The organism is Mesorhizobium sp. GW821-FHT07A06, assembly GCF_059419085.1.
This window is the reverse complement of record NZ_JBWKRC010000010.1, coordinates 112,699-168,385: the sequence shown is the minus strand read 5'-3', so window position 1 is coordinate 168,385 and position 55,687 is coordinate 112,699. Positions and strand designations below refer to the sequence as shown.

Below are 55,687 nucleotides of genomic sequence, written 5' to 3'. Positions count from 1 at the left end.
ATGCCCTTGATGCGCTTTGCGAACTGGTCGCCGCCCGACGAGCGCTGATCAAGGACCGCACCGCCACATTGAACCGACAGAAGTCTTTGACCATCCCGCTGTTGAAGCGCCAGGCCGAGCAACGGTTGAAACAAATCGCTGCCCAGATCACAGCGATCGACACCGAATGCCGAACTCATATCGCCAGCGAACCCGGCCTCAGACGCCGCTTCGATATTCTCACCAGCATTCCGGGGCTTGGAGAGGCGAGCGCCTTCGCCATCGTCGCTGACATGCCCGAACTGGGTGCACTCGAAAACAAGCAAGCCGCAAGCTTGGCCGGCCTTGCCCCCGTCGACCGCCAGTCCGGCCAGTGGAAGGGCAAGAGCTTCATCCAGGGCGGCCGGCAAATGCTCAGGCAGGCACTCTACATGCCCGCCCTCGTCGCCACCCGATTCAATCAGCCTCTCAAGGCAAAATAGGGGTCGGAACAAGAGCAGTGCGAAATCGTGCGCTAAGGGCGAACGGATCATGAACTCTACTGTAGTCCGGCTGTGCAGCATCCGATCCCTGTGGATTGCCATCGCAGGGCACCAATTTTGATTTCGTCGCCCGTCCGACTCGACAACGCTCCCGGCAGATTAGTCGTGGATGGAGTTGCGCGATGGGTAAACGGAGGCTTCTCAAGGTTCGGGATCGACAGAGACTTTTCGATATACCAACCGATGAGGACGGCCTCATCCGACACTATTCGTTGTCGTCGACGGACAGGCTTGAGATTGGACTTCGCAGACGAGAACACAATCAGCTCGGATTCGCTGTTCAGCTCTGCCTGATGCGATATCCAGGCAGGGTGTTGGCGACCGATGAAACTCCGCCTCGTGCAATGCTAAAGTACGTTGCTGAGCAGATTGGCGCCGACGGTGGAAAGTTTGCGCTCTATGCACGCCGTGAAGAAACGCGTCGCGATCACATTGCTCGCTTGATGGTTTATCTGGCCGCGCGGAGCGCGACGGGGCAAGATCGTAGAGCTGCGCTGTTGGCTGCAATTCAGGCGGCCACGATGTCCGACGACGGTGGGGCGATAGCGAGTGCTACTGTCGCCATGTTTCGTGACCACGGATCTCTTCTGCCGTCAATCGACACGATCGAACGGATCGGTCTTGCCGCCCGCGCCATTGCCCGTCGGCGGGCGGAGAGAACGCTGATCGAAGAAATTTCGGTCGATACGCTTCAATCATTGGATAAGCTGTTGGAAGTTGACCCGGCCATCGGCCAGACGCGCTTTCATTGGCTGCGATCAGCGCCGGATGCGCCAGGTGCGTCAAACCTGGTCGGGCTGACCGAACGGATCGCCTTCCTGCGCAAGCTAGAAATCGAACCGAAATTGCAGATGCGCATATCGTCTGGACGGTGGGATCAGATGATCCGTGAGGGCAACGCCACACCGGCATGGCTGGCCAACGACTTCAATGCCAGCCGTCGACACGCGCTGATCGTGGCGCAGATTATCAAGCTCGGCCAGAAGCTCACGGACGATGCAGTGGCGATGTTCATCAAGCTGACAGGCCGGCTGTTCTCGCAAGCCAACAACCGCAAGAAGCAGCGACACATGGACTGCAGGCCGGATACCGCCAAAGCGCTACGCATGTTCCTGGACACGATCACAGCCCTTCAGTCCGCGAACGACTATGGCCGGAACGCATTGGAGGTTCTCGATCAGGAAGTTGGATGGCACCGGTTGCTTCGGATGAAGCCTGAGCTTGAGTCGATGGTCGAGGACAACGAGGCGTCGCCTTTGACCTTAGCGGCCGAGCAATATGCGACCGTCAACAAGTACGCCGGTGCGTTCCTGGAAGCGTTCACATTCCGCTCAGCGCGCCGCCACGATCCCGTTCTTGCGGCGATTTCGCTGCTGAAACGGCTCTATGCCGAGAAGCGGCGCACCCTTCCGGATCGCGTCCCGGTCACCCACCTCAGCCGAGGTGATCGACGGCTAATTCTCGGGCAGGACAAGCCCGATCGCCGTCTCTATGAGATTGCAACGCTCGCGGCTTTGCGAGACCGGCTTAGATCCGCGGACATTTGGGTCGATGGCAGCCGATCCTTCCGACCGATCGACGAGCACCTGATGCCGCGGTCAACGTTCACAATCCTGAAAGATGAAGGTCGCCTCGGACTTGGTGTCCAAGGTGACGGCGCGGCGTGGCTTGCCGAAGCGCGGCAGATGCTCGACTTCAACCTGAAGCGCCTGGCACATAGGGCACGATCCGGGAAGCTCGACGGTGTTCGTCTCGAAGGTGGAACGCTTATCGTCACACCAACAGCGGGCGAAGTTCCCGCAGCAGCCGAGGATCTGAATGCCGAGCTCAGCGAGCGCTATCCGTTGATCGAGGTGCCAGATCTCTTGAGGGAGGTGCATGAATGGACCGGGTTTGCGGATTGCTTCACCCATGTTCGCACGGGTGACACTCCGAGGAATGTCTCGGCCATGCTGGCTGGCGTACTGGCCGATGCAACCAACCTCGGTCCGAAACGGATGGCCAGTGCATCCAAAGGCATCAGCGCTCACCAGATCAGTTGGATGCGTACTTTCCACGCCCGGTCGGAGACCTACCGAGCAGCCCAGGCCTGCGTGACGGACGCACACACCCGCCATCCGCATTCCCGCCTTTGGGGCAATGGCACGACGTCGTCATCTGATGGCCAATTCTTCCGAGCAAGCGACCGCGCCGCAAAGCGCGGAGATATCAATCTACATTACGGCAGTGAGCCCGGATCGAAGTTCTACAGCCATCTGTCAGATCAGTACGGCTACTTCAGCATTCTGCCCATCAGCCCGACCGAAAGCGAGGCGGCCTATGTGCTCGATGGGCTATTCGATCAGGATACGGCCCTCGACATCCAGGAACACTTCACCGACACCGGCGGCGCGAGCGATCACGTCTTTGGCCTATTCGCTCTGATCGGCAAGCGGTTCGCACCGCGACTGCGCAATCTCAAAGATCGGAAGTTCCACACGTTCGAGAAAGGCGATGCATACCCGGCGCTGTCAAACCACATCGGGGCGCCGATCAACACCACCCCGATCCTCGATCACTGGGATGATCTGCTTCATCTGGCGGCATCGATAACCACCCGTGCCGTTGTGCCCTCGACGATCTTGAAGAAGCTCTCGGCGTCACCGAAGGAAAGCCAACTGGCCAAGGCTCTTCGGGAACTCGGCCGCATTGAGCGCTCGCTTTTCATGATCGAATGGTACTCGAGCTCGACATTGCGCCGGCGTTGCCAAGCCGGCCTCAACAAGGGCGAGGCAGCGCACAAACTCAAACGCGCAGTCTTCTTCCATGAGCGTGGGGAACTCCGCGACCGGTCGTTCGAAAGTCAGGCATTCCGCGCATCGGGCCTCAATCTTGTCGTCAGCGCGATCGTCCACTGGAACACGGTCTATCTCGACCGCGCGGTGACAGAGCTCAAACGAGCGGGAAGGAACATCCCAGATAAGCTGTTGAAGCATATCTCGCCGCTGAGTTGGGAGCACATCAACCTGACAGGTATCTACACCTGGGACAGTGAGCAACATCTCCCGGAAGGCTTCAGGTCGCTTCGCCTCCCGGCTGGGCTAAGGCTTGCCGCATAACGTTCCTGCTCCGTTCGACCTTAGCGTACGATTTCGAACTGCTCTTGTTCCGACCCCTATATGTTGCACGTTGGCATGAACATCGCCGACAAGAGCTCACTCTTTTCGGAGGTTGCGCGCGTGCTGCACGCGGGTGCGCGTTTCGGAGTCTACGACGTCATGCGCACAGGAGCGGTCGAGCTGTCTTATCCGCTGCCATGGGCGGGTACGGCAGATACGAACACGATCGCCGCGCCGGAGCAGTACCGCGACGCCCTCTCCGCGGCAGGGTTCGAGATTTTGTCGGAACGCCAGCGGCGCGATGTTGCGCTCGACTATTTCGCACGGCAGCGCGCCCAGGCAGCCACGGGGTCGGCAGCACTGGGCGTCCAGACACTGATGGGAGCGCGGCGCCCCCAGATGGTCCGAAACATGAGCGAAAGTATTGCAGCCGGCCTAATTGCGCCGGTCGAGATTATTGCCCGAAGGCGGTGATAACCTGCGTTCGAAGTTCAACCGCCTCCGGTGGAAAAACGTAGTGCTTTGCGGGCGCAAGCGGGCCAGCAGTTTTGCGGAGCGGATAGTGAGGATCAGACCACTGCATCCGCGTGCATGCGACGGCGTTCAGAGGCTCTTTCGACCTGATTGGGCGAGCCTCGCTGCGATGCTGCTACAGTCGCTCGTAGATGCCACTCGCCGCAATGAGGCGCACCAGCTCTGCCTGTCGTCGCGTCTCCGTCTTTTCGAACACGTGCTGCAGGTGAGTGCGCGCCGTGGTCAGGCTGATGCCGAGTTCGTCAGCGACCGCCTGCAGCCCTCCGCCGCGGGCGATCGCTATGGCCACGGCCGCCTCGGCCGGGGTCAGCCGATAGAGATTGCGCAACTGGTCCGGCGCGGTCCGCGGCGCGCTGTCCGGATCGGCCACAAACACGATCGCGGCGGGCCGGCCGGTCACGAACCACGTCAACTCGATCTTCAGCGGCACCACCAGCGCGCTCAGCGGCCGGCGCGGCACCGGCCGCGCGAGCGCCATGACGCCGCCGCGGCGCCCGACCGTTCCGCGGCAATCAATCGCTGGAATTGTGCGGCATCCCCGTGCCTGGTTGCACGCAGGGCAGATTTCTCCATCCTGATCCCGTCGCCTTCGGTGAGCAGAGCTTCGGCCGCCCGGTTGGCAAACAGGATCTCGCCGTTTGCCGCCACGATCAGCACGCCCTGGGCGACGCGGTCGAGCGCCTCGACATTGGCGCTCCTGGCGATGTCGGAACTTGAAAGGCGCAGTCCCACGCTCGCCGCCCGGACCAGATGCGGCCCGATGCGGCGCAGCCGATCGAGGTGCTCGGGCTCGAACTCGCCTGTCGCCTCGGCGCGTCCGCAGGTGAACACCACGCGCATGTTCGGTTCGTTGTCCAGAACGACTCCAATCGAGTGGCACATGTCGCCGGGCCGGCAGAAGTCATTGTAGAACTCGGAGCGCCTGTAAACCTCGCGTGGCAGGAGATCCCAGATCGGGATCAGCGTGCCTGCGCTCAGCCTGGCAATACGCGGCAGGAACACATTGGTCTTGTAGTAGTAGTTCGCGTATGTGAGATCCGCCTCCGGTGGCATGCGGACGGACCTCGCTTCGCTGCGCAACGTCCTTGCGTTCTGGAACGTCAGCTTGGTGGCGGCGCCTTCGAGGAAATCCGACAGCGTCTCAAGAACCTGCGCCCAGCGGCCGGGTTCGACCGCCGCATCGTATATATTTGTCCGACCATGCCCTCGAAGTCGTGCATGCGCGCCGGATTTCACCGCGCCCTCGCCTGAAGGAATTTGCAGTTTGCCGGAAGCCGGCTTTACTGACAACCATTCCCCGCCGCATCTCATATGTTCATAGGAGGCGACCGCCCGAGGCCAGAGTGTAGCTATCGTGACGCCATTAAGCTTCACTCCAACCACATGTGGCGAAGATGCAAACAAGGGCAGCACCTACCAAAACCGATTGGAACAGTACACACTATGAAACGCTTCTGACTGCGTGCGAGACCGGTGGCAAGCTCGGGGCATTTGCATCCGATGCCGGTCCGGGCGATGGACCGCCGCGCCACCGTCATCTAGAGGCGGACGAAGTCTTCGTCATACTCCAAGGGCGGCTGCGTTTCTGGCGCGCTGGGGATACTTTCGAACGCAACGCCGGAAGCATGATCTACATTCCTGCTGGCGTCGAGCACACGTTCGTAGTCATCGAGCGTGCGCGATGGATCGCCATCTTGTCACCTGGTGGTCTCGAAGGCTTCTTTCCGGCGGTTGCCGCGCAGGGACTGGAGATTCCGCGCGATCTCGCCGAAATAAAAGCGATCGCGGCCCAGTTCGACATGGAGATTACCGGGCCACCCCTGGTTGTCCCTGGACCTTAGGCGTCGCGCCGACATCATAGGATTAAGGACATATCGAGCTTCCCCTCGAATCGCCCAACAAGCTCTTGCGGTATTAAGCTACTCCGGCAACCCGGCTGTCCGTAGCGCACTGCCAAGAGCCTCCGCGAGCGCGGGCGCGCAATTAACACCGGCAAACTGGCGGCTGTAGCGAAAGGCCGGCTGGAGCTCGATCACGCGAGCGGCGGCTGCCTTCGCTTCGTCCAACCGGCCAAGCTTGGCCAGCGCGGCCGCCAATTGCACATAGGTGATGCTATGCGCGGGATTGGCTTGGACGGACTTGTAGGCAGCACGACAAGCCTCTTCGTAATGGCCGCGCAGCAAATGGCTCATCGCCTGTGCGTCAAAAGCGGCCCAGGCCCACGAATCGAATGGGCTCAGCCGCAAGCCTTGCTTGCTCCATTCTATCGCTCGCTCCGCTTCGCCGCTCCATCCGAGAACGACGCTGCCAAGGATGTAAGTCAGGGCCGATGACGGGCTGATAGCGAGGGCGGCTTCCAATGCCGCGAACGCAGCGGCGCGATCATGCGCATCCATTCCAATGGAAAAGCCAGCCCATGTCAGGGCGAGCGCATCATCCTGTCCGTGGACGATTGCCGACCGTGCGTGGCGGATCGAAGACGCACGGTTGATCTCCTGCAGGCCGGCGCGAAGGAACAGGCAGTGATGGCACATCGCGGCGTTGCCATGCGCCAGCGCATAGGTTGGTTCGAGCGAGATCGCGCGATCGAGAAGTGCCAGCGCTCTGGTCACTTGCTCCGGCATGCCTGAATCGACATCTGGCTGGGCCTGCAGCACGAGATCGTAGGCATCGAGGCTATCGGGGCGTTTGCGCCTGACACGTTCGATTTCGGCCTTCCGCACGCTTGGCGCAATCGCGCCCACTGCTGCCAGCGCGATCTCGTCTTGGAGCGCGAAGATGTCGTCGGAACTGCGGTCATAGCGCTCGGCCCAGACATGGGCGCCGGTCGAGGCATCGATCATCTGGGCGGTAACCCGCACGCTACCGCCAGCCTTGCGCACACTGCCTTCGAGCACATAGCGAACGCCCAGCTCGCGGCCAATCTGCTTCACGTCGACGGCGCGACCTTTGTAGGAAAGGGTCGAGTTTCGCGCTATGACGAAAAGCCATTTGATCCGCGCCAGGCCCGTGATAATGTCGTCCACCATCCCATCGGCAAAATATTCCTGTTGGGGGTCGCCGCTCAAATTCGAGAACGGCAGGACGGCGACGGATGGCTTCTCCGGCAAGCTCGGTCCCGACGTGGCGCCGGTGGCGGCCGAGGTATCGGGACCGTTGGTGACGACGGCGGGTCCGACATAGCGATAGCCACGGCGCGGCAATGTTTCGATCCAGTTCGCGACATTCGCCGCGTCGGCCAATGTCCGGCGCAAGGCAGCGATCTGAACCGTCAGATTGTTATCCGCAACCGCCGATCCGCCCCAGCCGGCGTCGATCAGCGCGTCTTTGGACACCGGTTGGCCAGCGTTCTGGATCAGCAGTCGCAGCAGCGCGACGGCGCGCTGCCCAAGCATAGTCGGCTCATCTCCGTAAAAGAGAATGCCCACCTCCGGATCGAGGTGAAAAGACCCAAAGCGGTAGACGTCGCCCCTGACTGTCATTGGAGTCTTTTAGCAAATTTTTGGCAACGAATTCACGACTTTCTCGCGTGAGCGGCCGATGTTGCGTGAACGCTTGCCAGACTAAGCGCCTGTCAGAGGAGGATCATATGAGCGCTGATGCCGTCATCCGCATGCCCGACGAGAAGAAGGGCGTCATGTTGCGTGGCTATCCGATGGCTTTCCTCGCCACCGACGAAAATACCAGGCATACGAGCATGTTCGACTGGACGATCCCGCCGGAATTCGCCACCGGGCGGCATGTTCACCGGGTGCAGGAGGAGACCTTCTACCTGCTCGAAGGCGAGTGTGAATGGCATGTCGGCGACAGGACGATCCATGCAACGCCGGGAACCTTCCTGTTCATCCCGCCCGGGGTGCCGCACAACATCACCAATGTCAGCGAGAAGCCTGCGCGCGTGCTGATGACCGTCTCTCCGCCCGGCCACGAGCACTATTTCGAGGAGCTGGCCGAGCTGGCGGCGCATGGGGCGCCAGATCCGAAGGCGCTCGCCGACCTCCGGAACCGCTACGACACCGACCAGCTGTCGACGTTGACGACGCGCTCGTGAATGTGGAACCTTGGGCCGTCGCAGCCGTCGCAGCCGTCGCAGCCGTCGCAGCCGTCGCAGCCGTCGCAGCCGTCGCAGCCGTCGCGCTGCTCGCCGACGATGTCAGCTTTCCGGAGGTCCGCGTTATGGTCGCTACGGCGGCAATAGGCGCATTCCTGCCCGACAGCTTTCGGGCCGAAACCGGGCCGGCAGCTTCTGTCACGAATATATGTTTGCTTGCCTTCCGGCACGCGCTCCTTGGCTGGAAACCCGTACTGGCAAGAAACCCGGCCGCACCGGCATGAGCTGGCCTCTTCATTTCCTAGAAAAGTGAAGCTCCCACCCTCTTCGCCACGGGGCATTGGCCGAGCATGTCACCGGATGTCCAGCGGGGGACCAAGCACAAGGCTTTGTGAGGTGGCTTATGTCCAGACCTCCTTTCGAAGGTTCGGAATCAATGCCTGTACCTCAAGCCCTTGCGCCAGTTTTGGCCAGGTCACTTTTTATCCTCCGTGCGGCCCCGACTCTTAATTATGACGTATTGTTAACGTGCGCATCGGGAACGTTATCACGAGCTGTCCGTTTGGGGGCATAACCTCCCGCGTGATTGGTGCCTGGCAGGCATGGCGTCGTAGCGAAGACGTCTTTTCCTTAGCTCTTGGTGAAAGAACCATGCGGCAAAAACGCGCGGTAACATCATGTATCGGACAATTCTTTCTGCCATCATATTTGTCATAGGGGCTGTTTTACTCGCCGGGGGGATCTGGCTCGCGTCGCTTGGCGGTTCATGGTTTTACATAGGCCTCGGAATTGCCCTTGTGTTTTCGGCGGTGCTGACTTACCGCCGCAATCCCGTGGGCCTCGCACTCTATGGCGCAAGCCTGCTGGTGACGCTTGGCTGGTCGCTGTGGGAAGTGGGTTTCGACTGGTGGGCGCTTTCGGCGCGCGGCAGCCTGCTCATCGTGCTCGGCGCACTTTTGCTCCTGCCGCCGATGGTTCGCTCACTGCACAGGCCTGGCACTGGTCGGGCGCGCTATGATGGCTACAGCGGAAGCCTTGCTGGCGCCCTCGTCATCACGGCGCTGGCCGGCATCTATGCGATGTTGCAGTCCCCCCATGATATCGGCGGCAGCTTCGCCGATAACCGAATGTCGGCCTCGCGGGCTGTAGAAACCGTCGTCCCTGACGGGGAATGGCAAGCTTATGGCCGAACCGCTGCCGGCGACCGTTACTCGCCCCTGACGCAGATCACCCCGCAGAACGTGGGAAAACTGGCAGTGGCCTGGACCTATCACACCGGGGACATCCGGGGCCCAAATGATCCCGGCGAAGCGACCTATGAGGTCACGCCGCTCATGGTCGACAACACCGTGTACGTCTGTACACCGCACAATCTTGTGATTGCCCTCGACGCGGTTTCAGGCAAGGAGAAGTGGCGCTTCGATCCGCATCTTCAGCAGACGGTGAAGCAGACCACTCAGCACCTTACATGCCGCGGTGTTTCTTATTTCGATGGCTCGGCTTCGAGCCCCAGGCCCAGCAGCGCAACGCAGCCCGCCTTGGCTGCAGCAAACGCGGTAAGCGGGTCGCCTCAGACGGCGTCGACGGAAGAGCAGCGCCTCACGGCAAGCGTGGCCGAAGTGACGACGCAAGCTGCAGGTGTGCCGCAAAATGTGGTGACCGGCCAGGCCAAACGGGGCGCACCCAACCCCGAAGTCGACCGCAAGGACCCAACGGTCACCGCTTCGATCGATCCTTCCTGCGTGAAGCGGCTTCTCGCTCCGACATCCGATGGTCGGCTGATCTCGCTCAGTGCCGAGACTGGTAAGATCTGCCCCGGCTTTGGGGGCAACGACGGCACCATCAATTTGTGGGCCAACATGCCGAACATAACCCCGGGCTCGGTCTATTCAACCTCGCCTCCCGTCGTGACCGAGCATCTGGTAATCGTAGGCGGGGCGGTAAATGACAACGTTTCGACGACCTCGCCATCTGGCGTCATTCGCGCCTTCGACATCTACACGGGAGCGCTTGTATGGAATTTTGACTCCAAGAAGCCGGATGCAACATCGCCGATCCCTAATGGCCAGACGTACTCCGAAAACGCGCCGAATTCCTGGAGTGTGTCCAGCTACGATGCGAAGCTCGGCTTGATCTATCTCCCGATGGGCAACCAGTCGCCTGACCAGTACGGCGCCAATCGCAGCGCAGCAGTCGAGAAATTCTCATCCTCGATCCTCGCGCTCGACGTGAAAACTGGCAAGGTGGCCTGGGTCTTCCAAGGCGTGCACCATGATTTATGGGATATGGACGTGCCGGCACAGCCAAGCCTTGTCGACCTCACCATTGGCGGCAAGGAGGTGCCAGCGCTGGTGGCTCCGACCAAGCAAGGCGAAGTCTATGTGCTGAACCGGAAGACCGGCGAGCCGGTTCTGCCGGTCACCGAGGAGCCGGCACCGAGCGGTGCTGTCAAAGGCGATACCACCGCGCCAACCCAGCCCGTGTCGACCATTTCCTTCAAACCCGTACCGCTCACCGAAAAGGATATGTGGGGGGCGACCCCACTCGACCAGCTTGCCTGCCGTATAGCCTTCCGCGGCCTCAACTACGATGGGCGCTACACGCCACCCACGACAAAAGGCTCGATCATCTATACCGGAAATTTCGGCACGTTCAACTGGGGCGGGGTGGCCGTAGACCCGGACCGACAAGTGATGTTCGCCATGCCGGTGTATCTCGCCTTCACGTCCAAGCTCGTGCCACGTCCCGATGCCTTTGCTCGGGTCATCAGCAAGGATGGACAGGACGTGTTCAACGAGAATTTTGGCGCGCCCTATGCAGCCAAGATGGGCGCCTTCCTGTCACCCCTAGGCCTGCCCTGCCAGTCGCCGCCATGGGGCTATGTCGTCGGCGTCGACCTGACCACCGGCAAAGTCGTCTACAAGCACGTCAATGGCACCGTGCGCGACCTGTCGCCGATCCCTCTGCCGTTCAAAATGGGAGTGCCCGGTATCGGCGGGCCGATCATCACCAAGGGCGGCGTGGCCTTTCTCAGCGGCACACTCGACTATTATATCCGCAGCTATGACTTGAAGACCGGCTCGGAAATCTGGCGTGATCGGCTGCCAGCGGGCGGACAAGCGACGCCCTCCACCTACAAGGGCGCGGATGGGCGGCAGTACCTCGTCGTGGTTGCCGGCGGTCATGGGTCGACGGGAACAGAGGCCGGCGATTCCATCATCGCTTACGCACTGCCAAACGCGCTTTGACAACAAGGATCAGTCCGTCATGAAGGAGATCTGGGGAGAAGCCAACTAGGTCTCAGGTTGCCGCTGGTTTTGAAGTTCGCGCTGTCTGCCTGCTAAGATCGCGGCCCGGAAACGGTACGTGCCCTAGCTTAACGAATTCAGATATCCTGGTTGCGGGTTATGGTACAGTTCAGGTCATAGAGCAAACCGTCCTTCAATCCATATATCCAACCATGGATCGATACGTTCTTATTTGACCTCCATGCCGCATGCAGGATCGGCGTGCGCGCAAGACGTTTCACTTGGGACGCGACTGAGCACTCGCAGAGCCGGTCAAGATCCGTGTCGCTCCAAGTACCCGACTCCCGGCATTCGAATTCGGCCTCGGCAACATCTCTGATTGGCTGCAGCCAATGATCGATGAGCCCCAGACGTTGGCCGCTTACAGCGGCACGGATGCCACCGCAGCCATAATGCCCGCAAACGATGATGTGCCGCACGCCGAGTTGATTTACAGCATATTCGACGACTGAGAGCATATTCAGATCGGTTGGATGGATGAGGTTGGCGACGTTGCGATGCACAAAAACCTCGCCGGGTTCCAACCCGGCAATGACATTAGCTGGTACGCGACTATCAGAGCAGCCGATCCAGAGATATTTGGGGTTTTGCAATCTCGAAAGACGTTGAAAATAATCAACCCTTTCGGCTTTACGTTCGTCTGACCACATTTTGTTGCGGATAAAAAGGTCTTCAATCATCATTAAGTCCGGCTAGGCTTTGCGCTTGCTTGCAGCGACGTGCGAAAAGTTGGCGGCCCTAACCTTTCCGTATCGCCTCGAAGATCAGCCTAGCGGACCCCATTTTCGCTATCAACTTCGAGCGCGCATCCTGGATCTGTTCGGCATGGTGTTTTGTATACGGACCCATCGGTCGGGTCTTCTCACCTCCTCGACAAACCTGACAATACCATCTGCCATTGTCGCAGAGATTTCCACCGAGCTGTCTCCCTCGGCAGGCTCACCCTTGGCCGCCTTACTCGTGAACTTGATATCTTTGAATGGTTCCGAGCAGGCGGGACCGCATATAGACTTTTGGTGGCGTCTCTCTTGGTTCGGTGCTTGGGACATGGGTGGCTCCTTTCCTATGCACTCGGTTTTTCGCAATCGGCCATTGCATGCACCGCGACGGCCGAAGTTCAGCGCTGCGCGGCCAACTGCGCCTAAGGACGTTCGGGACCCACGGTAAGTGCGGCAGCGTTCGCCGTTTGCATCTGGAAGGCAACAGACAGTCAGTCGCGGGAATATCACCTCGACGGCAATCTGGCCCTCAACATTGCTCGGCGCTTCCATCAATTAACACACTGCGTTGTCTTCCGCAGCTGACTCCTTCCCGATCAGAGTCGCAAGAAAATGAGTGCATTTGCTCGGCTCTACTGGACAGCGCCTACTTGCTGCCTTTTCCGGCGCAACCGCTGTCACGCGCGCCGCTGCTATTCACGCAAGGGTGATGCCTGACTATGAAACTTCATGCGGCGAGCCGCGTTGTGAGAGTTCAGCAAGTTCGAGGCGGGTCGCCCCATGTATGATGCGTGGTTTTCCAAGCCAATATCCGTTGCCACCGGCATAAGCGGCGACATCCGAAACCTGACCAACGCTCGACAAGCTTTTGACCTGCTTAACGAGCATTGGCGTGACGGAGGTAGCGATAAGCACCGATCCGCGAAACGGGCATGCCAGCAGGCCTTGAACGGCAGTGTTTCGGCTGACGTCGCGAGAGACGCCTTCATCGACGCAGCTCGGGAAGCGCGCATATTGGTAGAGTGAGCTGCGCACCGATTATGAGACTGGCGAGGTGAATCACTTTCTCGCCCACCAGCGAGGTCGCCATGAACGCAACAACCCGATTGCATGAACTCGGCCAGAGCCTCTGGTTGGACAACATCACCCGCGATCTGCTGAGCAGCGGCACTCTTAAACGCTATTGCACCGACTTTTCGGTGACAGGATTGACGTCGAACCCTACGATTTTCGATGAGGCTATCAGAAACAGCACAGCTTACGACGAGGCCCTCCATCGAAAAGCCAGAGAAGGGAAAGCGGGTGAGCAGCTGTTCTTCGAATTGGCACTCGAAGACCTGACACAGGCCGCAGCACTGTTCAGGCCGGTCCATGAAGCGACGGGCGGTATCGATGGCTGGGTTTCCCTGGAGGTGTCGCCTTTGCTGGCCAATGATGCCGGCGCTACCGTCGAAGCCGCCAAGCGGCTGCACACGCAGGCGCAGTGTTCCAACCTGTTCATCAAGATTCCTGGTACGTCCGCGGGCGTTGAAGCGATCGAAGAATCGATCTTCGCCGGCGTCCCGGTGAATGTCACCCTGTTGTTTTCGTGCCAGCAGTATGTGGCGGCGGCCGAGGCGTATTGCCGAGGCATTCAGCGCCGGATCGATGCCGGGCTCGACCCGAAGATCGCCTCTGTCGCCTCGATCTTCGTCAGCCGCTGGGACAAGGCGGTCATGGATAAGGTTAGCCCTATGCTGCGGAACCGTCTCGGCATCGCCATATCCGGGCAAGTCTATAAAGCCTACCGGGAGCGGCTTGCCTCTACCGGATGGCGGAAGCTCGCCAATGCCGGCGCACTTTCCCAGCGTCTGCTATGGGCGAGCACCGGCACCAAGGATCCGCAGCTTCCGCAATCCTATTACATCGAAGCGCTCGCCGCGCCGGACACCATCAACACCATTCCGGAGAAAACGCTCCTTGCATATTCGAAAGATGGGGCGGTGAACGGCGTCATGCGGGAGGACGGTGGCAACAGCGAAACCATGCTTGCCGACTTCGCAAAAGCCGGCGTCGACATTCAAGCGCTTGCCGCGGATCTCCAGTTGGAAGGCGCCCAATCCTTCACCAAATCATGGGCCGATCTGATGGCGGTGATTGCGTCGAAGAGCGAGCAGTTGCATAGCCCCGTCTCGGTCGGCGGATGATGAGCGCGCTGCTTGCGACCAGGACATTGCCGCTCTCGGAACTTCCAGTACGGCAGGCGTTGCTGGCCCATTGCCAGGAAGTGCGCCCTTTGCATCTGCGACAGCTCTTCGCCGATGATCCCCAGCGTGGCAAGCGTTTCGCCATCGAAGCCTGCGGACTTTATCTCGACTATTCGAAAAACCGCATCACGGCCGAGACGGTCCAGCTACTCATTCAACTTGCCGAGGCCTGCGGGTTGCGTGAGCGCCTCGAAGCGATGTTCAGCGGTCAGAAGATCAATGTGACGGAGCGGCGCGCGGTGCTTCATACGGCCCTGCGCGCGCCTATTGGCGAGCGAATTTTAGTCGACGGTATCGACGTCGTGCCGGAAGTACACGCGGTGCTCGGCAAGATGGCCGACTTCACGGACAAGATTCACAGAGGCGCCTGGCGCGGCCATTCAGGCCGGCCGATACGCAACATCATCAATATCGGCATCGGCGGCTCGGACCTCGGGCCGGTCATGGCCTATGAAGCGCTGCGCCACTACAGCCGGCGCGACATGATTTTCCGCTTCATCTCGAACGTCGACGGTACCGACTTCGTGGAGGCGACGCGGGATTTGAATCCTGAAGAAACGCTGTTCATCATCTGCTCGAAGACGTTCAGGACGTTGGAAACGCTGACCAACGCCCACACCGCACGGGAATGGGTCCTGCGAAAGTTGGGCGACGAGCAGGCGGTGGCCCGGCATTTCGTCGCCGTCTCGACCAATACCGAAGGGGTCGCTGAATTCGGCATCGACACCAATCAGATGTTTGGCATGTGGGATTGGGACGGCGGCCGCTATTCCATGGATTCAGCCATTGGCCTGTCCACCATGCTCGCCATCGGCGCGGAGAATTTCCACGCGATGCTGTCGGGTTTCCACGACATGGACCAGCACGTCCGCACCGCGCCGTTCGATCAGAACCTGCCGGTCCTGATGGGCCTGCTCGCGGTTTGGTACACCAATTTCTTCGAAGCGCAGACGGTCGCGGTGCTGCCCTACGAGCAATATCTGAAGCGTTTTCCCGCCTACCTCCAGCAGCTGACGATGGAAAGCAATGGCAAGCACGTCACGCTTGACGGCACGAAAGTCGATTACCAGACAGGGCCGATTTATTGGGGCGAACCTGGCACCAACGGGCAGCATTCCTTCTACCAACTCATTCACCAGGGCACCAAACTGGTTCCATGCGACTTCATTGGGTTTTGTCGGGCATTGAACCCGCTTGGACGCCACCACGATCTCCTGATGGCAAATCTGTTCGCACAGACCGAGGCTCTGGCCTTCGGCAAGACGGAAGAGGAGGTCAGGGCCGAAGGGACCCCGGACTGGCTGGTTCCGCACCGCACCTTCGAAGGCAACCGCCCCACCAATACCTTGCTTGCCGAGCGCCTGAACCCAAGGACGCTGGGCAGCCTGGTCGCGCTCTACGAGCACAGCGTCTTCACGCAAGGCGTCATCTGGAACATCGACTCTTTTGACCAATGGGGCGTTGAGCTGGGCAAGGCCCTGGCCGAGAAAACAACCCCTGAACTGGAAACCTCCCAGGCCCCAAATCTCCAACATGACAGCTCGACCAACGCTTTGATCGAGCGCTATCGCCGGTTCCGAAAACGAAAGAAGTAAAGGGCGCTAAGCCCGGCCGCCCCTGCGGCCCCGACCAACATACTGCGGCGCAACCCAGCCAGCACTTGGACGATCGGGTTGCCTACATCCGATCAAAGGATCCCCATGAAACAGGTGCCACTCGACCAGCTCAGCATCAACACGCTGCGAATGCTTTCAATCGATGCGGTCCAGAAAGCAAAATCCGGTCATCCCGGAACGCCGCTGGATGCCGCGCCGATGGCCTATTGCCTGTGGCAACGCTTCCTTCGCTACGACCCTGCCGACCCCGATTGGCCGAACCGCGACCGCTTCGTGCTGTCGGCCGGCCATGCCTGCGCCCTGCTCTACAGCCTGCTTCACCTGTGCGGCGTCAAGGCAAAGGGCGCGAGCTATCCATCGGGCGACCGGCTTGCCGTGACGCTGGACGATCTCAAGAGTTTTCGTCAGGCAGGCAGCCACTGCACGGGGCATCCAGAATATGGCTGGACGTCGGGGGTGGAAACCACCACGGGGCCACTCGGACAAGGTGCGGCAACAAGCGTCGGAATGGCAATTGCGGAACGGTGGCTGGCGGCCACTTACAATCGACCCGACTATGATCTGTTCTCGCACAACGTCTATGCGCTGTGCAGTGACGGCGACATGATGGAAGGGCTCAGCAACGAGGCGGCATCGCTGGCCGGACACCTCAGATTGTCGAACCTCTGCTGGATTTATGACGACAATCACATCACCATCGAGGGGCCTACTGGCCTGACATTCACCGAAGACGTGGCAACCCGCTTCCTCGCGCACGGATGGCATGTCGAGCGGGTAAGCGATGCAAACGATCTGATGTTGCTGGACAAGGCTTATCAGACGTTCATCGATACGCATGACCGCCCCACGTTGATCATCGTTCAAAGCCATATCGGTTATGGCGCGCCGCACAAGCACGACACAAACAAAGCCCACGGCGAGCCACTGGGCGCCGAAGAAGTTCGGCTGACTAAGGAATTCTACGGCTGGGATCCGGACGCCGATTTCAAGGTTCCGGAAGGGGTCGTGGCGCATTTCCGCGCACATATGGGCAAGCGTGGGGACGCCGCTCATGCCGCCTGGCGGAAATTGTTTTCCGCTTACCGGATGCAATATCCCGACCTGGCCAAACAGATCGACCAGATGCAGCGACGCGAGGCTCCCTCCGGGTGGGATGCCAAGTTGCCCGCCTTCTCAGCCGATGCGAAAGGCCTCGCGACGCGCGACTCGTCCGGCCAGGTGTTGAACGCTATTGCGGAACATTTGCCATGGCTGCTGGGTGGCGCGGCGGACCTGTCGCCGTCAACCAAGACGAACCTCGATTTTGACTTTGCCGGCGACTTTCAAGCCCCCGAGGGTGAACAGGCGGTCAGCTACCGCGGACGGAATTTCCACTTTGGCCTGCGCGAACATGCCATGTGTGCCATCGGCAACGGCATGAGCCTGTCGAAGCTGCGGCCGTTCGTCTCCAGCTTCCTGATCTTCACCGACTACTGCCGCGCGGCGCTGAGGCTGAGTTCGATGATGGAACTCCCGCTCATCTCCATCTGGACCCATGATTCCATCAGCCTCGGCGAGGACGGGCCAACGCACCAGCCCATCGAGCAACTTGCCTCGTTCCGCGCCATGCCCGGCATGGTCATGCTACGGCCGGCAGATGCGAATGAGGTCATGGAGGCATGGAAGGTCATCATTCATCTCAAGGACAGGCCTGTCAGCCTCGTGCTGACGCGACAGGCGGTGCCGACGCTCGATCGCTCGACCTACGCAAGCGCAAGCGGCGTGGCGCAGGGCGCCTATGTACTGGCCGACGCTCCCAACGGCAGACCCGACGTCCTGCTGCTGGCGACCGGCAGTGAGGTCGCGCTGTGCGTGACCGCCTATGAACAGCTAAAAGTGGAGGGCATCAACGCACGCGTCGTCAGCATGCCGTCATGGGAATTGTTCGAAAGCCAACCAAAGGAGTATCGCGACACCGTCCTGCCGCCAACGATAACCGCCCGCGTGGCAGTGGAGGAAGCGTCCGGTTTCGGATGGGAGCGTTATACGGGCTTCGACGGCACCATTCTCGCGTTGCATAGTTTCGGCCTTTCCGCTCCATCGAAGGTCGTCGCACAACACTTCGGATTCGAACCGGCACACGTCGTTGCGGCTGCCAAGGCGCAAATTGCGGGCCGCCCGTCAACCAAACAGGTCGGGATTGCCCGAACCGAATGAGGCGACGAGTATGACCATGAAAATCAGTGCATTGGCCGGAAAGCCGGCCCCGGCAGACCTGCTCGTCAACGTCGCCAAGCTCGTCACCGCCTATTACAGCCAGGCACCCGACCCTGCCAACCCCTTGCAGCGGGTGGCGTTCGGGACATCCGGGCATCGCGGCACGGCGTTTGAGAACACGTTCAACGAAGCGCATGTGCTGGCAATCAGCCAGGCCATTTGCCTCTACCGCAAGCGACTGACAATCGACGGTCCCATATTCGTCGGCATCGATACACATGCGCTGTCGGAGCCAGCCTTTGTAAGCGCACTTGAGGTGCTGGCCGCGAACGGAGCGGAGGTGATGATGGCGACCGGTAGCGACTATACGCCCACCCCGGCCATCTCCCACGCAATCCTCAACTACAACAACGGCCGCAAGACCGGGCTTGCCGATGGCATCGTCATCACGCCGTCGCACAATCCACCCCGCGACGGAGGCTTCAAGTACAACCCGCCCAATGGCGGGCCGGCGGACACCGATGTCACCGGCTGGATCGAAAAACAGGCCAATGATCTGCTTGGCAACGGCCTGAAAGGTGTGCGGCGGATGCCGTTCGAGAAGGCCCTCCACGCGCCTACAGTCCATTCCCACGACTTCTTGAACACTTACGTGAACGATCTCTGCGATGTCATCGACATGGATGCCATTCGCGGAGCGCATATCCGCATGGGCGTCGACCCGCTCGGCGGCGCGGGAGTCCACTACTGGCCCGCCATTGCCGACCGCTACAAGCTCGATTTGACCACCGTCAATCGGCAGATTGATCCTACCTTTCGTTTCATGACGGTCGATTGGGATGGCCAGATTCGTATGGACCCGTCTTCATCCTACGCCATGCATGGCTTGATCGGCCTGAAAGACAAATTCGACATCGCCTTTGCATGCGACACCGATCACGACCGGCACGGCATCGTCACGCGCAGTGCCGGACTGCTGCCGCCCAATCATTACTTGTCGGTTGCGATAGACTACCTGTTCCAGCATCGCCCTGAATGGCGCAAGGACGCCGCAGTTGGAAAAACGGTGGTGAGCAGCCAGATGATCGATCGCGTCAGCGCGAGGTTGAAGCGCAGACTGTATGAAGTGCCGGTCGGGTTCAAATGGTTCGCCGAGGGCCTTCAAGACGGTTCCCTGGGGTTTTGCGGCGAGGAAAGTGCTGGAGCGACGTTCATGCGCCGCAACGGCGCCGTCTGGACGACCGACAAGGACGGCATCGTTCCGGCGTTGCTGTCGGCCGAGATCATGGCAAGGATGGGTCGCGATCCCGGCGAGGTCTATCGCGACCTGACGAAGGAGTTGGGTGAACCCGTCGCCGACCGGCTCCAGGCTACCGCAACCCCAGCACAAAAGGAGAAACTGTCGAAGCTTTCACCGCATGAGATCACGTCGAAGACCCTGGCTGGCGAACCGATCAAGTCGGTGCTTAGCCGGGCGCCGGGCAACAATGCCGAAATCGGCGGCGTCAAGGTGGCCACGGAAAACGGCTGGTTCGCCGCGCGCCCGTCAGGCACCGAGGATATCTACAAGATCTACGCTGAGAGTTTTCGCGGACAGGACCATCTGCGCGCCATCCTCTCCGAGGCACAGACGATCGTCGACCATGCGCTCGGGGCAACCAAAGGAAACTGAATCGGCTTGCCGCTGGCGGTGATCGATACCTATTTCCCGAGGAGATGCTCCCCGGAATAAACAATCGTTCCATCATCGCGCACGACAGCACTTGGCGTCAGGCTGGCCTCCTCGACATGATCGGCCCCAAGGATATGCATGACGCGTTCGCCTTCTGCGAGCAGGTAATCGGCAATGATTCGGCGGTGGCAGCGCCACCAGACGGCTTCCGCGCACATGATTGCGCAGCGATGCCGGCTGCCGAGCTCTCGCAGTTGCGCCAAGCCTTCGGCGAACGGCTCGGTCAGCGCATAGTCTGCGTAGTTGCGAAAACCACGTACGCGCCAATAGCTATTGGGGGAAGGTTCCGCCCCACGCGCCCTCCCCCGCAAGCCGCCAAGCGCAGCGATATGCTCATAGCCGATCCGCCACGGCGCCAACGCTCCCGGAAGGCTTTCGCCGTTGAACTGCGGATTGGTGCGCGAACGCGGCATCGAGCGCACATCGACAACCAAATCGACACGAGACTCCGCAAGCAGTTCGCCGAACTCGACGATCGTACGCGTGGAATGGCCTATGGTGAAGAAGGTACTCGTCTCGATTCCAATCTGGCGGCGCATGGCGACCGGCCCCTCGGTGCGGATCGTAGCCGGTTTATCCTCCAGATCGAAAAGGCCTCCATCGGGAAGCGATTCACCGGAACCGAATTCGAGCGCGACGGTTGAGTTATAGATCCTCGCCGAGCAACCGCGCCATCCAGGTGCGAAACGGCGTCGAGGTTCCGCGAGAACCCACGTTACCCCTGGTCGAGCTTCATGGCGGATAGATTCAAAGTCGGCGATCACGTGAGCTGGAATTCGGAAGCCGGGCGCGTCAGCGGCACGATCGTCCGTTTGCACACGCGCGACTTCGAGGTGCATGGCTACACGCACCATGCAAGTGCGGAAGCACCGCAATACGAAATCAAAAGCAGCAAGACCGAGCACATCGCCTTTCACAGGGGTTCGGCGCTCACCAGACTTCGCGGCTGACGCTTTCGCCAAACGCCGATCGATCGAAAGAAGGTAGTTGACTTATGCCCACCAACTCGCAGCCTCCTTCGTCCGAACCGCTCCGCGCCAAGCTCAGCGATGCAGATGATCGCATCCGACTCGATCACTGGATGCCGCCACAGCAAGGAATTTTTCCACGCATACGGATCGGGCGAAAGTGGATCAATACACTATGGGCGCTCCCCATCGGAGCGGCGGTGCTGCTATGCCTGATCGCGCTCGCGCAAAGCCTTCGCGAGCTTCCCGAGGTTAAGGCGTTCATCCAGAACCACCCCGGCATCGCTCAATCGACACCATTGGTGGACTCCGGTTTCCCTTGGTGGCTGCAGCTACAGCATTTCCTGAACATGTTCTTCATGTTGTTCATCATGCGGTCCGGCCTGCAAATCCTGGCCGACCATCCACGACTGTATTGGGGGCGAGACTGCACGCCGGGAACCGATTGGTTTCGTTTCCAGGTGCCGGTGCCGAAGGACCGCGTCTGGACGGCGAAGGATGATTCCGTCACGCTGCCGACATGGCTTGGCATTCCTGGGCTCCGGCACACGCTCGGCCTATCGCGCTGGTGGCATTTCTCAATCAATCTCTTATGGCTGATCAACGGAGTAGCCTTCTACGTTCTACTCTTTTCAACCGATCAGTGGCGCAGGCTGGTGCCCATGACTTGGGAAGTTTTCCCGGCCGCGCTCTCGACGGCGATCCAGTATGCCTCGCTGAACTTCCCGGTTGATGAGGGCTGGACCCGCTACAACGGCCTCCAGCAACTCAGCTACTTCGTCACCGTGTTCATCGCTGCGCCTGTCTCGATCGTCACAGGGCTGATGCAGAGCCCCGCGATTTCCAATGCGGCAGGATGGTTTGGCCGATTATTCAACCGGCAGGCCATGCGATCGGTTCATTTCATCTCGTTCGGCTGGTTCGTCGGCTTCATCCTGGCGCATGGCGCGATGGTCTTCGTCACCGGCATCCGGCAGAATACCAACCATATGTTCGCCGGCATCGACGACGCTTCATGGACGGGTTTCCCCCTGTTCCTCGTGGCGATGGCCATCCTCCTCGCAGCATGGCTAGTCGTCTCACCCTTCACCATCAGCCACGCCCGATTGGTGCAGCGCACCGGCGCGTTCATGATCGGCTGGCTGATGGGGCTGGCGGAAGGCTGGGATCCGCGCTCGCAACTGACGAAGAAGGATATCTCGCCCTATTTTTGGCCGAACGGCACGATGCCGAATTCCAAGGAATTCGACGATCTCGTGGCCGAGAATTTCGCCAGCTACCGACTCCACGTCGGCGGCCTCGTCGAAGCACCCCGCGACTTCTCCCTGGCCGATCTAAGGGCAATGCGAAAGCAGGAACAGATCACTACGCATTTCTGCATCCAGGGTTGGTCCGGCGTTGCCGAATGGGGTGGCATGCCCATGCGCGATATTCTGGACCTGGTGAAGCCGACACCAGCGGCCCTCTACGCCGTGTTCTACTCGCTGGCCGATGGTGCCGATGGTGGTCGCTACTACGACGTCCACAAGATCGAAAACATGAGCCATGACCTGACGATCCTCGCCTACGAGATGAACGGCGCCCCGCTTAGCGTTTTACATGGCGCGCCCTTGCGGCTCAGGTGCGAAAACGAGTTGGGCTTTAAGATGGTCAAATGGGTCGCAGCGATCGAGTTCGTGCGCGATTTCGCCGACCTCGGCGCGGGTCAGGGCGGTTACAATGAGGATCATGAGTTCTACGGCTATCGTATGCCGATTTGATCGCCGATGATAACGGGGCGCTGTTACCCTACGGACGATCCTGAGCGCCCACGGATTTTCACGCCAAAGCGATTTCACAGGAGTACGAACGATGTTGGTCGAGAAGATGTTGCCACGCGCGTTCGAGCGGCTCGCGGTAATCGAAGCAAAGGCTCAGATTAAAGAAGCGGCCAAGATGATGTCCAAGCCGCACACCGACCTCGTTGTGGTGTGTGAGCGAGGGAACATGGTCGGCGTCGTTACAGAGACAGATATTGTTGGCCAGATCAGTCAGTGCCTCGGATTCGGTTGTACGGCCGGTATAGACAGCATCATGACGCGCGATGTTACCTATTGTCGGGAGAATGAGGGGCTTCTTGATGTGTGGACGGTGATGAATGAACGCGGTCTTCAGCGCATTCCGGTCCTGGATGAGGCACAAGGGCCAATCGGCATTATTTACACACGAGATGCACTGCAAGCATTATTAGGCGAATCTGAAAGCGAAGATAAACTTCTCCGCGATTACATATCGGGGGTCGGTTACCGATAGGGACCGGCCATCTGCCTGGAGACTCAACATGTGCGTGTCTCGATGTCGGCGCAGCGCAACAAGACCGACAAGGCCGATGCGCTGGCATCGCCCACGTGATGCGCGCTGGCTGGGGCCGCTAGGCTTACATCCAGTCGGAAAGCTACTGCCGGGCACGGCTTTTGCTGACGCACCGGCGCAATGACTTCCGCGGTCAAGTCAGCGTGTTGCGGGCGATAACTCGGACATCGAGCGCACGCTTCCGCTCGAGAAAACCACGAGTGCGAAAAGCAGCACAGCGGCTGCGACGATCAGCGAGCCGCCAGCGACGACCGGCTCAAGTGCCGTATTGCCTTGCAGCATCAGATAAAGCGCTGGCAGCATGATTACCAGCCCGACGTTATACACGCCGTAGTGGACCATCGCGATTCTCCGCGCCGCCTTTGCCCGGTTAAGCGCGTAGTAGCCGCCAAAGATTGCAGATGTGACCCAGCCGAGCAGATTGATGTGTGCATGTGCCGGAAAGGCACCATGGTCGCCCGAGATCGCCATTTGTAGGCCGGCGCCAATCCCCAGAATGAGCCACACGATAGCTGTCTTAAAAAAGAGATCCGAAACCTTAGGCATGACACTTCCTCCCCAAGAAAGCCGAATTCAATGCGCCCTATATTATGGATTTCTAAAAGATGGATGCAATCAAAATCACATCCATAAGACCCCGACCGAGCCTCACAGTGGCGGGTTTCTGGCTTCGGCTTGCGCATCAGTTTTGCTCGGTTTTTTGCGGTCGGCACTGCTCGATCCGCCTTCGCGTCGGTGCACACGGCGATTGCGACCGACGACGGTTCAGTCGAGCCCCTGAAGGTCCGCAAAGTCATCGCTCTTCCTGCGGTGCGGGATTTGCCCCTGGCCAATGGCAATCTGGTCGGCCCCGAAATCGTGATCGCGACGACGCGCTATCGCACTGGCCTCGAACCGATGGTGGGCAAGCTCGGCCTTCTGGGAGGCAAAGGCGTTCCGCTTTCGACGGCGGCGATCATCACTCGACGCTGCCGGATCTATGGTTCACGGGAAATGCGGCCAAATGTTCGCGGCTGCGTCGCCAACGCCCCGATTCAGCGCACGCTCCAATGCAAAGGCCATTGTCACATCACCGAGGCCCGAGAAACACCACTACAACCCAAGTTCCGGAGCGCAGCCGATGCCGGACGGTCGCCGTCCAGTGCCCGGCGGATGGAACCGCATCCTGCTGCTTGTCGAAGATCTGAAAGGCAAGCGTAGTTCAGCAAATATTCTTCAACCGGCAGCCAAGACGATGTTCGCGGAGAATTCAAACCGATTCGACGATCCCAGGCCGTCGGTTGCTTAGCGGCGTGATCGGTGTCACGTCCGCGTGGCGAATCGAGACCGAAATGCTTGACCTGGCGTTTATCTGAATGAAACAGCAACCGTCGTTGACACCATTAGGCAAACGGCCGAGATCGCCCTTTGGCAGGGGGCCCGGCAGGATCGGCGTGACACGTTCGGTAGACAATGCAATTGTCGCGGCGACCCCGTTCATACCTACTCACGCAACGGTGATAGCTGTTCAACGAAACCGTTCGTCGACACGTGCGTTTTGTTCAGTACGATCCATCTGAGGTTCCATCATGTACGAAGCGTGGTTTTCGAAGCCGGTGTCAGTCACCACCGGCATTGGCGGAGACATTCGCAACCTTTTGAATGCTCAACAAGCGGTGGATTTGCTTGGAGGCAATTGGCGCGATGCAGGAAGTCAAAAACATCGGTCCGCGTTGAGAGCTTGCCGACAGGCCATAAACGGCGGCGTTTCCGCCGATGTTGCACGAGAAGTTTTTGTCGAAGCCGCCCGAGAGGCGCATATTTTGGTTGAATGAGATCACAGTTTGCGCGCCGGATTCCTCGTTCGGCCTCCAAGGTCCTCCATTCGTCGGCGGGAACCCGGTCAGTCGGCCGTTTGAAAGTCCCTCAAGCATCCACAAAACCGTATCGCGATTGGAGCCGCGTAATTGCTGGCGAGGTAGATCGACCGCGTTTCGAGAAAACTCCCATCTAGTGCGCGTTCAACCAACGCGGTCTTGTTCAGCGCCATCTTGTTTTCTACGGCGGGTGCCGAAGCCCAGCAATGCCGAACGGTCGCGTTCCTCGGCTTGTCTCCTCGACCGCACGCGCATCAGATCCTTCCAGCCGACATAGCCCACCAGTTGCTGGCTCTCGCGGGTGACGACCGGCAGATGCGAGACATTGGCCACCAACAGCTTGTCCGACAGACCTTCCAGATTCGTCGGGATAGGCAAGCGTCACCTTGCTTCCGGCAAGCAGGTCGCCGAGCGTGGTCGTCCTGTGCTTGCCGGCGCGGCGCCAGCGCAGGATGGCCGGCGGATCGATAAGGCCGAGCACATGCCCGTTCTCGTCGATGACCGGAAAGCTCGGATGCCGGGTTTCCGGCGCGGTCAGGAAGGCCGCCGCGCCATGCAGCGTCATCGTCGCCGGGACGCTCTCGACCTCTGAGGTCATGACCTCGCGCACCCTGGTCAAGGCGAAGGGATCGACGCGATACTCCCGAACCAGATGGTGTCCCGTTCTGGCATCTCGGTCAGGATCGAACGCTTCATCAGGAGCACTGTGACCGCGTGCGCCGTCGCGCAGGCCGCGATCAGCGGCACCAGCACATGCGTGTTGCCGGTCAGTTCGACCGCGAAGAAAGTGGCCGTCAGCGGTGCACGCATCGTGCCGCCCATGGTGGCGGCCATGGCCAGCAATGCCCAGAAGCCCGGATCCGCCGCTGGCAGTGCTGGCAGGATCCGCGCAATCATTTGGACGATCCACATGCAGGCGCGGGTGCCGGAGCCTTCGCGGTTTCTGCTGATCCATGCGGCAGCGTTTCGCGCAGCCGTCGACGCGGACCCCTTGCTGGCGCATGCCGTCATCGGAAGCCTCGCGCAGCAATTTCGGCGCATGGTCCGTCAAATCAAGAACCTCAAGTTGAGAACCGCGACCCAGCGTGTCGGATGTTACCTCTTGGCCCTCTCACTGAGGCAGCGCAATCCAGACAAAGCAGTCCTACCGTTTGAGAAGATGCTGATCGCCTCCGAACTTGGAATAACTCGAGAATCCTTTTCGCGTGCGTTGTCCAGCCTGAGCAACTCAGGCATTCGAGTCGATGGCCAAATTGTCGTGATTCATGACGCTCCCCGGCTGGCCGCCGAATGCGGGTTTGACCCCGTTACCGACGGGCCTGAGACCGATGACTTCGTGGTCTGATTGACCGAAGTCGCGGCGATCCTTGGTGTTGGTTGATCCAAGTCAACGCTAGTCCGTCACTCTTGCCGTCACCTCAACCAGTTGAGGAAGGAGAACAGGTGTGCCAACCGACAGCTCGACGATCACTATCTTGGTGTTGGATGTCTTTGCCTTCCTGGCTGTGCTGGCGTACGCCTCGTTCGAATCGCGTCATAAGTTACGCAAAAAGCGCCGTGCGCTGATCAAAACGTATTTGGACGAGAAACCTCGCCAGAATTCAGTCAAGCCGAAAGCCTGAAGCGCCAAATATGAGAATTCAGGGGAACCTTGAGGATGGGCCCACCTCCACAAATTGGCGTCCGCAGCATCGATGCTTGGATCAAGCTATCTGGACGTTAAGGACGTCGTTAAGCGATTACTCCGTTGCTGGCGCTTGGAGGTTTATCGGCCGCGTATTGATCGGCCCGCGATGCCGGAGGGGATAGCACAAGACCTGAAATGGGCCTTGCCGATGATTTTTCTCGCGCCGATGGGGAGGAATGGTACTGGGAAGGGCGATCAACCTATCAATCGAGCTTCGGGCGGGTGTTAGAGACCTGTCTCCGGCTTATTTTGCCATGGTGATGGCAACGGGGGTTTTGTCGATCGGCCTCAGCCTTCTCGGCATGCCCGCTGTTGGCGTCGGCATGTTTGTACTGAATATCGCTATCTATTTCATTATTACCGTGCTTACCTTGATGCGATTGGCGTGGTTTCCGTCCGATTTCGTCAGCGATCTGATCGAGCACCGCCACGCCCCCGGCTTCTTTACGTTCGTTGCCGCATCCTGCATTTTGGGTAGCCAGTGTCTCATTATCGCCCAAAGTCTGACTGTCGCAGTCGCGTTCTGGTTGATCGGGCTGGTGCTCTGGCTGGGCCTGACCTATGCGATCTTCGTGGCGCTCACCGTTAAACAGAAGAAACCGTCTCTGGAGGAGGGTCTAACCGGCGCTTGGCTGCTCGCGATAGTCGCCACGCAGTCGGTAGCCCTGCTCAGCGCGTTGATTGCGGCTCATTGGGCGCAGCCCTACCGCATCGAACTCAACTTTCTGGCTCTGTCGATGTGGCTGTGGGGCGGAATGTTCTATATCTGGATGATATCACTGATCTTTTATCGCTATACATTTTTTGCGTTTTCGCCGGGTGACTTGTCTCCGCCTTACTTATGGGAGCGATGGCGATTTCAGTGCTGGTAGGCGCCACGCTCGTCGAAAACACCAAAGGGGCGCCATTTCTGCAGTCGCTGCTGCCCTTCATCAAGGGTTTCACGGTATTTTTCTGGGCGACCGGAACATGGTGGATTCCGATGCTACTGGTGCTCGGAGTCTGGCGGCATATCTACCGCCGCTTTCCGTTACGCTCCGATCCTTCCTATTGGGGTGCGGTGTTCCCGCTGGGGATGTACACTCTCTGCACTTTCAAGATGGCTGAGGCGCTGGATCTCGGCTTCCTACTATCAATCCCACGCTACTTCATCTTCGTCGCTGGCGCGGCCTGGTGCCTCGCCTTCGTGGGATTTGTCCACAACATCACGATGTTTCTTCTGGGCAGGCAGCCGGCGAGTCGAAGCACCTAATATGCTTTGCTGCGGTTGATATGCCGCCCACCTGTCAGTGGTAATTCAATAGTTTGTCATTCAATTGGCGCGCCGATTCAAGCCGATTCACAGCATCTGCTGGCGGGATGACTGCGGTCGACAGCGAGGCCGCCAGTTGCTCGCCCCCCCTCCTCTTCCTACCCGCCAGGCGATGCTGCTGACCGATTGCTCTTCCGGATCTGGTAGCTCGGGCGTCTCACGCCCGTAGTATGAGCATTCGACGGAAGGCCACCAGGAACAGGGCGAAGGCGACGACCCACAACGTACCCGCAAGGCTCGTTAAAGCGATGCCGTAGACGGGCAGCAATTCGACCAAGAGGCGCGACAGGCAGCAAATTGTCATCGCTACGAACGCACCTGTCGCCGGGACCGATGTCTCGAAGGCGCGACGGCTGTGCTTGCGGATCATGCTCGCCATGATGGCGAGAGCCATCGTGCCGATGGCGCCGATCGTCCAGGCATGAACGGCAGCCGCCTGCCCAAGCCTTGCAGGCGCGAAAATGTCGATCGCCAGAAGCCCGAAACCGACGGTGATCCAGCCGTACCCGATATGAAGAGCGAGAACTGACGACGACGCCACCATCCGCCATCCCTTCCACTGGGCGACCCGCATCACCTGACTGCAGGCGGCAAGGGCGCAGGCAAGGCCGGTGAATTGCGCCTGCGGCGCGACAACCCACGAACCAAGGGCGCATGCTGCCACGGCCGCTGCCGCGTACTCCAAAACAGCGGAGCGGTAGATGAAGATCCGGCCGCCGGCGCTTTCGACGTACGCCATGGTCAAAGCCGGCACGACCCGTCCTCCGATGATCATGAGGAGGCCGATGATCGAAGCCAAGGCTAGTCGCAGTGCAAATTCTACCTGGTAGGACGCTGCCGTGAGCACGTTGCTGCCACCGAAGATAAGCAGCAGAAACACTATCTTCAGGTTGCGGCGGTCCCGGCTGGCGATCACATGTCCCGCCGCGATCAAGAGGAGTGTCAGGACCAACAGCGCCGAGAGGGCAAGTCCGGCCGAATGCGACAGGAATAGGAAAGTCCCCCGGCTGGATAGCCATAGAGCGACCAGCAAACGCGTGGTGAGCGGCGACACCGCCCCGCGTCCTGTCCATCGGGGCAGCGCCGTCAACAAAAAACCAGTCAGGATGGCTGGGACCATCCCGAACAGAAGCACGTCACGATGCCAATCGCCGGGAGAAATCGCGGTCGGACTGATGGCCTGTATTCCGAACGCTGAGGGCAGCCAGACCGCCGCGCCTAAGATCGCGTCCAACCCGGCGATAAGAAAAAATGGCCGAAACGGCGCCGGCATCCGCTTCGCATCGAAAGCGAGCGCACTCCCGTCAGTCGCCATGCAACAATTCCTCCACGGGGATGGCTGACACGAGATCCTCGTTCTGCTTCGCCGTTCGCAAGAACGACGATCGAAAAAAGCCGATCCGAAGGCAATAGCGTGGGTGATCGATCTCCGTATTTGCTCAAACGCAAACAGGCTTCAAAACGGGTGACTATAGTCAAGACCAGTTTTCGAGACCGGATCGGTGGATAAGACGGCGCCGCTCTATCCGTTGTGCAATCGGCCGCGAAACGTCTTCCCGCGCGCCGCGCCAACAGCTCGATCGGACGCGCCGGCAGGATTGTGATTGGCCTCGGCATAGGAGCGAACAAGATATGAAGCAGAACGTTCCATCGAATAGCATTGACGACGGCATCCGGCGCTTTGCCGACATGGCCTTTTTCGGCCGGCTGGCAATCTTGATCAACGACGCCCAGCTGGATTGTGAGTGCCGTTCCAGGCTCGACGAGACGTTGGCACGATTTGCGGCTCTGGAGATCCGACGGATCGCCCGCGAACATCTCGCCAATGCCCGCGGCCAACGCGAACGCATCGAAGCCATTCTCTTCTTCCTGCAGGACCTTGACGAAATGGGGGCTGCCGAACGAGACCGTAGCGTCTACCTGGATGTCGCGCTCCTGTTCGACGACATCGCGAACACCGCAAAGGAAGGCGCATTTTCGATGCGGCAACTCAGTTTGTCCCCGCTGCAGACGGGGCCCTAGGCGGTCGGCCGCAAGAACTTGTGAGGGCTGCAGCCAATCCCCGGCCAGTTGGACTTCGCCTGCCTGATACCGGGTCATTACGATCCTGGAATGAGGGCGCTCAAAGTGCGCATCCATGAAGCTTATCCGACGCTGACCTTATCTCCGCCCCAGCGTGTCAGCTTGTCGCCAGGGTCCACGCCCGCCCAGCCAACCAGCCGGGCAGCCATCTCGACCACCATTTCCTCGATCGAGGCAAGCTTGACGTAGAATGGCGGCACTGGCGGCGCGATGATCGCCCCCATCCGGGCGAGCCTGAGCATCGCGTCAAGGTGCCCTTCGTGGAGTGGCGCCTCGCGCGGCACGATTACCAGCCGGCGCTTTTCCTTCAGGACGACATCCGCGGCCCTTGTAAGAAGGTTGTCGCCCAACCCATGCGCCATCGCCGCCAAGGTCCGCATCGAACAGGGAACGACGATCATGCCATCCGTTCTGAAAGAGCCGCTGGCAATGGGTGCGGCCAGGTCGTGATAGGAATATGCGTGGTTGGCGACAGACGTCAGTTGGGCAAGGCCGTCGACGCCGAGGTCATGGGCGACGGTCAATCGCGCGCCCTTGGAAACGACGAGATGCGTCTCCACCCCGGCCCTGACCAGTTGACGGATGGTTTCCAGCGCGAGCACGGAGCCGGATGCACCGGTGACACCGATTATCAGCCGTTTGGTCATTCTTGCCCCTGAGCGGTCGCTTGCGAAAAAAACTCGTTCCATCGTTGGGATACCTGCTCCTCGATATCGGCTGACATGGTCAGCTCCTTTCCCCATTCGCGAGAGGTCTCCGATCCAATCTTGCGCGTCGCATCGAGACCGATCTTTCCCCCAAGCCCCTCGAGCGGTGACGCGAAATCGAGCTGGTCGATAGGGGTCCGATCCACCTGCATCAGATCGCGCGAGGGATCCATGCGGGTGGCGACCGCCCACATCACGTCCGGCCATGATCGAATGTCGATGTCGTCATCCACCACGACGATCATCTTGGTCATCGAGAACTGCGGCAGCAGGGACCAGAACCCCATCATCACGCGCCTGGCCTGTCCGGCATATTTCTTGGCGATCGAGATAACGGCAATCCTGTAGGAGCAGGCTTCCGGCGGAAGCCACACGTCGAGGATTTCCGGTATTTGTTGGCGCAGGAGCGGCTTGTAAACGTCGAGCAGCGCCTCGCCGAGGACCGAGGGCTCGTCGGGCGCGTGCCCGGTGAACGTGGTCAGGTAATTTGCCCCGTCACGGACGCGAACGCGCTTGAGGTTGAATACGGGGTATCGTTCCGGCGCGTTGTAATATCCGGTGTGGTCGCCGAAGGGCCCCTCCAACGCCGTTTCTGTTGGAGAGACGACACCTTCAAGCACGATTTCCGCACTGGTTGGCGCATGAAGCATGATGCTCTTGCAGGGCGCCAATCCGACTCGGCGATTGTTGATCATCCCGGACAGGGCCAGCTCGGACACGCCTTCGGGCGCCGGCATCACTGACGCGATCAACGTGGCGGGGTCCGCCCGATGATAACCGCCACCGGCATCTCGAGGCCCCGCGCCTGCCACATGCGATGGTGGGCGGCGCCACCTCGCATGGGCAGCCATCGTATGATGGCACGATCACGAGCAAGCACCTGCATGCGATATACGCCCAGATTGTATGTGCTCGGATCGTCCTCACCAGGTGGGCGAGTGATAACCACGGGCCATGTTATGAGGGGGCCGGCGTCTCCTGGCCAACAAGTCTGGACGGGAAGAAGCGAAAAATCCGGATCGGCCTCCCGCCACTCTCCGGGCGGGGAAACGATCTTCGGCCGCGCCGCGAAGGCTCCGCGCGCCACCGGCAGCATCTGTCGGGCCTGGTGAAGGTTCCGTGGAGCCCGAGGCGATCTCATCCACGCAAGAAGCGCGCCGAGGGTTTCCAGCCCAGGAAGGTCGGTGCCAAGGCCCCAGGCTACACGTTCCCGGGTGCCGAAAAGATTTGCGACGACTGGAAAGGCTGACCTGACGCCGTGGTCGTCGATGGGCGTGGTCAGGCGGAGCGCCGGACCTTTCGAGGCAATCACGCGCCTGTGTATCTCGGTCAGTTCGAGCCTTGTCGAAACAGGCACGCCAACCTCACGAAGCTGCCCGTTCCGATCGAGGAACGAAAGGAATGAGTCGAGATCTGAAAACGAGGGAAGGCAGCGGTGATGCATGGCGAAATCCGGCCCGACCGGTCCGTCGGCGATTAATTTTGCCATCAGGGCTGACGAAGAACTTTGCGCTTGCGCAAAGAGCGAACGATCCGTCCCCTCTATTTTCCCTTCTCACATCATTTCCGAGGAAGGCGATCGAGGCAAAGGGATTTCACATGGCCGGCAATCTGATTAGCGAAACTGTCGAAGCTTGGCGGTCCGTAATTTCCCTTCTCGCGGACCGCCGGCGGAGCAAGGCAGCGACAAGAGAATTTTGGGCAATGGGTATTGATGAGTGCACGGGCATTCTGAATGACATCGGTCTGTCGCCAGGCGAATTCGACGATGCCATGCGGTTGCCATACGCCTCGGAAGACCTGCTTTCTTCGGCGATGCGTTCAGCCGGCATCGATCCGGACAGTTTTCAATCGCTGCAAGCGCACGGTTTCATGGCACGCACCTGCATCACCTGCCCGCATCGCCGCCAGTGTCATGACCACCTGGCCGCCTTCGATTTCGAAAGCCACTATCAGGATTTCTGCCCGAAAAGCCAGAATTTCGCGGATCTGCTCGAGAACGGACGCAGCACGTAATCCGCCGCGAAATCCGCTTGAGCGCCCCCATATGGACAGGATGCACTGAATGGTGACGGGAAACACCGAACCGAGATTGCCGGCGGTTGCTCGCCATCTTTTCCCGGCCTTCGCCGGCTTGCCACTCGGGCCGCTGCTCACGCTGTCCTTGCGCTCTTTGGCGGGGCGACAGCCTCGATTGTTCGACCGCCTCGGCGAACATCGAACAGCTTGCTATTTCATCGACCCGATCGACCTCGCCTTCGCATTTACCGTCGTGCCGGACGCGGAGCGCTCGATCGTTCGTGTCGTTAGGAAAAGTGAGGCCGCGACATCAAGCGTCCAGATCAGGGGACCTATTCTGACACTGTTGAGCCTGCTCGACGGCACGCTCGATGGCGACGCGCTTTTCTTCAGCCGGATCATCTCGATCAGCGGCCGCACGGAGGCGGTGCTCGCGCTGAGGAACACGATCGAGGATGCCGAGCTTCGCCCGGCGGATCTGCTCGGCTTGCGCGGCGCACTGGCTCGTCTTGTCGATACGGGAGTTCTCGGTGCGCTGAATGTCGCGCGCCAAATGGCCGATCGCAACTCCAGACGCAAGGCACCAGAGGCATGACAAGCGGACCCATGGAACTTGTCTGCCCGGCCGGAACCCCTGCCACGTTGAGGGCAGCCGTCCAGGCAGGCGCGGACGCAGTCTATTGCGGATTTCGCGACGAGACGAATGCCCGGAATTTCCCGGGACTCAACTTCTCCGGGGAAGAACTGGCCGAGGGCGTCCGCTTCGCGCATGACCACGGCAGCAAGGTTCTGGTCGCTATCAACACCTTCGCGCGGGTCAATGATGTCGACCTGTGGAAGAAGGCCGCGGACACGGCGGCCGAATGCGGTGCAAACGCGATCATCGCGGCGGACATCGCCGTCCTCGATCACGTCGCGAAAAACCATAAGCAAGTTCGTCTTCATCTCTCCGTGCAGGCGGCGGCCGCGACGCCGGAGGCAATCGGATTCTACGCGACCAGTTTCGGCATCCGTCGCGTCGTCCTGCCGAGGGTGCTTTCGGTTCAGGAGATCGCGGCGCTCAACCGTGCGATCGACGTGGAAACGGAAGCATTCGTGTTCGGCGGCCTTTGCGTGATGATCGAAGGCCGCTGCTATCTCTCTTCATACGCGACAGGAAAATCGCCAAATCTGAATGGCGTCTGTTCGCCACCCGAAATGGTGAGTTACGACGACGAGCCGAACAGCACGGCGGCGCGGCTTTCAGGGTTCACGATCGACCGCTACGAGCCTGTCGAGCCAGTGGGCTACCCCACATTGTGCAAGGGCAAATTCAAGGCCGTCGGCAAGACCTCCTATTTGTTCGAGGATCCCGTCAGCCTGAACGCCGGCGGGATGATTGCCGGATTGAAAGCCGCCGGCGTAACCGCCTTGAAGATCGAAGGACGCCAGCGTGGCAAAGGTTACGTGACGGAAGTGGTCCGTGCCTTCCGGAAGGCCGTTGACGCCGTCGAGCAAGGTGGCGACGCGATCGAGATCGATCGGATTCTTGCTGGCCAGTCGGAAGGTTCCCGGCAGACGGCAGGAGCGTACAGCAAGAAGTGGAGATAGCACCTTGTCCGCAATTGCGTTGACGCTTGGGCCGGTTTTCTTCCACTGGTCGCCCGACCGCCTCTTGGACTTCTACCGCAGGATAGCAGACGAGGCTCCGATCGACCGCGTCCATGTCGGCGAAGTCGTATGTGGCAAGCGGATGCCGTTTTCGGACCCGGCATGGCCCGAGATCATCGAACGCCTCGAGCGTGCGGGAAAGGAAGTGGTGCTGTCCACGCTGGCGGCGCCGGCAACCGTTCGAGAACGCAGAAGCATCGCGGACCTCTGCACCGACGAGCGGCTGGTCGAGATCAACGATGTCGCCGCCCTGCCCTCACGCTCCGGCAAGCCCTTCGTGACCGGTCCGTTCATGAACGTCTACAATGAGGCTTCCGCGCGGTTCCTGATCCAGCGCGGTGCCACGACGATATGCCCGCCCGTGGAATTGTCGCTCGCCGCGGTCGGCGCCATGGCCGGCGCATGTCCCGAGGCGGAATTCGAGATTTTCGTCTTCGGTCGGCTGCCGCTAGCGCTTTCCGGCCGATGTTATCACGCGCGCCTCCACGGCCTGCACAAGGATTCCTGTCAGTTTACCTGCGAACGAGACCCGGATGGTCTTGCCGTGGACACGCTTGACGACCAGCAGTTCCTCGCGATCAATGGCGTGCAGACGCTCTCCAACCAGGTGCAGGCCTTCTGCCCCGCACCGGCGGATCTCACCTCCAGAAGCGTCCGGCGTATCCGCCTGTCTCCGCACACATGCGACATGGTCGAGGTGGCGAAGACCTATAGAGCGCTCGCCGATGGGAGAGAGGATCCCAAGGCCGCCCGCTTCATCCTCTCGTGCCTCGATCTGCCCAGCACGCTCGTCGATGGATACGCCCATGGCAAGCCCGGCTGGCAGGCAGCCCCTTCGATCTGAAGCCGGGTCTGGAACGGAAAAATGACCCAGATTGCAATCGTCACGGTGTCAGACCGTGCAAGCCGCGGCGACTACGAGGATCTTGGCGGTCCAGCAATCGAGCGCTGGCTTCGACGTGTCGTGGCATTGCCGTGCGTTGTCATCCGTCGCCTAGTCGCTGACGGCGTGGAAAGTGTCCGGGATGTGCTCATCGAGCTTTGCGACCAATGCGGCGTTGATCTGATCCTGACGACTGGAGGGACCGGTCCATCTCCGAGGGACCTTACCCCAGAGGCCATGCAGCAGGTCATCACCAAGGAGCTTCCCGGCTTTGGCGAACTCATGCGGCAGGCCAGCTTGCGCCAGGTCCGCACTGCGATTCTTTCACGTCAGACCGCTGGGGTGCGCGGCCGTTCGCTGATCATAAACCTGCCCGGTAAACCGACTTCGATCGACGTGTGCCTGAACGCCGTTTTTCCTGCCGTGCCTTACTGTCTCGAGCTGATCGGCGCCGGCCCGATTGTTGCAGACCCGGCGATGTTTGAATGATGTAGCGCCGACATGGCCTTTAGATTTGGAGTTGTGGACCGTTATCTGATCCATAGGATCGTAGCAGCTAGGGTGACGACAGCGAGATGATTCCTGGCCGTTATCTCAAGTAAGTTGCGACGCGTCGGAACCGTCTGAGCTTTGAGACACGTACGTATTCGAACTTGAGGAAATAGCCATATTCATGAAACTAAATGCCCTGAACTCAACCGCGCCGCACGTACTCAGGCTTCCCGCGGGGAGGATGATGCCGGCAGCTTGCTGATCTGCTTTAGGATTTTGAAGGTACTGCGCAGTGAAAGCCCGACATAGTCCCCTAGCTGTGCACCTGCGTGTGCTTCCGTTACTTCGACAGGCAATTGGCAGACAAACAGCCACTCAGGAATGCGAGACATCCGGAACGCGCCGAAAGACGCTGCGGTTTTACTCCTTCAAGGGAAGGCATTTGATCCTCTTTGTTCCAGCGCAAAGACTTCGGACCTTATCTGGGTAATTCATGGTCTAACGGTTGACACCATTTCGTCCTCGCGACGGTGCGTTGCGTCGAATGAGCCCGCTCTGAGTTTCAAAGCCGTTGTGTTGAACATGCATGGAGCTTCGTCATGAATACCCAACCCCTGGGTCCAGCTTTATGGGAACGCAGCGTCGGCGACATAGCCGCTACGCTGCCTGGCGCCACCGCCGTTTTCCGCAAATTCAAGATCGACTTCTGCTGCAACGGCGATCTCACCCTTGATGGCGCCGCGCACCGGCGCGGTGTCGATCCCGACGAGCTAGAGCGCGCGTTGGAGGCGCTTGGTACCGGCGCCGGGGACACAACCGCGCCAGCTGCGATGGACAGCGATGAACTGATCGACCACATCGAAGCCTGCTACCACGAGGCGCACCGCCGCGCTCTGCCCGAGCTCATCGCCCTGTCGCGTAAGGTTGAGGCGGTGCATCGCGAGCATCCGAAGGTGCCGGTCGGCCTTTCCGATGCGTTACGGCAGATGCAGAGCGACCTGGAGCGGCACATGGCCAAGGAAGAGGCTATTCTGTTTCCGGCAATGCGGCAGTGGGCCAAAGGCAAGTTCGATATCCCGATTTCGGAACTGCGGCACGAGCACGATGACCAGGGCACCTTGCTTCGGCTCCTCGAAAGCCTCACCGACGACTTCGCCACGCCCGACGGAGCCTGCCGCTCCTGGCAGGCGCTGTACGTCGGCACGGCCCAGCTTGCCGAGGACCTGATGGAGCACATCCACCTGGAGAACAACATCCTGTTCCCGCGGTTTGCGGCAACGGAAAGCCGTGCCTAGCCGCCCAAAGTTGATGTCTTTCTGCCGAAGCACCTGATATGGAGCCGGATCCCGCGAAACACCGAGGCGGCACCAGAAAGCCGGCGCCGTAGCCGCGTTCTCCCTACGTTCCTTTTTAGCCTTGGCGAAATCCGGTCTCACAATCCGCTGGAAATCCAGTCAGCGCTAAAATTTCAGATCGTCATTGGTGCCCCAATGGGACGGTTTCAATGTCGTGGTTTTCTTTCCTCAGGCCGGAAGATGGCGAAATGCTTGCTTCTAACGTGGTGATGGCATTGCAGCGCGACATTATCGACGAAGCAATGTTGCTGGCTGAGATACGGTCGTACCGCTAGGACTTGGTCAGGCGCGCCGGGTAGTTCGCCGGCCCGGTCAGTCGGCTATAGCACCAACCAGTTGCAAGCCGCATACTCTCGTCATGAAGCCGCCAGTGCCAGCCGACATTGCCAACGACAACGGCAAGCTAGAGGACCACCTAGCAGCCGCCACCATGGCGCTACACAAGGTCATGGAGGGGCTGGAAGCACCGGCCAAAGTGATAGATAGAGGACGCTTTGGCTATAGCGATGCCTCTGTGCAGGGGAATAGCAGGGACAGCCCAGAGAAAATGACCGACGCGGATGCCGGTGAGACAACATTGGCCGCGTCGGTCGGCGTTGTTGATCGGGGGTTATGCCGCTCCCCGTATTTAGCACTCGCTAAACACGAAGCACTACCCGAATGGGTTCACGTTTTGGCCTCCCTGACGTGATGAGTGAGCCTTGTCTAAAATGTGCGGACGCGTCTTCGTCAAATCGAATGGCGGTTCGAATTTGCCTGTAATATCGAACGCATGGGAAATGGCTTTTCCGGTGCGCCAAGTCTCGACAAGCATGGCAGGGTTCGTGTCGGCCAAGTGGGGGCCATCGCCCCCAATGGCATGTTTCGCAAGGCCTACGCCGCTGCCTAGTGCCGGTTGACGGCGATTTCGAATGGCAGAAACTCGATACGTGGGGCAAGAAGAAGCGAAGAAGCAGCCTTATGCCATCGCCATGAAGTCTAGCGAGACTTTTGCCATGGCGCGCCATCTGGGAAGAGTACGCCGACAGGGCCACAGGCGATCTGGACTCCCTGGCGTTACTCCAGACTAGACAATCCCATCCTGGCACCTCCATTGGTGCGGCCGGCCCGGACGCGCGTTTCGCCGTGCTTTCTAGGGACGGTCATCGTCATCGAAGAGGATCCGTTCGGCTGCGCCGCCCAGATCGTCATACTGGCCCGACCGCAAGGTCCACATGAATGCGCCAAGCCCGACCAGACCCAGCAGGATCGCAACTGGAATGAGGACGGCCAGGTAGCTCATGGACGGTTGCCAAACCGGACCGATGACCGCATGAAGGATGGATGTTCAGGTCCTGGCGCTGGAGCGTGCGAGACTCTTAATCTTGTCGCGTTGGCGATCACCAAGATTGAGGAAAGCGACATTGCCAGCGCAGCAAAGAACGGGGTTACGGAGCCGGCAACAGCTATCGGAACCGCGATTGCGTTGTAGGCAATGGCGAGAGCAAAATTCTGCCGGATCAGCGAGCCGGCTCGGCGCGAGACACTCAGTGCCTCGGTGACCGCTGAAAGGCTCTCCTTGAGGAAGACGAAATCCGCGGCGCTGCGGCCGACATCTGCAGCGGTGGCCGGAGCCATCGAGACATGGGCAGCGACAAGTGCTGGAGCGTCATTCAGCCCGTCGCCGACCATCATGACTTTTCTGCCGAGGCGAGCCAGCTCGGCGACGCGCGCCACTTTGTCGAAGGGCAGGAGCTCAGCCGAAACGCGATCGATACCGAGGCGTTTCGCGATAGCGTTGGCGACAGCAATACGGTCGCCTGACAGGATCTCGCTGGCAATCCCGGCGCGCATCAAATCTCGGACCGTCTGTGCCGCATCAGGGCGTATCTGATCTTCAAACAGGAACGTCGCTAGCCCCTGACCGTCCCTCGCCAGGACAGAAACGGTGCCCATGGCCGAGTACTTTTCGTCTTCCGACTCCCTTCCAAGGGCCCAGCCGGCGCGGCCGAGACGATAGCGATGGCCCTTCGTAGAGCCTTCCAATCCAAGACCGGGAACCTCCTGGAGGTCGTCGAAGGAGAATGCGGGCATTGATCGAACGGCGGCCTGCGCGATAATTGCCCTGGCCGCGGGATGGCGTGATCCCGCCGCGAGTGCAGCGCCAATGGCAAGGGCGGACGGAGCGATCACGTCGACATTGGTCAGACGCAGGGTTCCCAGCGTCAGCGTTCCCGTTTTATCGAAAAGGACCGCATCCGCCTCGGCGAGACGTTCCAGCGCGGAGCCATCCTTGACCATGATGCCCCGCTCGAAGAGGCGCCCCGTGGCTACAACCTGAACGATGGGAACGGCAAGTCCAAGCGCACAAGGGCAGGTTATGATGAGGACGGAGATTGCAATGGATATCGACAGGTGCCAATCGCCAGTCGCGTAAAGCCAGCCAAGAAGAGACGCCACAGCGGTAGTGTGGACTATTGGTGCGTACAATGCCGAAGCGCGGTCGGCGATGCGGCGATAGCGCGCGCGTCCCCCGTCGGCGGCTTCCATCATCCTCAACATCTGTGCCAGAAACGAGTCTTGCGCGCGTGCGGTTGCACTTACAGTGAGCGGGCCGGTGAGGTTCATGAGCCCGGCCTGCACCGCCGTGCCGGGCGCAGCAGGGACGGGCGCGCTTTCTCCTGAAACCAGCGAGGAGTCTAGCTCAGAATTTCCCGTCACCACGATGCCGTCAACCGGAATCCTGTCGCCCGGAGCGATGAACAGGAGCGCGGGGGGCTCGACGGCCATCGTTGGAACGTATCGTCGAGTGCCGTCCGCATCGATGAGTGTTGCGCCGAGAGGCGAAAGCCGAGCCAGGCCGGAAACCGCCGAACGCGCCTTTTCACGCATCATATGGTCCAGCGTGCGCCCGATCAGAAGAAAGAACAGCAGGGTCGTTGCCGCGTCGAAATAGGCGTGCGTCGCATTGTGGGCGGTGTCGTAAAGACTCAGGCCAAATGCCAATGCCACGCCGATCGAAATGGGAACATCCATGTTCGTGCGACGGTGCCGCAACGCCGCCCACGCCGACAGGTAGAAAATGCGGCCGGAATACAAGATTGCCGGAAGAGCCAAGGCGGCCGAAACCATATGGAATGCTTGCCGCGTTTGTCCGTCAGCGCCAAACCACACGGACACCGACAACATCATGATGTTCATGCTGCAGAAGCCAGCAACCGCCATCGCCCTGACAAGCCGGGGCAGTTCGACATCCTTCGCCTCGGCTCCGGGAGCAAACAGGTGCGCCCGGTACCCAATTCTCTCCAGCGCCCCGATCAGATCGGGAACTGCATCTCCGGCCGTGCGCCAGCGGACGGCGGCACGTTTCATCGAGAGGTTGACGCGCGCGCTGATGACCCCATCCAGCGAAGAGAGCGATTTTTCCACCGCCGCCATGCAAGCTCCGCAGTGCATGGCTGGAACCGAAAGGTCGGTCTGACGCGTGCCGTCGCCGAGGTCCCGGCTGCCCAGCCGGATTTCCTCGGTCACTACGTAATGGAGTGTCTCAACTTCGAGCCGGGCGTCGGCTGGTGAACAGCAGGACATGCGATCCGACCGGTTCAGCGAATGGCTTTATAGGCATGCCAGGTGGCGTGACCCAACAGCGGGAAGACGACGATCAGGGCGACGAGACCGGTACCGACGCTCACCGCAAACAGGGCGAGCACAATCGCTCCCCACGTGATCATGGGGACAAGGTTGTTCCAGACCATCGCCATGCTGGTTGCCATGGCCGTCAACGCGTCTGTGTGCTGGTCCAGCAGCATCGGAACGGAGAAGACGCTGATCGCAAAACCGAAGGCGGCGAACAGCCCGCCGATCAAGGTTCCGATGACGATCATGGCCAATCCCATAGGGCTCGTCAGAAGTGCGCCGATGATGTGATCAAGGCCGGGAAACGGCCTGATGCCGAAAAACAGGGCATAGACGAGCACCGCCGCCCGCATCCACAACAACATCAGCAGGCAAAGCAGCAGACCGGTGAAAAACATGTGCGCACCAGCCCGCGGCTTGACCCGCAGCATCGCGCCAAGCGTCGGTTGCTCGCCGTTTTCGATGGCTCGGCTCTTTTCATAGAGTCCGACGGCGAGAACGGGCGCCACAATCATGAACCCGGCAAGGGCGGGAAACAGAATGTAATCCCATTCGAGCATGAACATGGCCCAGATAAAGACGAGCGAAACGACAAAGACGGCGAACCCGTAGACCAGGCTGGGGCCGGGCCTCACCATGAGGTCGTGCCAGCCTGCCGCGAGCCACCCGAAGGCGGCGCCCATCGGCAAATGTCGCTGGCGCTGTGGATTTCGGGTTTCCTCGATGCTGGAGACTTCGTTCAGCAAGCCGTAGCGTTTGTCGACATCAGTCATCATACTTTCCTCGCGAGCGGCCCACGTGTCTTTTCAACAGTCGGAATTGGCGGCTCTGAATCTGCCGCTCGAGGGGTCGGGAGCCCTCAGATGCGAAACGCATTCCGGTTGTGAAGTGAAGGCAACATAGAGCAGATGCGCGTTCGCCCCGACGAAAAGCAACATTGCGGCTGGGACAAGCAGCCAGACGAGGGGACTTCCGCGTGATCGTTTCGGTTTCGCCAGTGCCATTTTCTTCATGGAGTCTCGAGCCCCAACGAATAGACATAGAGCGCAAGGATCTTGATTTGCAGGGGGCCAAGCCGCTTGTCCCAAGTTGGCATGTGGCCCTGGCGTCCGCCGTGAATGGTGGCGATAATGCTTTGAAGGTCGCCGCCGTATATCCAAGATTGGTCGGTCAGGTTGGGCGCGCCAAGGTCTGAATTGCCCTTGGCATTTTCGCCGTGACAGGCCACGCACGTGGCCAGGAAGACTTGCCTGCCCGCTTCGATCGTTTCGATGGTCTTGGGCGTGGAGTCAGCCGGATTGCTGAGTGAATGGACATAGGCCGCGACGGTCCTGACCTGAGCGGGATCAAGCATCTCGTCGTGCCCAAAAGCCGGCATTTGCGAAACCCGGCTTTCAGCATGGCTGGAATTGACGCCCGTCGTGATCGTCTGTGCGATTGCTTCCGGGCCGCCGCCCCAGATCCAGTCGTGGTCGGTCAGGTCGGGATAGTTCTTGCCGCCTTTGCCATCCCGCCCATGGCAGGCCGCACAATTGTCGCCGAAGAGCCGGTGGCCGGTCTGTCTTACGACGTCCATCAACCGCGGATTCGACAGCACTTCGTCGTAGCTCGAATTGGCTATAGCATCCGACCATGATGCTCGCTCGGCGTTCGCCTCGACAAGCTTCTGCGCCACGATCTTGCGCTGATCGGTGTTGAGCAGACCTTTGGTATAGGTCGTCCCCAAAGGCCAGGTCGGCATCACGAACCACCAGATCACGGCGAACAGGTGCGTGACGACGAGGAACATCAGGACGCCTCGCGGAACCGGAATGTCGAGTTCCTTTATGCCGTTCCACTCGTGTCCCGTGGTCGCGTGGCCGCTTGCGGCGTCAATTTCCTCTACTGCCATGGCGTGTCGTCCCGATCGAGAATCTTCTTCTTGGCATCGTCGAACATCTTGCGGTTTGAGGGCCAGAACGCATAAACGCAAACGCCAATGGCAAATGCGATCAAGTAAAACAGGCCCCAACTCTTAGAGAATGCGACGAGCGTATCGTGGTCCATCGTGCGTACTCTTCTGCGTCGTCATTGCTATGAACCCGGCGCTTGGTCCGAGGCCGTCTGCTTGTAGGCAGCGTCTGTAAGGCGCCCGAGCACTTGCAGATATGCCACCAGCGCATCCATCTCGGTGAGTTCGGTCGTCACGCCGTCAAAGGCGCTCACCTGGGTCTTGTCGCCATAGCGTTCAACGACGCCCGCGGAGAAATCGCTGTCGGGCGTCGCCTGGCCAAGCGCATCCCTCGCCGCATTGGCGATCATATCGTCGGTATAGGGTACGCCGACTTCACGCATCGCCGCCAGTTGCATGCCGAAATCGGCTGTTTCCAGCGGAGTGCGGGCGAGAAACCGATAAGACGGCATGTTGGATTCCGGAACCACGTCTCGCGGGTTGATAAGGTGCGTCACCTGCCAGAGATCAGAGTACTTGCCGCCAATGCGCGCCAGGTCCGGGCCGGTACGCTTCGAGCCCCAAAGCATCGGGTGATCGTATTTGGATTCGACCGCAAGCGAATAGGGCCCATAGCGCTCGACATCGTCACGCAAGGTGCGGATCATCTGGCTGTGACAGGCGTAGCAGCCCTCTCGTTCATAGATGTTGCGGCCTGCGAGCTCCAAAGGCGTGTAGAGACGCATGTCGGGCGCCTCTTCGACAGTCTCGTGGATGGTGAACAGCGGCGCGATCTCGACAAGGCCGCCGACGCTGGCAGCGGCGATGATAGCCAGGACAAAGCCAATTGCCGTGCGTTCGATCTTTCGGTGGAAGAGTTCAGGCATGTTCTTACTCCGCGGGGCTCGGCGCCGTGCCCGTTGCGGGGCGCCGATCCGGCAGATCCAGCTGACTGCCCGCGATGAGCGGTGTGGCTCGAGCGGTCATCCAGATGTTGTAGCAGGCAACGAGCGCCCCAAGCAGGAACAGGAGGCCGCCAAAAGCGCGCGCGATGTAATAGGGATACATGGCGATCAGAGAATCGACGAAGGAATAGGCCAGCGTCCCATCTTCTGTGTAGGTGCGCCACATCAGCCCCTGTATGATGCCGGAGTTCCACATCGCAAAGACGTAGACGAGTGTTCCGGCGAGCGCGAGCCAGAAGTGAACCTCGACAAGGGTGGCCGAATGCATGGCCTCGCGTCTCCACAGCGCGGGAACGAGGGTGTAGAGCGAGCCGAAGGTGATGAACGCCACCCAGCCGAGCGCACCGGCATGGACATGGCCGATGGTCCAGTCTGTGTAGTGCGAAAGCGAATTCACTGGACGAATTGCCAGGAACGAGCCCTCGAAGGTGGACAGGCCGTAGAAAACGGCGGCTACCATCATGAAGCGCAACGTGGCGTCGTCGCGCACCTTGTGCCAGGCGCCGTTCAGCGTCAGCAGCGCATTTCCTGCCGATGCCCAGGACGGGACCAGGAGCATCACCGAAAACGTCATGCCGAGGTTCTGCACCCAGTGTGGCAGCGCCGTGTAGTGGAGGTGATGTGAGCCTGCCCACATATAGAAGAAGGTAATCCCCCAGAAGCTGAGGATCGACAATCTGTAGGAAAAGATTGGCCGTCCCGCCCGCTTCGGCAGGTAGTAGTACATCATGCCCAAAAAGCCCGACGTGAGGAAGAAGGCGACGGCGTTGTGACCGTACCACCATTGCACCATGGCATCCTGCACCCCCGCCCAGATCGTGTAGCTCTTGGCATGTCCAATCGACACGGGCACGGCGAGGTTGTTGACGATATGCAGGATCGCAACGACCACGATAAAGGCCATGTAGTACCAGTTGGCCACGTAGATATGCGGCTCCTTGCGCCGCGCGAGGGTGCGAAGGAAGAGAACGAAATACGTTACCCACACGACCACCAGCCAGAGGTCGGCATACCATTCGGCCTCTGCATACTCCTTTGACTGGGTCACGCCCATGAAGTAGCCCGTGACGGCCAGAATGCAGAAAAGATTGAAACCCAACAGCACGAACCATGGGCTGATCTGGCCCGCCAGACGGGCCCGCGAGGTGCGTTGCACGACGTGGAACGAGGTGGCGATCAGGGCATTTCCACCGAAGCCGAAAATGACGCCGGTGGTATGGGTCGGACGCAGTCGTCCGAAGGTCGACCAAGCGGCATCGAAGGCGAGGTTCGGCCAGGCAAGTTGCGCGGCGATCCAAACACCCATGAACATGCCAAATACGGCCCAAGCCATCGACAGCGCAATGCCGACCTTGATGGGGTCGTCATAGTAGCTGGCCTGCCGGTCTGCCTGCGGCTCGGGCGCGTAGAACGAGGACAATACGAGAAACAGCAGACCGACACTGTAAATCAGCACGATCACGCCGTGCACCCCGAACGGATCAGACCTGCCGAGGGCGGCCATGGCAACGCCCACCATCGCCATCACAACAAGGATCACTGCCGCGTATTGGCGTTCGCTGGAGGTCAGCTCGGTGATCAATTCAATTCCTCCTGCTTGGCTGTGCCAGTCGATTCCTGTTCTTGATCACACCATGGCAGTTCAAATCACCGGTATCAAGCAATGCCCCAAGTTCCGCAGTCAGGGAAACTCGATGGCCAACTCTGCGCACTTTTCCCGCGTCGCGACCAGCCTGTCACTTTTGTCTATGAGTTTGTGATAATATACACTTGAGAACGCTAGCCTTCATGCCAAGGATTTTGGTCGACTGGTTCTGGCCGGATTTCAGCCGTGTGCGACGCCGGGCACTGAAGGCGGACCCAGACACCGTCGCAAGAGCGGAAACTGGCCCGGTGCAAGGCAAGCGCAATCGATGGCTTTTGCCGTCAGATATGAATGCCGCAAATAGCAAGAAGCGTCAAAGCCAACGATGTCAAACTAACCACGACCACGATCGCACCGAAGCCAAAGGCCAGCACGGCTGCCAAATCGCGGTGAACTTTGATTGCGTCGGTCATACCTGTGAAATAGCGCGTGGCGCCCGGATCGGCAAGACGCTGCGCTGTGCTGGAAGCCGCCCGTCCTTGGACCACCCCCTCGCGGGGGACAGAGCCTGCGTCAGCTTCGCGCGTCAAGCCGGGGCGCCATCGGGGGAACGGGAAGGATGCCAAAGGCGCCAGTGTGTTGGATCGATGTCGATGCGCTCGCCGGTCAAGGCGTTTTTCCAGTATCCAAAGTGCTTCGTGCACGGAAATACAAGCGCATGTTCGTCCTCCCCGTCGAGGACGGCCAGTTCGAGCTCAAGATCGTACGGAGCTGTCAGGATCGGATTCCACATGGCTTTCAACATGCATTGGAAATGCAGGTCCAGCCTTGATCCGGATCATTTTTTTGAGTTTCGAGCGCGCTGCAGAGCAGCGGCACCCGAGCTCCCAAAAGAAACAATCCAGCCGAACAAATGTCCATCCGATGCATCCGCTGATAGGACCGCTCTGCCTCAATTGCCGGCTCGAACCTGAGTCTACAGGCTTTCAAACACTTTCTTTGCCTTCCCCGCCTGTTTGACAGTCGCCGCGTGCGCCAGATTGACCGGTTTGCCGACGACGATCAGCGCCACCATGCCCATTCCATAATGGGGCGCGCACTTGACGCCGTAGACACCTTCCTTGTCGAGCATAACGGTGATTTGTTCGCCGGCCTTGCCTTTGAAGGTCTTTGCCCCGTCGGGGATCATACCCCAGATGCTTTCAGCGTTGTGCCCCTTGTCAGTCGGCACGAACGTCACGGTGTCGCCCGGCGCTCCCCGGACAAGGTCAGGCTGAAAGACCATGACGGCTTTCTCGCCCTTGTCGAGCATCTGGATTTGGTGATCGGCCGCCTGCGCGTCTCCTGCGACCATCGATGCCGCGAGTGAGGCCGCGACTGCAAATGCGTATTTCATGATCTTCCCTCCGTGCTCGGATGCTCTATGGCCGGCTTTGCCAGCAACTCGAGGCTGGCGACCGGATGCCCGGCGAGCCATCGACCCGTCGGACTGTCGGCATCGCACCACCTTGGCTTGCCCAGACACGATCCCGGCAAATGCAGACATCGCTCACCACTCGCCGTCATCGGCGATGCGGAGGTGGCGTTTGGCCTCGATGCTCATCTTCTGCGGCGACCAGGGCGGTTCATAGGTCAGCGTGACGTCGACGAATTGGACGCCTGGAACGCTCCATGCAGCGTCGCTTGCCCCCTCCTTCATGTAGTTGGTGGCGGGGCAACCGCGTGTCGTGGTGGTCATCACGATGTTGACGACACCGCCGTCGTTGACCAGGACAGCGTAGACAAGCCCCAGGTCGACGATGTTGTAGCCGAGTTCCGGATCGATCACGAGGCGAAGCGCCTGCTTGACCTTCGCGTCGTCCAGCGGCGATTCTGCTGCAGCCGTCATGTCACGGTCCCCGCATACGCCAGACGCAGAGTCGGCGCGCGGCTTGTTGGTTGCGATGCCCGGTCACGCCTTCGAGAGGCGGCCGATCTCGACGCGCCAGACCGGTCCCCTTTCGAGATAGGTCCAGGAGAACTGGTGCGGATGTTCTGCCTCCAGCTGGTAGTAGAGGGGTTTTGGATCATGATCGTTGACGAGGATGAACCTCCCGCCGGGCACAAGCTGATCGACAAGCTCGAAAATCTTCTGGTGCCTCTGCATCGGCACCAGGTTGCGGACATCGATTTGGTTTGTTTCTGCTTGCGTCGTCAACGCCATTGAACAGTTCCTTTGGTTTTGGCGAGCAGCGGACATCCAATCTCGACCCAGACCACCGTCGTGGCGAGGCAACTTGCGCTGCACCGATGGGCATCGATAATCGACCCATAAAGATATATTGTCAATATATGTTTAAGTCAGAACCCCCGGGAGTTGGCGGCCTTGCAAAAGATACTCACACACCGCATTTTCCGGGCGTTGATCGCCAGATGGTGCTATGGGCGGGCCCAAGAGGGTTTTGGATGAGACTGACAGATTTCTCCGACTACTCGCTGCGATTGCTCATGTACGCTGCGGCCAGGGCCGGGCAGCTGGTCACTATCGAGGAAACCGCTCAGGTATATGGAATTTCCCGCGCCCACCTCATGAAGGTGGCCAACCAGCTGACCCGCGCCGGCTTCCTGAAGGCCGTGCGCGGTCGCTCTGGCGGCCTCGCGCTCGCCAGGCCGCCAGCGCAAATCCGATTGAGCGACGTCTTGCGCGCGACCGAGCCCGATTTTGCGCTGGTCGAGTGCTTCAGAAGCGATAATCGCTGTCTGATCACCCCGCGTTGTCGCCTGCGTGGCATGCTGAAGGAGGCTCTCGGCGCCTTCACGGGCACGCTTGACCGCTACACCTTGGCTGACCTTCTGCTCAGTCCCGAGGACTTCGGCATCCAGCCGGCGGCCTGAGGGCCGGCGACGCTCGCCGCTTCACCGGGTCGCACCGTTTTCCCTTGCTGGGTCCTGTCAAAATAGATACATTGAAAATGTATCTTTTATCTCAGCTGATGGTGATCACCTTGCCAGCCTGTTTCATCGGTCACACGTTGCGTGCCCTTCGAGGAGTCTTGCCAGCGTTGACCCGCTCGACCCTCACCTGCCGCCTGTCACGCCAGGAGCGGCTCGGCCTGATCTTCTCGGCGATTGAACACTGTGGCGCCGACTGCCCGCCCTGCGCAATCTGGGCGCTTGAGCAAGAAGATCCGCGGCGGCTATGGCTGAACCAACCGAAAGGAGATTTGCCATGCTGAGCAATTCGCACCGTTGCGGTCAGCCCGCGGATACAGCGGAGCGCGCTTGTCTCGAAGCCTTGGTTCGCGCGGATTATGACCGCGGCCATACTGGTGCAACATTCGACGACATGAAGCGCCGCATGTCCTTTTCCAGGGAGGATCAAGGCCTCTACCGCGACTGGATGGCCCTTGCCGCCGCACGCGACGCAACCGCGCGTGCGGCTAGACCGAGCCCGATTGCCGCCTGAGGATCTCGCATGACCTACGTCGTCACGGACAATTGCATCAAGTGCAAATACATGGACTGCGTCGAAGTGTGTCCTGTGGACTGCTTCTACGAAGGCGAGAACATGCTCGTCATCCATCCCGACGAGTGCATTGACTGCGGCGTCTGCGTCCCTGAATGTCCAGCGGAAGCAATCTTCCCGGATACCGACCCCTCCGCCACCCCGGCCTGGCTCGACCTCAATCGCGAATATGCGTCGTCCTGGCCCAATATAACGCGCAAGAAGATACCGCCCGCCGACGCGAACGTCTGGGACGGAGTACCCGGAAAATTCGACGCCCATTTCAGCGGCAAACCCGGTGAGGGCGATTGATCCGGTGTTCACCGATCATGGCCGTCGACGGTGCCGGCAAGTGAATCTCGGCCGACCGCTCGGGCAGCCGCAGCCGGACTGGCCCGCAGCTTCGATTTCTATACTCGCTGCGAATTCGACGCCGCCACCCTCATCGATGCGCGCACAACCGCTCCGCAGCAACGCCTTCCCAGATGCAAGACATTTGCCATTGCGCAAAGAAGCCGGCCTGGAAATCGACAAGTGTCCCATGCTTCAACGGAGGCGAGCAAAGGCGTGAAACTGTCTGTTCTGCAGAAATATGGTGAGGCGCGTCTGCCGCGCTATACCAGCTACCCTCCGTCGCCGGCGTTCTCGCCTTCGGTAGACGTGGACAGCTATGCAAGCTGGCTGTCGAACCTGCCGCGAGGCGCTCCAGCTTCGCTCTACCTGCATATACCCTTCTGCCGCTCGATGTGCTGGTATTGCGGCTGTCACACCACCGCCACCGCCAAAGATCGGCCGATTGCTGAATATCTGGACTTGCTGCGCAGTGAGATACAGATGGTCGCCGTGGAGGCGGCGCAGCCGCTTCAGGTCGAGAGGGTCCACTTCGGCGGCGGTACTCCCACCATCATCGCGCCAGCGGATTTCGTCGCACTGACGGATCTCCTTCGCGATCGCTTCGCTTTTGCCGAAACCGCCGAAATTGCGGTCGAGATCGATCCGCGCACGCTCACGATCGAGATGGCGGGCGCCTTGGGCGGCGCGGGCGCCGGGCGCGCCAGCCTGGGCGTACAGAGCTTCGACCCGGTGGTCCAAAGAGCGGTGAATCGAATCCAAAGCGAGGAGACAACACTGGCAGCGGTCGACCGCCTGCGCCAGTCCGGCGTAAGCAACATCAATTTCGACCTGATCTACGGCCTGCCTCACCAGACGGTCCGATCCTGTATCGACACGGCCAAAGTCGCTGGCGCCATGCGGCCTGACCGGCTTGCCGTGTTCGGCTACGCCCACGTGCCGTCCTTCAAGAAGCACCAGCGCATGATCAAGGAAGCGACCCTGCCGGATGGCGTCGCTCGCATGGAGCAGTCGCAGGCCATAGCCGAAACGCTCGTTGCCGCGGGCTACGTTCAGATCGGGCTGGATCATTTTGCGCTGCCCGAAGACGATCTCACGTGGTCGCAGGCTAGGGGAAAGCTGCGGCGCAACTTCCAAGGCTACACCACCGACAATTGTGAGACGCTGGTCGGCTTCGGCGCCTCCGCTATTGGCCACACCCGCGACGGTTACGTCCAGAACCAGGTTGGCCTCGGCTTCTATGCTGCTTCGGTCGCTTCCGGGCGGCTGGCGACCGCCAGGGGCTACCGGCTGACCGATGAGGACCGCCTGCGCGCGGAGATCATCGAGCGTCTGATGTGCGACTTCACGGTCGACGTGCGGGAGGTTTGCGCGCGCCATGGATTTGATCCGGCCGTGCTGCTTGCCGACAATAGAAGGCTTGCCGAACTCACCGATGAGGGCATCATCGGCGTCGCCGAAGGCATCATCCGGGTACCGCACGATCACCGATTCCTGGTCCGCGCGGCCGCGGCTGCTTTCGACGCTTATCTCCTTCGGTCGAGCCGAGGCCACAGTCAGGCCGCCTGAGCGTTGGCAATCAAGGCACGGATCCTGGAGCGGTTAACCGTTCAGGCATGACGACCGCGCCAGCAAGCATTCCCGGGCGCTGGCCGACCCAAATCGCGGTCGCCCGTTGAGCGGCCTGCGTGCTTCTAGGAATGGCGCGTGAGGGAGGCCAAGCGCATCGGTGCCGGCCGCTACGTTCCGATGGGCCTTCTCATGCCCTGATACGAGTCCATTCACCTTCATGCGACAGGATATGAACCTCGACGCCGGCGTTGCCGCGGACCGCGGCCGCGATCCCGGCCGCGTCCATCAGATTGAAGGCGGTTGACAGAGCGTCCGCCAGTGCCGCCTGCCCGGCCACCACGGTAACGCTGGCATGGCGCTGGGGCGTCGCGCCGCTGCGTGGATCGATAATGTGGCTGAACCTGCCTTCCGCGTCGAAGCGGAAGCCGAACGGGCTCGACGTGGCAACCGCGCGATCCTCCACTTCGAGAACCTCGACGAGGCGGGCCGAGTCGAGCGGATCGGAGACGCCAACGCGCCACGGCCGGTCGCCGGGCGCCGAACCGATAGCTCGGCTTTCGCCCATGTCTACCATGGAGCGCTCGACGCCGCCGGCCTTCAGCAGATCGACCACCCTGTCGGTGACGTAGCCCTGAGCGATGCCGTTGAGCGTCAGTGCCGCGCCTGGCACCGACAGGTCTATCCGGCTGCCTGAGCAGGCGACCCGGTCAAGGCCGACGCGGCCAACGCATTCGCGCACAATCTGCGCCGAAGGCCCCTCTTCGGCGGCGCCGGGCGTGGAGAAATGGCGGCGGTAGGCGTCCCACAGCGGCTGTACCGTGGGATCGAAGGCGCCCCCCGTGAGCGTCCAGACGTCTCGGCTCTGTCGCAATATGTCCACCATCTCTCGCGGCGGCGCGACGAGAAAGCGCTGATGGTTAAGGCGCGTCAGGTCTGAATCGTCCATGTAGAGGCTGAAGATGCGCTCCAGTCGGCGCAGCTCCGCGACGACGTCGCGGCTCAGCTTCAGTGCCATGGCGCGGTCGGGATGATGGATGACGAGCGAGGCCTGCGCACCCATCGCCTCGCCCTGCCAGGTCACGCCTTCCTGGGCAGCCTTGCCATGCGGTGGCAGGAGCGCCATGCCGGCCGCGGCGGCGCTGATGGCGATCATGCGACGTCTGGTCATTGTTGCAGAAATCATGTCAATCGACCTCCCTGGCGGACTGTTTCGACGTCTCGCCGCCGCTGGCCTGCTCGTCCAATATGTAGTCGCGCGGAACGGCGTCGAAGCCGACCACCCTGCCGCCATGGTCGCCGGCGAAGGCCCTCGCCGCCGCCTCCGACGAGAAGGGCACGGCTTCGGCCGCTCCCATGCCGCCTTTGCGATCGCTGCCGACGACGAAGAAGGCCTTGCGGGCGTCAACCCAGTTGTCCGCACCGGGCTTCTCCCAGCTTGCCGCCTTGGCCATGTCGGAAACATAGATAGCCCTTATGTCCTTGGGCTCCTCCGGCAACATGGTGAAGGCGATCGTATCGCGCGCCGAGGAGAACCAGATCGGCTCGTCGTATCTGGCGAGGATGACTTGCCCCTTCGGCCCGGCATGTTCGAGGATGTTCATGCCGCAATAGCGGCCCATCGCCTCCTCCGTCATGGCGAAGGGGGCGGGGGGCGGCTCCGGCGCGCGCTGACAGGCGCCGATCGCGAGCAGGCTTGCGAGCAGGCCTATCTTCAGATGTGGCTTCACAGTTCCCTCCGCGAGAAGGCGAGTGCGGCAAGCGCCATCGGCCCGGCAACCCATGCTCCGAGCGTCGCGATCAGCGCCATGGGCGCCAAGGCGACACTCTGCACGCTCCCCGCCATGCCCGAGGCAGCGGCGATCTCGGTCGAGCCGGAGAGATTGAGGATGCGGTAAGCATCGGTAGGATTGAACAGGAGCAACGCATTCAGCGCGCCTCCGCTGACATAGTGACCCTGGTCGGCGACCAGAATCCCCAGCAGAGCCATGTCGTAGATGACCACGAAGACCAGCCATATGCCAATGGCGATGCCGGCGGCTGTGCCACGGTCGCGCGCCAGCGCGCTGACCAGATAACCGATCGCCACGAAGACGGCGCCCAGCAGCACCGACGACGCCGTCATCGTCGCGAACGCCGTCCAGTTTTGCCCGCCAGTCCCCTTGTCCGTCGCCACCAGCGCCAGTGCGGCAAGCCCGTAGCCGACGCAGGTGGCGAAAGCCAATATCGCGAGATGGCCCAGGAACTTGCCGAGCAGCACCTGACCGCGACGGACCGGATAGGAAAGCAGCAGCGTCATGGTGCCTCGCTCAATCTCACCGACGATGGCATCGTGGGAAATCAGCAGGGCGATCAGCGGCACGACGAAGATGGTCAGGCTGGCGAGACTGATCACCACGACATCCAGCGCGCCCGCGCCGACGGTGCCGGCAGGCGCGCTGCCGAGGAAGACCAGCGTCAGCGCCAGAGCTGCCAGAAGCCCCGTGGCGGCGATCACCCAGCGGTTGCGCAGGCCTTCGCGCACCTCCTTGGCCGAGAGCAGTAGGATCGCCTTCATTTGGATGCCCTCCCCGCGAGGAAATGTGCATAGAGTTCATCAAGGCCGGGCGGCACCATGTCGAGATCCTCGAAGGGGGCGCCCTCGCCCGCGGCCCGGCGCAGGAAGGCGGCCTTGTCCTCAGGCGAGGCGTCGATCTCGACGATGTGACCGTTGATCTGCCTGAGGCCTTTCGGCCCTCCCATCCATTCCCTCAGGCGCCGCGCGCCACCTTCGCCGGCCGTGAGACGGATTCTCGTCGGCAGTCGTGCGATGCGGCGCAATTCGTCCAGCGAGCCATCGGCGATCTTTCGGCCATCGTTGAGGATGACGACACGGCCGGCATTGCCTTCCAGCTCGTTCAGCGCATGGGAAGACAGAAGCACGGTCGTCCCTGCCGCCTGCATCTCGCGGACGATCCCATAGAACTGCTGGCGCAGTTCAGGGTCGAGCCCGGTGGTCGGCTCATCCAGCAAAAGCACCGCGGGGCTGCCGATCATTGCCTGCGCCAGTCCCAGCCGCTGGCGCATTCCCTTGGAATACGTGCCAATGCGTCGGTTGGCGGCATGGGCAAGGCCGATCCGCTGCAGCAGCGCGTCAGCCTCCTTTGGCTGGCCGCCCTTGAGCTGGACATAGAAGCGCAGCGTCTCGCGACCCGTAAGGGCCGGATTGAAGGAGACATTCTCGGGAAGGTAGCCGAGACGCCTGCGAACGGTCACGTCTCCGGCGGCCGGGTCCTGCCCGAGCACGCGGACCGAGCCCGAAGTGGGCCGCGCAAGCCCGAGCATGAGCTTGATGAGCGTGGTCTTGCCAGCGCCATTGTGGCCCACGAGGGCGATGACCTCGCCTGCGTCGGCGGCAAAGGAGACGCCGTCGACCGCCCTGACTGAACCATAGTGCCGTGCGACTGCGTCGAGCTCGATGTTGAAGCTCATGGTCTTTTCCTTCCCTCGATGCCGTCGGGCTCCATGAGCGGATGGCTGTCCATCACGCCGCCGGGGAATAGCCCCGGGAAGCGCGCCTGCGCCCAGCGGATCACCTGCACGGCCGGGCTGTTGACCAGCACCTTCGCCGCCGGCGTCTGCCACAGAACCCTGTCGATCACGTCGTTCGGCCGGTAAGGCTTGTCAGCGACGCCGTCGCCGTCAAGGTCGAAGGCCGGGTTGTCGCTCCAGTAGTTGCCACGACCGCCGCTTGACCAGTCGAGCGAGCGGGTGCCGACATACTTGACCTGATTGCGGTTGCGCACGAAGGCGTTGCCGGTCATGGTGTTGCCCTCCGAACCTGCCGTAAAGTGGACGCCGATCTCGCAACCCTCGAAGCGGTTGCCACTGAAGCGGTTCTTGTTGGCGTTGTAGATGAAGACACATTTTTCCGGGCCTATGCGCATGCCCGAAGTCGCCGCGACGACTGGTGCGGCGCTATCGGCGGCTGGCAGGTCCTGATCCGCGACGAAGCGTTGCCCGTTGCTGGTCCAGCGGCCGGCCGGCTGCGGGCCGCCGCGCACGACGTTGCCGCTGATCTCCGAACCATTGGCGTAATTGAACAGGAGGCCGTTGTCGCGATCGCCGTCGGACACATTGCCGGTGACCTTCAGGCCGTTCGAATACATGATTGCGTAGCCGACGATGTTGCCGGTCGACACGTTGTCGGCGATCACGCTGTCGTTGGTGTACATGTAGTGGACGCCGAAACGGAGGTTGGCGAAGGCGTTGCCTCTGAATTCGTTGTTCCTGCTGGCGTTGGCGAAAATGCCGTCGCGGCCGAAGCGGATGGTGTTTCCGATAACCTTCGCCCCCGGCGCGTTCCATACCGAGACGCCGCTGCCGGACCGGCTGGTGCGCCCCTCGCGCAGGCCCTCGATGCGATTGTTGCGCGCTACCGCGTCGCGCGCCCCGTGCAGATAGATGCCGTAGAGGTTGCCGACCACCGAATTGTTCTCGATCTGCGCCCGCGTCGCGGTCTCGGTGGCGAACACGCCCGCATCCATGGCGTCGAGGTCCATGCCGGAGCCTTCGATCTCAAGGCCACGCACAGCCGCATCGGGCGCCAGCAGCGTCACCACGCTGCCCTGCCCGTTGCCCTTCAGCGACGCGCCCGGGTCGCCCTGCAACGTCAGCGATTTGGCGATGACGACCGGCCCGCGATGCTCACCCGGCGCAAGACGCAGCACGTCGCCGGGCGCGGCGGCGTCCACCGCCGCCTGCATGGGCGCAGCACCCGCCGGCACGGCTATCTCGGCCGCGATGGCGGCGTGGTCGGAAATGG

At 60.6% G+C, this 55,687-nt stretch carries 55 protein-coding genes and 5 pseudogenes (2 of these 60 running past the window's edge); 32 read left to right on the top strand and 28 right to left on the bottom strand.

The genetic code is table 11. The annotated features are described in order from the left end of the window. The 3 genes from AC07SZ_RS26810 to AC07SZ_RS26800 all read left to right on the top strand — a co-directional run. Window positions 1–461, top strand: the 3' portion of a protein-coding gene (locus tag AC07SZ_RS26810) for an IS110 family RNA-guided transposase (RefSeq protein ID WP_494916555.1). It extends 364 nt beyond the left edge of the window; 461 of the gene's 825 nt are visible here — the last part of the coding sequence; the start codon falls outside the window, past its left edge; it ends in the stop codon at window positions 459–461. Window positions 462–643: 182 nt separating this feature from the next. After that, complete coding sequence (locus tag AC07SZ_RS26805; RefSeq protein WP_494916554.1) at window positions 644–3,619, top strand: Tn3 family transposase; 2,976 nt, start codon at window positions 644–646, stop codon at window positions 3,617–3,619. A 75-nt stretch (window positions 3,620–3,694) separates the two neighbouring features. Beyond that, window positions 3,695–4,093, top strand: a complete 399-nt coding sequence (locus AC07SZ_RS26800; protein ID WP_155249187.1) for a class I SAM-dependent methyltransferase — start codon at window positions 3,695–3,697, stop codon at window positions 4,091–4,093. Between the two features lie 175 nt (window positions 4,094–4,268). On the opposite strand, the gene AC07SZ_RS26795 is transcribed toward AC07SZ_RS26800, so the two are convergent. After that, window positions 4,269–4,631 (bottom strand): helix-turn-helix transcriptional regulator, encoded by a 363-nt coding sequence (locus tag AC07SZ_RS26795; protein WP_019863764.1) that lies wholly within the window; start codon window positions 4,629–4,631, stop codon window positions 4,269–4,271. Then, window positions 4,595–5,389 carry a hypothetical protein gene (locus tag AC07SZ_RS26790; RefSeq protein WP_494916553.1) on the bottom strand — a complete coding sequence of 265 codons (795 nt, stop codon included), beginning with the start codon at window positions 5,387–5,389 and terminating at the stop codon, window positions 4,595–4,597. The genes AC07SZ_RS26795 and AC07SZ_RS26790 overlap by 37 nt, the downstream gene beginning before the upstream one ends. Before the next feature lie 158 nt (window positions 5,390–5,547). Here AC07SZ_RS26790 and AC07SZ_RS26785 point away from each other — a divergent pair, with 158 nt between their 5' ends. After that, the gene (locus AC07SZ_RS26785; protein WP_494916552.1) at window positions 5,548–5,994 is read left to right on the top strand and encodes a cupin domain-containing protein; all 447 of its coding nucleotides are present in this window, start codon (window positions 5,548–5,550) and stop codon (window positions 5,992–5,994) included. Between the two features lie 78 nt (window positions 5,995–6,072). Here AC07SZ_RS26785 and AC07SZ_RS26780 read toward each other — a convergent pair whose 3' ends face one another. Beyond that, window positions 6,073–7,635: a winged helix-turn-helix domain-containing tetratricopeptide repeat protein gene (locus AC07SZ_RS26780; RefSeq protein WP_027047876.1), complete on the bottom strand. Its 1,563-nt coding sequence runs from the start codon at window positions 7,633–7,635 to the stop codon at window positions 6,073–6,075. Between the two features lie 107 nt (window positions 7,636–7,742). Here AC07SZ_RS26780 and AC07SZ_RS26775 point away from each other — a divergent pair, with 107 nt between their 5' ends. Next, window positions 7,743–8,204, top strand: coding sequence for a cupin domain-containing protein (locus AC07SZ_RS26775; RefSeq protein ID WP_019863768.1), 462 nt, complete (start codon window positions 7,743–7,745; stop codon window positions 8,202–8,204). A gap of 677 nt (window positions 8,205–8,881) precedes the next feature. Beyond that, window positions 8,882–11,452, top strand: coding sequence for a membrane-bound PQQ-dependent dehydrogenase, glucose/quinate/shikimate family (locus AC07SZ_RS26770; RefSeq protein WP_494916550.1), 2,571 nt, complete (start codon window positions 8,882–8,884; stop codon window positions 11,450–11,452). A 137-nt stretch (window positions 11,453–11,589) separates the two neighbouring features. Here the strand turns inward: AC07SZ_RS26770 and AC07SZ_RS26765 are convergent, their stop codons facing one another. Further along, window positions 11,590–12,192 (bottom strand): carbonic anhydrase, encoded by a 603-nt coding sequence (locus AC07SZ_RS26765; RefSeq protein WP_080644025.1) that lies wholly within the window; start codon window positions 12,190–12,192, stop codon window positions 11,590–11,592. Window positions 12,193–13,011: 819 nt separating this feature from the next. On the opposite strand from AC07SZ_RS26765, the gene AC07SZ_RS26760 reads away from it, so the two are divergent. The 5 genes from AC07SZ_RS26760 to pgm all read left to right on the top strand — a co-directional run bounded on the left by AC07SZ_RS26760 (window position 13,012) and on the right by pgm (window position 19,961). Continuing rightward, complete coding sequence (locus AC07SZ_RS26760) at window positions 13,012–13,257, top strand: DUF982 domain-containing protein (protein ID WP_019863773.1); 246 nt, start codon at window positions 13,012–13,014, stop codon at window positions 13,255–13,257. A 62-nt stretch (window positions 13,258–13,319) separates the two neighbouring features. Further along, on the top strand, window positions 13,320–14,417 hold the full coding sequence (gene tal, locus AC07SZ_RS26755) for a transaldolase (RefSeq protein WP_019863774.1): 1,098 nt from the start codon (window positions 13,320–13,322) through the stop codon (window positions 14,415–14,417). Next, a complete protein-coding gene (gene pgi, locus AC07SZ_RS26750; RefSeq protein WP_019863775.1) occupies window positions 14,417–16,072 on the top strand; it encodes a glucose-6-phosphate isomerase in 1,656 nt (551 codons plus the stop codon). Before tal ends, pgi begins: the two co-directional genes overlap by 1 nt. 105 nt (window positions 16,073–16,177) lie before the next feature. Further along, window positions 16,178–18,289, top strand: a complete 2,112-nt coding sequence (gene tkt, locus AC07SZ_RS26745) for a transketolase (RefSeq protein ID WP_019863776.1) — start codon at window positions 16,178–16,180, stop codon at window positions 18,287–18,289. 10 nt (window positions 18,290–18,299) lie between these two features. Then, complete coding sequence (pgm, locus tag AC07SZ_RS26740) at window positions 18,300–19,961, top strand: phosphoglucomutase (alpha-D-glucose-1,6-bisphosphate-dependent) (RefSeq protein ID WP_019863777.1); 1,662 nt, start codon at window positions 18,300–18,302, stop codon at window positions 19,959–19,961. A gap of 29 nt (window positions 19,962–19,990) precedes the next feature. On the opposite strand, the gene AC07SZ_RS26735 is transcribed toward pgm, so the two are convergent. After that, window positions 19,991–20,560, bottom strand: coding sequence for a DUF488 domain-containing protein (locus AC07SZ_RS26735; protein ID WP_494916548.1), 570 nt, complete (start codon window positions 20,558–20,560; stop codon window positions 19,991–19,993). Between the two features lie 195 nt (window positions 20,561–20,755). Between AC07SZ_RS26735 and AC07SZ_RS26730 the strand changes: the two genes are divergently transcribed. From AC07SZ_RS26730 to AC07SZ_RS26715, 4 genes and pseudogenes are all read left to right on the top strand, one after another. After that, complete coding sequence (locus AC07SZ_RS26730) at window positions 20,756–20,971, top strand: hypervirulence associated TUDOR domain-containing protein (RefSeq protein ID WP_019863780.1); 216 nt, start codon at window positions 20,756–20,758, stop codon at window positions 20,969–20,971. A gap of 44 nt (window positions 20,972–21,015) precedes the next feature. Next, complete coding sequence (locus tag AC07SZ_RS26725) at window positions 21,016–22,749, top strand: molybdopterin-dependent oxidoreductase (protein WP_019863781.1); 1,734 nt, start codon at window positions 21,016–21,018, stop codon at window positions 22,747–22,749. A 91-nt stretch (window positions 22,750–22,840) separates the two neighbouring features. Then, window positions 22,841–23,281, top strand: a complete 441-nt coding sequence (locus AC07SZ_RS26720; protein WP_019863782.1) for a CBS domain-containing protein — start codon at window positions 22,841–22,843, stop codon at window positions 23,279–23,281. Between the two features lie 3 nt (window positions 23,282–23,284). Further along, window positions 23,285–23,400: pseudogene (locus AC07SZ_RS26715) on the top strand (IS110 family transposase); the annotation flags it as partial. A 79-nt stretch (window positions 23,401–23,479) separates the two neighbouring features. On the opposite strand, the gene AC07SZ_RS26710 reads toward AC07SZ_RS26715, so the two are convergent. Then, complete coding sequence (locus AC07SZ_RS26710; RefSeq protein ID WP_494916546.1) at window positions 23,480–23,887, bottom strand: hypothetical protein; 408 nt, start codon at window positions 23,885–23,887, stop codon at window positions 23,480–23,482. Between the two features lie 129 nt (window positions 23,888–24,016). On the opposite strand from AC07SZ_RS26710, the gene AC07SZ_RS26705 reads away from it, so the two are divergent. Together AC07SZ_RS26705 and AC07SZ_RS26700 are read left to right on the top strand one after the other, a co-directional pair. Continuing rightward, window positions 24,017–24,541: a hypothetical protein gene (locus AC07SZ_RS26705; protein ID WP_032920936.1), complete on the top strand. Its 525-nt coding sequence runs from the start codon at window positions 24,017–24,019 to the stop codon at window positions 24,539–24,541. A 368-nt stretch (window positions 24,542–24,909) separates the two neighbouring features. After that, entirely contained in the window at window positions 24,910–25,155 is a 246-nt protein-coding gene (locus AC07SZ_RS26700) for a DUF982 domain-containing protein (protein WP_080643898.1), read from the top strand. 186 nt (window positions 25,156–25,341) lie between these two features. Here the strand turns inward: AC07SZ_RS26700 and AC07SZ_RS26695 are convergent. Beyond that, window positions 25,342–26,094: pseudogene (locus tag AC07SZ_RS26695) on the bottom strand (CBS domain-containing protein); the annotation flags it as partial. Window positions 26,095–26,107: 13 nt separating this feature from the next. On the opposite strand from AC07SZ_RS26695, the gene AC07SZ_RS26690 reads away from it, so the two are divergent. From AC07SZ_RS26690 to AC07SZ_RS26680, 3 genes and pseudogenes are all read left to right on the top strand, one after another. Continuing rightward, window positions 26,108–26,542, top strand: a complete 435-nt coding sequence (locus AC07SZ_RS26690) for a helix-turn-helix domain-containing protein (RefSeq protein ID WP_020629192.1) — start codon at window positions 26,108–26,110, stop codon at window positions 26,540–26,542. A gap of 100 nt (window positions 26,543–26,642) precedes the next feature. Continuing rightward, window positions 26,643–26,819 (top strand): hypothetical protein, encoded by a 177-nt coding sequence (locus AC07SZ_RS26685; RefSeq protein WP_020629193.1) that lies wholly within the window; start codon window positions 26,643–26,645, stop codon window positions 26,817–26,819. Window positions 26,820–27,060: 241 nt separating this feature from the next. Continuing rightward, a pseudogene (locus tag AC07SZ_RS26680) lies at window positions 27,061–28,136 on the top strand (tellurite resistance/C4-dicarboxylate transporter family protein). A gap of 217 nt (window positions 28,137–28,353) precedes the next feature. Here AC07SZ_RS26680 and AC07SZ_RS26675 read toward each other — a convergent pair. Then, window positions 28,354–29,511, bottom strand: coding sequence for an NnrS family protein (locus AC07SZ_RS26675; protein ID WP_019863786.1), 1,158 nt, complete (start codon window positions 29,509–29,511; stop codon window positions 28,354–28,356). A gap of 317 nt (window positions 29,512–29,828) precedes the next feature. Between AC07SZ_RS26675 and AC07SZ_RS26670 the strand changes: the two genes are divergently transcribed. Then, window positions 29,829–30,218: a hypothetical protein gene (locus AC07SZ_RS26670; protein ID WP_019863787.1), complete on the top strand. Its 390-nt coding sequence runs from the start codon at window positions 29,829–29,831 to the stop codon at window positions 30,216–30,218. Window positions 30,219–30,340: 122 nt separating this feature from the next. Here AC07SZ_RS26670 and AC07SZ_RS26665 read toward each other — a convergent pair whose 3' ends face one another. Together AC07SZ_RS26665 and AC07SZ_RS26660 are read right to left on the bottom strand one after the other, a co-directional pair. Next, window positions 30,341–30,925, bottom strand: coding sequence for a UbiX family flavin prenyltransferase (locus AC07SZ_RS26665; RefSeq protein WP_019863789.1), 585 nt, complete (start codon window positions 30,923–30,925; stop codon window positions 30,341–30,343). Next, window positions 30,922–32,429 (bottom strand): annotated as a pseudogene (locus tag AC07SZ_RS26660) (UbiD family decarboxylase). Before AC07SZ_RS26660 ends, AC07SZ_RS26665 begins: the two are co-directional and overlap by 4 nt. Between AC07SZ_RS26660 and AC07SZ_RS26655 the strand changes: the two are divergent. Genes AC07SZ_RS26655 through mog form a run of 5 tightly spaced genes read left to right on the top strand, consistent with a single transcriptional unit; the run spans window position 32,387 to window position 36,026 of the window. After that, on the top strand, window positions 32,387–33,001 hold the full coding sequence (locus AC07SZ_RS26655) for a hypothetical protein (protein ID WP_236952542.1): 615 nt from the start codon (window positions 32,387–32,389) through the stop codon (window positions 32,999–33,001). The pseudogene AC07SZ_RS26660 and the gene AC07SZ_RS26655 overlap by 43 nt on opposite strands. A 49-nt stretch (window positions 33,002–33,050) precedes the next feature. After that, window positions 33,051–33,599 (top strand): ubiquinone anaerobic biosynthesis accessory factor UbiT, encoded by a 549-nt coding sequence (gene ubiT / locus AC07SZ_RS26650; protein WP_019863791.1) that lies wholly within the window; start codon window positions 33,051–33,053, stop codon window positions 33,597–33,599. Beyond that, window positions 33,596–34,594 (top strand): ubiquinone anaerobic biosynthesis protein UbiU, encoded by a 999-nt coding sequence (gene ubiU, locus AC07SZ_RS26645; protein ID WP_027047882.1) that lies wholly within the window; start codon window positions 33,596–33,598, stop codon window positions 34,592–34,594. The genes ubiT and ubiU overlap by 4 nt, the downstream gene beginning before the upstream one ends. A 4-nt stretch (window positions 34,595–34,598) precedes the next feature. After that, window positions 34,599–35,498, top strand: a complete 900-nt coding sequence (gene ubiV / locus AC07SZ_RS26640; protein ID WP_027047883.1) for a ubiquinone anaerobic biosynthesis protein UbiV — start codon at window positions 34,599–34,601, stop codon at window positions 35,496–35,498. A gap of 21 nt (window positions 35,499–35,519) precedes the next feature. After that, entirely contained in the window at window positions 35,520–36,026 is a 507-nt protein-coding gene (gene mog / locus AC07SZ_RS26635) for a molybdopterin adenylyltransferase (protein WP_027047884.1), read from the top strand. Between the two features lie 41 nt (window positions 36,027–36,067). Here mog and AC07SZ_RS26630 read toward each other — a convergent pair. After that, window positions 36,068–36,171: pseudogene (locus tag AC07SZ_RS26630) on the bottom strand (IS5/IS1182 family transposase); the annotation flags it as partial. Between the two features lie 457 nt (window positions 36,172–36,628). Here AC07SZ_RS26630 and ric point away from each other — a divergent pair. Both ric and AC07SZ_RS26620 read left to right on the top strand, forming a co-directional pair. Next, entirely contained in the window at window positions 36,629–37,324 is a 696-nt protein-coding gene (gene ric, locus AC07SZ_RS26625; RefSeq protein ID WP_019863795.1) for an iron-sulfur cluster repair di-iron protein, read from the top strand. Between the two features lie 418 nt (window positions 37,325–37,742). Beyond that, on the top strand, window positions 37,743–38,075 hold the full coding sequence (locus AC07SZ_RS26620) for a hypothetical protein (RefSeq protein ID WP_019863797.1): 333 nt from the start codon (window positions 37,743–37,745) through the stop codon (window positions 38,073–38,075). Between the two features lie 441 nt (window positions 38,076–38,516). Here the strand turns inward: AC07SZ_RS26620 and ccoS are convergent, their stop codons facing one another. The 12 genes from ccoS to AC07SZ_RS26560 all read right to left on the bottom strand — a co-directional run bounded on the left by ccoS (window position 38,517) and on the right by AC07SZ_RS26560 (window position 47,682). Beyond that, window positions 38,517–38,666, bottom strand: coding sequence for a cbb3-type cytochrome oxidase assembly protein CcoS (ccoS, locus tag AC07SZ_RS26615; protein ID WP_019863799.1), 150 nt, complete (start codon window positions 38,664–38,666; stop codon window positions 38,517–38,519). Beyond that, window positions 38,663–40,951, bottom strand: a complete 2,289-nt coding sequence (locus tag AC07SZ_RS26610) for a heavy metal translocating P-type ATPase (protein ID WP_019863800.1) — start codon at window positions 40,949–40,951, stop codon at window positions 38,663–38,665. Before AC07SZ_RS26610 ends, ccoS begins: the two co-directional genes overlap by 4 nt. Window positions 40,952–40,965: 14 nt before the next feature. Continuing rightward, on the bottom strand, window positions 40,966–41,772 hold the full coding sequence (locus tag AC07SZ_RS26605; protein WP_019863801.1) for a DUF2189 domain-containing protein: 807 nt from the start codon (window positions 41,770–41,772) through the stop codon (window positions 40,966–40,968). A gap of 236 nt (window positions 41,773–42,008) precedes the next feature. Continuing rightward, entirely contained in the window at window positions 42,009–42,890 is an 882-nt protein-coding gene (gene ccoP / locus AC07SZ_RS26600; protein ID WP_019863802.1) for a cytochrome-c oxidase, cbb3-type subunit III, read from the bottom strand. After that, the gene (locus AC07SZ_RS26595; RefSeq protein ID WP_019863804.1) at window positions 42,881–43,045 is read right to left on the bottom strand and encodes a CcoQ/FixQ family Cbb3-type cytochrome c oxidase assembly chaperone; all 165 of its coding nucleotides are present in this window, start codon (window positions 43,043–43,045) and stop codon (window positions 42,881–42,883) included. The genes ccoP and AC07SZ_RS26595 overlap by 10 nt, the downstream gene beginning before the upstream one ends. Before the next feature lie 27 nt (window positions 43,046–43,072). After that, window positions 43,073–43,816: a cytochrome-c oxidase, cbb3-type subunit II gene (gene ccoO, locus AC07SZ_RS26590; protein WP_019863805.1), complete on the bottom strand. Its 744-nt coding sequence runs from the start codon at window positions 43,814–43,816 to the stop codon at window positions 43,073–43,075. A 4-nt stretch (window positions 43,817–43,820) separates the two neighbouring features. Then, window positions 43,821–45,419 (bottom strand): cytochrome-c oxidase, cbb3-type subunit I, encoded by a 1,599-nt coding sequence (ccoN, locus tag AC07SZ_RS26585; protein ID WP_494916624.1) that lies wholly within the window; start codon window positions 45,417–45,419, stop codon window positions 43,821–43,823. A 401-nt stretch (window positions 45,420–45,820) separates the two neighbouring features. Continuing rightward, entirely contained in the window at window positions 45,821–46,069 is a 249-nt protein-coding gene (locus AC07SZ_RS26580; RefSeq protein WP_155249188.1) for a hypothetical protein, read from the bottom strand. Further along, a complete protein-coding gene (locus AC07SZ_RS26575) occupies window positions 46,066–46,284 on the bottom strand; it encodes a hypothetical protein (protein WP_019863809.1) in 219 nt (72 codons plus the stop codon). The genes AC07SZ_RS26580 and AC07SZ_RS26575 overlap by 4 nt, the downstream gene beginning before the upstream one ends. A 171-nt stretch (window positions 46,285–46,455) precedes the next feature. After that, on the bottom strand, window positions 46,456–46,875 hold the full coding sequence (locus tag AC07SZ_RS26570) for a pseudoazurin (protein ID WP_027047886.1): 420 nt from the start codon (window positions 46,873–46,875) through the stop codon (window positions 46,456–46,458). Between the two features lie 153 nt (window positions 46,876–47,028). Then, the gene (locus AC07SZ_RS26565) at window positions 47,029–47,367 is read right to left on the bottom strand and encodes a metal-sulfur cluster assembly factor (protein WP_019863811.1); all 339 of its coding nucleotides are present in this window, start codon (window positions 47,365–47,367) and stop codon (window positions 47,029–47,031) included. 63 nt (window positions 47,368–47,430) lie between these two features. Then, window positions 47,431–47,682 (bottom strand): DUF2249 domain-containing protein, encoded by a 252-nt coding sequence (locus tag AC07SZ_RS26560; RefSeq protein WP_019863812.1) that lies wholly within the window; start codon window positions 47,680–47,682, stop codon window positions 47,431–47,433. Between the two features lie 242 nt (window positions 47,683–47,924). Here AC07SZ_RS26560 and AC07SZ_RS26555 point away from each other — a divergent pair, with 242 nt between their 5' ends. From AC07SZ_RS26555 to hemN, 4 genes are all read left to right on the top strand, one after another. After that, window positions 47,925–48,353, top strand: coding sequence for an Rrf2 family transcriptional regulator (locus tag AC07SZ_RS26555; protein WP_027047887.1), 429 nt, complete (start codon window positions 47,925–47,927; stop codon window positions 48,351–48,353). A gap of 334 nt (window positions 48,354–48,687) precedes the next feature. Continuing rightward, window positions 48,688–48,924, top strand: coding sequence for a hypothetical protein (locus AC07SZ_RS26550; protein WP_020629198.1), 237 nt, complete (start codon window positions 48,688–48,690; stop codon window positions 48,922–48,924). 9 nt (window positions 48,925–48,933) lie between these two features. Continuing rightward, window positions 48,934–49,275: a ferredoxin FdxA gene (fdxA, locus tag AC07SZ_RS26545; protein ID WP_019863815.1), complete on the top strand. Its 342-nt coding sequence runs from the start codon at window positions 48,934–48,936 to the stop codon at window positions 49,273–49,275. A 255-nt stretch (window positions 49,276–49,530) separates the two neighbouring features. Further along, window positions 49,531–50,883: an oxygen-independent coproporphyrinogen III oxidase gene (gene hemN / locus AC07SZ_RS26540; RefSeq protein ID WP_019863816.1), complete on the top strand. Its 1,353-nt coding sequence runs from the start codon at window positions 49,531–49,533 to the stop codon at window positions 50,881–50,883. A 190-nt stretch (window positions 50,884–51,073) separates the two neighbouring features. On the opposite strand, the gene AC07SZ_RS26535 is transcribed toward hemN, so the two are convergent. The 5 genes in view from AC07SZ_RS26535 to AC07SZ_RS26515 are tightly spaced (at most 16 nt apart) and all read right to left on the bottom strand, a layout consistent with a single transcriptional unit that may run on beyond the window. Next, window positions 51,074–52,054 carry an FAD:protein FMN transferase gene (locus AC07SZ_RS26535; RefSeq protein WP_245278392.1) on the bottom strand — a complete coding sequence of 327 codons (981 nt, stop codon included), beginning with the start codon at window positions 52,052–52,054 and terminating at the stop codon, window positions 51,074–51,076. 16 nt (window positions 52,055–52,070) lie between these two features. Beyond that, window positions 52,071–52,613, bottom strand: a complete 543-nt coding sequence (locus tag AC07SZ_RS26530; RefSeq protein ID WP_019863819.1) for a nitrous oxide reductase accessory protein NosL — start codon at window positions 52,611–52,613, stop codon at window positions 52,071–52,073. Continuing rightward, entirely contained in the window at window positions 52,610–53,440 is an 831-nt protein-coding gene (locus tag AC07SZ_RS26525) for an ABC transporter permease (RefSeq protein ID WP_019863820.1), read from the bottom strand. Before AC07SZ_RS26525 ends, AC07SZ_RS26530 begins: the two co-directional genes overlap by 4 nt. Further along, window positions 53,437–54,354 (bottom strand): ABC transporter ATP-binding protein, encoded by a 918-nt coding sequence (locus AC07SZ_RS26520; protein WP_019863822.1) that lies wholly within the window; start codon window positions 54,352–54,354, stop codon window positions 53,437–53,439. Before AC07SZ_RS26520 ends, AC07SZ_RS26525 begins: the two co-directional genes overlap by 4 nt. Continuing rightward, window positions 54,351–55,687, bottom strand: partial view of a nitrous oxide reductase family maturation protein NosD gene (locus AC07SZ_RS26515; protein WP_019863823.1) — the 3' portion only. The gene runs 19 nt beyond the window's last position; the window shows 1,337 of its 1,356 coding nt (coding positions 20–1,356); its start codon lies off the right edge, out of view; it ends in the stop codon at window positions 54,351–54,353. The genes AC07SZ_RS26520 and AC07SZ_RS26515 overlap by 4 nt, the downstream gene beginning before the upstream one ends.

Bases quoted from the DNA above. Each gene is read 5' to 3' on its own strand.
- AC07SZ_RS26785 (WP_494916552.1), top strand. From the start codon at position 5,548: ATGCAAACAAGGGCAGCACCTACCAAAACCGATTGGAACAGTACACAC.
- AC07SZ_RS26800 (WP_155249187.1), top strand. From the start codon at position 3,695: ATGAACATCGCCGACAAGAGCTCACTCTTTTCGGAGGTTGCGCGCGTG.
- ric (WP_019863795.1), top strand. From the start codon at position 36,629: ATGAATACCCAACCCCTGGGTCCAGCTTTATGGGAACGCAGCGTCGGC.
- AC07SZ_RS26700 (WP_080643898.1), top strand. From the start codon at position 24,910: ATGTACGAAGCGTGGTTTTCGAAGCCGGTGTCAGTCACCACCGGCATT.
- AC07SZ_RS26535 (WP_245278392.1), bottom strand. From the start codon at position 52,054: ATGACCAGACGTCGCATGATCGCCATCAGCGCCGCCGCGGCCGGCATG.
- AC07SZ_RS26795 (WP_019863764.1), bottom strand. From the start codon at position 4,631: ATGGCGCTCGCGCGGCCGGTGCCGCGCCGGCCGCTGAGCGCGCTGGTG.
- ccoO (WP_019863805.1), bottom strand. From the start codon at position 43,816: ATGCCTGAACTCTTCCACCGAAAGATCGAACGCACGGCAATTGGCTTT.
- ubiT (WP_019863791.1), top strand. From the start codon at position 33,051: ATGGTGACGGGAAACACCGAACCGAGATTGCCGGCGGTTGCTCGCCAT.
- AC07SZ_RS26710 (WP_494916546.1), bottom strand. From the start codon at position 23,887: ATGCCTAAGGTTTCGGATCTCTTTTTTAAGACAGCTATCGTGTGGCTC.
- AC07SZ_RS26765 (WP_080644025.1), bottom strand. From the start codon at position 12,192: ATGATTGAAGACCTTTTTATCCGCAACAAAATGTGGTCAGACGAACGT.
- pgm (WP_019863777.1), top strand. From the start codon at position 18,300: ATGACCATGAAAATCAGTGCATTGGCCGGAAAGCCGGCCCCGGCAGAC.
- ubiU (WP_027047882.1), top strand. From the start codon at position 33,596: ATGACAAGCGGACCCATGGAACTTGTCTGCCCGGCCGGAACCCCTGCC.
- ccoS (WP_019863799.1), bottom strand. From the start codon at position 38,666: ATGAGCTACCTGGCCGTCCTCATTCCAGTTGCGATCCTGCTGGGTCTG.
- AC07SZ_RS26595 (WP_019863804.1), bottom strand. From the start codon at position 43,045: ATGGACCACGATACGCTCGTCGCATTCTCTAAGAGTTGGGGCCTGTTT.
- AC07SZ_RS26570 (WP_027047886.1), bottom strand. From the start codon at position 46,875: ATGAAATACGCATTTGCAGTCGCGGCCTCACTCGCGGCATCGATGGTC.
- AC07SZ_RS26610 (WP_019863800.1), bottom strand. From the start codon at position 40,951: ATGTCCTGCTGTTCACCAGCCGACGCCCGGCTCGAAGTTGAGACACTC.
- AC07SZ_RS26565 (WP_019863811.1), bottom strand. From the start codon at position 47,367: ATGACGGCTGCAGCAGAATCGCCGCTGGACGACGCGAAGGTCAAGCAG.
- fdxA (WP_019863815.1), top strand. From the start codon at position 48,934: ATGACCTACGTCGTCACGGACAATTGCATCAAGTGCAAATACATGGAC.
- AC07SZ_RS26730 (WP_019863780.1), top strand. From the start codon at position 20,756: ATGGCGGATAGATTCAAAGTCGGCGATCACGTGAGCTGGAATTCGGAA.
- AC07SZ_RS26675 (WP_019863786.1), bottom strand. From the start codon at position 29,511: ATGGCGACTGACGGGAGTGCGCTCGCTTTCGATGCGAAGCGGATGCCG.
- AC07SZ_RS26725 (WP_019863781.1), top strand. From the start codon at position 21,016: ATGCCCACCAACTCGCAGCCTCCTTCGTCCGAACCGCTCCGCGCCAAG.
- AC07SZ_RS26720 (WP_019863782.1), top strand. From the start codon at position 22,841: ATGTTGGTCGAGAAGATGTTGCCACGCGCGTTCGAGCGGCTCGCGGTA.
- tkt (WP_019863776.1), top strand. From the start codon at position 16,178: ATGAAACAGGTGCCACTCGACCAGCTCAGCATCAACACGCTGCGAATG.
- AC07SZ_RS26605 (WP_019863801.1), bottom strand. From the start codon at position 41,772: ATGACTGATGTCGACAAACGCTACGGCTTGCTGAACGAAGTCTCCAGC.
- AC07SZ_RS26780 (WP_027047876.1), bottom strand. From the start codon at position 7,635: ATGACAGTCAGGGGCGACGTCTACCGCTTTGGGTCTTTTCACCTCGAT.
- AC07SZ_RS26575 (WP_019863809.1), bottom strand. From the start codon at position 46,284: ATGTTGAAAGCCATGTGGAATCCGATCCTGACAGCTCCGTACGATCTT.
- AC07SZ_RS26665 (WP_019863789.1), bottom strand. From the start codon at position 30,925: ATGACCAAACGGCTGATAATCGGTGTCACCGGTGCATCCGGCTCCGTG.
- AC07SZ_RS26525 (WP_019863820.1), bottom strand. From the start codon at position 53,440: ATGAAGGCGATCCTACTGCTCTCGGCCAAGGAGGTGCGCGAAGGCCTG.
- AC07SZ_RS26690 (WP_020629192.1), top strand. From the start codon at position 26,108: ATGCAGGCGCGGGTGCCGGAGCCTTCGCGGTTTCTGCTGATCCATGCG.
- AC07SZ_RS26560 (WP_019863812.1), bottom strand. From the start codon at position 47,682: ATGGCGTTGACGACGCAAGCAGAAACAAACCAAATCGATGTCCGCAAC.
- AC07SZ_RS26760 (WP_019863773.1), top strand. From the start codon at position 13,012: ATGTATGATGCGTGGTTTTCCAAGCCAATATCCGTTGCCACCGGCATA.
- AC07SZ_RS26770 (WP_494916550.1), top strand. From the start codon at position 8,882: ATGTATCGGACAATTCTTTCTGCCATCATATTTGTCATAGGGGCTGTT.
- AC07SZ_RS26655 (WP_236952542.1), top strand. From the start codon at position 32,387: ATGAGTCGAGATCTGAAAACGAGGGAAGGCAGCGGTGATGCATGGCGA.
- AC07SZ_RS26805 (WP_494916554.1), top strand. From the start codon at position 644: ATGGGTAAACGGAGGCTTCTCAAGGTTCGGGATCGACAGAGACTTTTC.
- pgi (WP_019863775.1), top strand. From the start codon at position 14,417: ATGAGCGCGCTGCTTGCGACCAGGACATTGCCGCTCTCGGAACTTCCA.
- AC07SZ_RS26520 (WP_019863822.1), bottom strand. From the start codon at position 54,354: ATGAGCTTCAACATCGAGCTCGACGCAGTCGCACGGCACTATGGTTCA.
- AC07SZ_RS26775 (WP_019863768.1), top strand. From the start codon at position 7,743: ATGAGCGCTGATGCCGTCATCCGCATGCCCGACGAGAAGAAGGGCGTC.
- AC07SZ_RS26735 (WP_494916548.1), bottom strand. From the start codon at position 20,560: ATGCGCCGCCAGATTGGAATCGAGACGAGTACCTTCTTCACCATAGGC.
- tal (WP_019863774.1), top strand. From the start codon at position 13,320: ATGAACGCAACAACCCGATTGCATGAACTCGGCCAGAGCCTCTGGTTG.
- ccoP (WP_019863802.1), bottom strand. From the start codon at position 42,890: ATGGCAGTAGAGGAAATTGACGCCGCAAGCGGCCACGCGACCACGGGA.
- mog (WP_027047884.1), top strand. From the start codon at position 35,520: ATGACCCAGATTGCAATCGTCACGGTGTCAGACCGTGCAAGCCGCGGC.
- AC07SZ_RS26555 (WP_027047887.1), top strand. From the start codon at position 47,925: ATGAGACTGACAGATTTCTCCGACTACTCGCTGCGATTGCTCATGTAC.
- AC07SZ_RS26670 (WP_019863787.1), top strand. From the start codon at position 29,829: ATGAAGCAGAACGTTCCATCGAATAGCATTGACGACGGCATCCGGCGC.
- ccoN (WP_494916624.1), bottom strand. From the start codon at position 45,419: ATGGCGATGGTGGGCGTTGCCATGGCCGCCCTCGGCAGGTCTGATCCG.
- AC07SZ_RS26550 (WP_020629198.1), top strand. From the start codon at position 48,688: ATGCTGAGCAATTCGCACCGTTGCGGTCAGCCCGCGGATACAGCGGAG.
- AC07SZ_RS26620 (WP_019863797.1), top strand. From the start codon at position 37,743: ATGAAGCCGCCAGTGCCAGCCGACATTGCCAACGACAACGGCAAGCTA.